Origin of the sequence: Undibacterium sp. Di26W (assembly GCF_049340265.1) — a bacterium.
Classification (GTDB): Bacteria; Pseudomonadota; Gammaproteobacteria; order Burkholderiales; family Burkholderiaceae_D; genus Undibacterium.
This window is the reverse complement of the sequence record NZ_JBMPOR010000002.1, coordinates 1-57,671: the sequence shown is the minus strand read 5'-3', so window position 1 is coordinate 57,671 and position 57,671 is coordinate 1. Positions and strand designations below refer to the sequence as shown.

The 57,671-nt window shown below is 50.8% G+C and carries 48 protein-coding genes; 39 read left to right on the top strand and 9 right to left on the bottom strand.

Annotation, left to right across the window (positions count from 1 at the left end):
- The first annotated feature begins 10 nt into the window (after nt 1–10).
- Nucleotides 11–544: a peptide deformylase gene (def, locus tag ACO0LM_RS02640; RefSeq protein WP_423034088.1), complete on the top strand. Its 534-nt coding sequence runs from the start codon at nt 11–13 to the stop codon at nt 542–544.
- 185 nt (nt 545–729) lie between these two features.
- Here def and ACO0LM_RS02635 read toward each other — a convergent pair whose 3' ends face one another.
- The 3 genes from ACO0LM_RS02635 to map all read right to left on the bottom strand — a co-directional run bounded on the left by ACO0LM_RS02635 (nt 730) and on the right by map (nt 4,969).
- Complete coding sequence (locus ACO0LM_RS02635) at nt 730–1,479, bottom strand: pseudouridine synthase (protein ID WP_423034086.1); 750 nt, start codon at nt 1,477–1,479, stop codon at nt 730–732.
- Between the two features lie 105 nt (nt 1,480–1,584).
- Nucleotides 1,585–4,137, bottom strand: coding sequence for a [protein-PII] uridylyltransferase (locus ACO0LM_RS02630; protein ID WP_423034084.1), 2,553 nt, complete (start codon nt 4,135–4,137; stop codon nt 1,585–1,587).
- A gap of 13 nt (nt 4,138–4,150) precedes the next feature.
- Nucleotides 4,151–4,969 (bottom strand): type I methionyl aminopeptidase, encoded by an 819-nt coding sequence (map, locus tag ACO0LM_RS02625; protein ID WP_423034082.1) that lies wholly within the window; start codon nt 4,967–4,969, stop codon nt 4,151–4,153.
- A gap of 321 nt (nt 4,970–5,290) precedes the next feature.
- Here map and rpsB point away from each other — a divergent pair, with 321 nt between their 5' ends.
- From rpsB to ACO0LM_RS02535, 18 genes are all read left to right on the top strand, one after another.
- Nucleotides 5,291–6,037 carry a 30S ribosomal protein S2 gene (gene rpsB, locus ACO0LM_RS02620; RefSeq protein ID WP_423034080.1) on the top strand — a complete coding sequence of 249 codons (747 nt, stop codon included), beginning with the start codon at nt 5,291–5,293 and terminating at the stop codon, nt 6,035–6,037.
- 137 nt (nt 6,038–6,174) lie between these two features.
- Nucleotides 6,175–7,056, top strand: coding sequence for a translation elongation factor Ts (gene tsf / locus ACO0LM_RS02615; RefSeq protein ID WP_423034078.1), 882 nt, complete (start codon nt 6,175–6,177; stop codon nt 7,054–7,056).
- Nucleotides 7,057–7,305: 249 nt separating this feature from the next.
- A complete protein-coding gene (gene pyrH / locus ACO0LM_RS02610; protein ID WP_162041352.1) occupies nt 7,306–8,022 on the top strand; it encodes a UMP kinase in 717 nt (238 codons plus the stop codon).
- 81 nt (nt 8,023–8,103) lie between these two features.
- Nucleotides 8,104–8,664 (top strand): ribosome recycling factor, encoded by a 561-nt coding sequence (frr, locus tag ACO0LM_RS02605; RefSeq protein WP_422982190.1) that lies wholly within the window; start codon nt 8,104–8,106, stop codon nt 8,662–8,664.
- A 35-nt stretch (nt 8,665–8,699) separates the two neighbouring features.
- Nucleotides 8,700–9,479 (top strand): isoprenyl transferase, encoded by a 780-nt coding sequence (locus ACO0LM_RS02600; RefSeq protein ID WP_423034076.1) that lies wholly within the window; start codon nt 8,700–8,702, stop codon nt 9,477–9,479.
- Nucleotides 9,479–10,297, top strand: coding sequence for a phosphatidate cytidylyltransferase (locus ACO0LM_RS02595; RefSeq protein ID WP_423034074.1), 819 nt, complete (start codon nt 9,479–9,481; stop codon nt 10,295–10,297). Before ACO0LM_RS02600 ends, ACO0LM_RS02595 begins: the two co-directional genes overlap by 1 nt.
- Before the next feature lie 5 nt (nt 10,298–10,302).
- On the top strand, nt 10,303–11,484 hold the full coding sequence (gene ispC, locus ACO0LM_RS02590; protein ID WP_423034072.1) for a 1-deoxy-D-xylulose-5-phosphate reductoisomerase: 1,182 nt from the start codon (nt 10,303–10,305) through the stop codon (nt 11,482–11,484).
- On the top strand, nt 11,484–12,878 hold the full coding sequence (gene rseP / locus ACO0LM_RS02585) for an RIP metalloprotease RseP (RefSeq protein ID WP_423034070.1): 1,395 nt from the start codon (nt 11,484–11,486) through the stop codon (nt 12,876–12,878). Before ispC ends, rseP begins: the two co-directional genes overlap by 1 nt.
- A 68-nt stretch (nt 12,879–12,946) precedes the next feature.
- Nucleotides 12,947–15,295, top strand: coding sequence for an outer membrane protein assembly factor BamA (gene bamA / locus ACO0LM_RS02580; RefSeq protein ID WP_423034068.1), 2,349 nt, complete (start codon nt 12,947–12,949; stop codon nt 15,293–15,295).
- An 85-nt stretch (nt 15,296–15,380) separates the two neighbouring features.
- Nucleotides 15,381–15,860, top strand: a complete 480-nt coding sequence (locus ACO0LM_RS02575; RefSeq protein WP_423034637.1) for an OmpH family outer membrane protein — start codon at nt 15,381–15,383, stop codon at nt 15,858–15,860.
- A 5-nt stretch (nt 15,861–15,865) separates the two neighbouring features.
- Nucleotides 15,866–16,927, top strand: a complete 1,062-nt coding sequence (lpxD, locus tag ACO0LM_RS02570) for a UDP-3-O-(3-hydroxymyristoyl)glucosamine N-acyltransferase (RefSeq protein ID WP_423034066.1) — start codon at nt 15,866–15,868, stop codon at nt 16,925–16,927.
- The gene (fabZ, locus tag ACO0LM_RS02565) at nt 16,920–17,372 is read left to right on the top strand and encodes a 3-hydroxyacyl-ACP dehydratase FabZ (RefSeq protein WP_422982176.1); all 453 of its coding nucleotides are present in this window, start codon (nt 16,920–16,922) and stop codon (nt 17,370–17,372) included. The genes lpxD and fabZ overlap by 8 nt, the downstream gene beginning before the upstream one ends.
- A gap of 8 nt (nt 17,373–17,380) precedes the next feature.
- Nucleotides 17,381–18,169, top strand: coding sequence for an acyl-ACP--UDP-N-acetylglucosamine O-acyltransferase (gene lpxA, locus ACO0LM_RS02560; protein ID WP_423034064.1), 789 nt, complete (start codon nt 17,381–17,383; stop codon nt 18,167–18,169).
- Between the two features lie 68 nt (nt 18,170–18,237).
- Nucleotides 18,238–19,365 (top strand): lipid-A-disaccharide synthase, encoded by a 1,128-nt coding sequence (gene lpxB / locus ACO0LM_RS02555; RefSeq protein WP_423034635.1) that lies wholly within the window; start codon nt 18,238–18,240, stop codon nt 19,363–19,365.
- A 63-nt stretch (nt 19,366–19,428) separates the two neighbouring features.
- Entirely contained in the window at nt 19,429–20,208 is a 780-nt protein-coding gene (locus ACO0LM_RS02550; RefSeq protein WP_423034062.1) for a TatD family hydrolase, read from the top strand.
- A 6-nt stretch (nt 20,209–20,214) separates the two neighbouring features.
- The gene (locus ACO0LM_RS02545) at nt 20,215–20,910 is read left to right on the top strand and encodes an ankyrin repeat domain-containing protein (RefSeq protein ID WP_423034060.1); all 696 of its coding nucleotides are present in this window, start codon (nt 20,215–20,217) and stop codon (nt 20,908–20,910) included.
- Nucleotides 20,911–21,289: 379 nt separating this feature from the next.
- A complete protein-coding gene (locus tag ACO0LM_RS02540; protein WP_423034058.1) occupies nt 21,290–23,023 on the top strand; it encodes an ABC transporter permease in 1,734 nt (577 codons plus the stop codon).
- Nucleotides 23,024–23,045: 22 nt separating this feature from the next.
- Nucleotides 23,046–24,347, top strand: coding sequence for an AAA-associated domain-containing protein (locus ACO0LM_RS02535; protein ID WP_423034056.1), 1,302 nt, complete (start codon nt 23,046–23,048; stop codon nt 24,345–24,347).
- Nucleotides 24,348–24,380: 33 nt separating this feature from the next.
- On the opposite strand, the gene ACO0LM_RS02530 is transcribed toward ACO0LM_RS02535, so the two are convergent.
- The 4 genes from ACO0LM_RS02530 to chrA all read right to left on the bottom strand — a co-directional run bounded on the left by ACO0LM_RS02530 (nt 24,381) and on the right by chrA (nt 31,343).
- Entirely contained in the window at nt 24,381–27,587 is a 3,207-nt protein-coding gene (locus tag ACO0LM_RS02530) for an error-prone DNA polymerase (RefSeq protein ID WP_423034054.1), read from the bottom strand.
- Nucleotides 27,588–27,592: 5 nt separating this feature from the next.
- Nucleotides 27,593–29,152 (bottom strand): Y-family DNA polymerase, encoded by a 1,560-nt coding sequence (locus tag ACO0LM_RS02525; RefSeq protein ID WP_423034052.1) that lies wholly within the window; start codon nt 29,150–29,152, stop codon nt 27,593–27,595.
- The gene (gene imuA / locus ACO0LM_RS02520; protein WP_423034050.1) at nt 29,094–29,828 is read right to left on the bottom strand and encodes a translesion DNA synthesis-associated protein ImuA; all 735 of its coding nucleotides are present in this window, start codon (nt 29,826–29,828) and stop codon (nt 29,094–29,096) included. The genes ACO0LM_RS02525 and imuA overlap by 59 nt, the downstream gene beginning before the upstream one ends.
- A 132-nt stretch (nt 29,829–29,960) precedes the next feature.
- Nucleotides 29,961–31,343: a chromate efflux transporter gene (chrA, locus tag ACO0LM_RS02515; protein ID WP_423034048.1), complete on the bottom strand. Its 1,383-nt coding sequence runs from the start codon at nt 31,341–31,343 to the stop codon at nt 29,961–29,963.
- A 333-nt stretch (nt 31,344–31,676) separates the two neighbouring features.
- Between chrA and ACO0LM_RS02510 the strand changes: the two genes are divergently transcribed.
- Together ACO0LM_RS02510 and ACO0LM_RS02505 are read left to right on the top strand one after the other, a co-directional pair.
- Nucleotides 31,677–31,904, top strand: coding sequence for a hypothetical protein (locus ACO0LM_RS02510; protein ID WP_422982154.1), 228 nt, complete (start codon nt 31,677–31,679; stop codon nt 31,902–31,904).
- 441 nt (nt 31,905–32,345) lie between these two features.
- Nucleotides 32,346–33,138 (top strand): IS5 family transposase gene (locus ACO0LM_RS02505; RefSeq protein ID WP_423034046.1). Its coding sequence is split into 2 segments (ribosomal slippage): nt 32,346–32,611 and nt 32,610–33,138, totalling 795 coding nucleotides; the frame shifts between segments, so codons are not numbered across the junction.
- 39 nt (nt 33,139–33,177) lie between these two features.
- Here ACO0LM_RS02505 and ACO0LM_RS02500 read toward each other — a convergent pair.
- Complete coding sequence (locus ACO0LM_RS02500; protein ID WP_423034044.1) at nt 33,178–37,239, bottom strand: Pls/PosA family non-ribosomal peptide synthetase; 4,062 nt, start codon at nt 37,237–37,239, stop codon at nt 33,178–33,180.
- Between the two features lie 511 nt (nt 37,240–37,750).
- Nucleotides 37,751–39,325, bottom strand: a complete 1,575-nt coding sequence (locus ACO0LM_RS02495; RefSeq protein ID WP_423034042.1) for a sensor domain-containing diguanylate cyclase — start codon at nt 39,323–39,325, stop codon at nt 37,751–37,753.
- A 483-nt stretch (nt 39,326–39,808) separates the two neighbouring features.
- On the opposite strand from ACO0LM_RS02495, the gene gspG reads away from it, so the two are divergent.
- The 18 genes from gspG to ACO0LM_RS02405 all read left to right on the top strand — a co-directional run bounded on the left by gspG (nt 39,809) and on the right by ACO0LM_RS02405 (nt 57,561).
- Nucleotides 39,809–40,252, top strand: coding sequence for a type II secretion system major pseudopilin GspG (gene gspG / locus ACO0LM_RS02490; protein ID WP_423034040.1), 444 nt, complete (start codon nt 39,809–39,811; stop codon nt 40,250–40,252).
- A 36-nt stretch (nt 40,253–40,288) separates the two neighbouring features.
- Nucleotides 40,289–41,491: a type II secretion system F family protein gene (locus ACO0LM_RS02485; protein ID WP_423034038.1), complete on the top strand. Its 1,203-nt coding sequence runs from the start codon at nt 40,289–40,291 to the stop codon at nt 41,489–41,491.
- Entirely contained in the window at nt 41,488–43,182 is a 1,695-nt protein-coding gene (locus ACO0LM_RS02480) for a GspE/PulE family protein (protein WP_423034036.1), read from the top strand. Before ACO0LM_RS02485 ends, ACO0LM_RS02480 begins: the two co-directional genes overlap by 4 nt.
- Nucleotides 43,183–43,366: 184 nt before the next feature.
- Nucleotides 43,367–44,020 carry a hypothetical protein gene (locus ACO0LM_RS02475; protein WP_423034034.1) on the top strand — a complete coding sequence of 218 codons (654 nt, stop codon included), beginning with the start codon at nt 43,367–43,369 and terminating at the stop codon, nt 44,018–44,020.
- Nucleotides 44,017–44,571 (top strand): hypothetical protein, encoded by a 555-nt coding sequence (locus tag ACO0LM_RS02470; protein WP_423034032.1) that lies wholly within the window; start codon nt 44,017–44,019, stop codon nt 44,569–44,571. The genes ACO0LM_RS02475 and ACO0LM_RS02470 overlap by 4 nt, the downstream gene beginning before the upstream one ends.
- The gene (gene pilO / locus ACO0LM_RS02465; RefSeq protein ID WP_423034030.1) at nt 44,568–45,170 is read left to right on the top strand and encodes a type 4a pilus biogenesis protein PilO; all 603 of its coding nucleotides are present in this window, start codon (nt 44,568–44,570) and stop codon (nt 45,168–45,170) included. Before ACO0LM_RS02470 ends, pilO begins: the two co-directional genes overlap by 4 nt.
- Nucleotides 45,167–45,739 carry a hypothetical protein gene (locus ACO0LM_RS02460; protein WP_423034028.1) on the top strand — a complete coding sequence of 191 codons (573 nt, stop codon included), beginning with the start codon at nt 45,167–45,169 and terminating at the stop codon, nt 45,737–45,739. Before pilO ends, ACO0LM_RS02460 begins: the two co-directional genes overlap by 4 nt.
- A gap of 215 nt (nt 45,740–45,954) precedes the next feature.
- A complete protein-coding gene (locus tag ACO0LM_RS02455) occupies nt 45,955–48,216 on the top strand; it encodes a secretin N-terminal domain-containing protein (RefSeq protein WP_423034026.1) in 2,262 nt (753 codons plus the stop codon).
- A gap of 12 nt (nt 48,217–48,228) precedes the next feature.
- Nucleotides 48,229–48,708 (top strand): type II secretion system protein, encoded by a 480-nt coding sequence (locus ACO0LM_RS02450; protein WP_423034024.1) that lies wholly within the window; start codon nt 48,229–48,231, stop codon nt 48,706–48,708.
- Nucleotides 48,709–48,741: 33 nt separating this feature from the next.
- On the top strand, nt 48,742–49,140 hold the full coding sequence (locus tag ACO0LM_RS02445) for a prepilin-type N-terminal cleavage/methylation domain-containing protein (RefSeq protein ID WP_423034022.1): 399 nt from the start codon (nt 48,742–48,744) through the stop codon (nt 49,138–49,140).
- Nucleotides 49,141–49,160: 20 nt separating this feature from the next.
- Nucleotides 49,161–49,643 carry a type II secretion system protein gene (locus ACO0LM_RS02440; RefSeq protein ID WP_423034020.1) on the top strand — a complete coding sequence of 161 codons (483 nt, stop codon included), beginning with the start codon at nt 49,161–49,163 and terminating at the stop codon, nt 49,641–49,643.
- 657 nt (nt 49,644–50,300) lie between these two features.
- Nucleotides 50,301–52,502: a DUF6531 domain-containing protein gene (locus ACO0LM_RS02435; RefSeq protein WP_423034018.1), complete on the top strand. Its 2,202-nt coding sequence runs from the start codon at nt 50,301–50,303 to the stop codon at nt 52,500–52,502.
- Nucleotides 52,499–53,920, top strand: a complete 1,422-nt coding sequence (locus ACO0LM_RS02430) for a hypothetical protein (RefSeq protein WP_423034016.1) — start codon at nt 52,499–52,501, stop codon at nt 53,918–53,920. Before ACO0LM_RS02435 ends, ACO0LM_RS02430 begins: the two co-directional genes overlap by 4 nt.
- 47 nt (nt 53,921–53,967) lie before the next feature.
- Nucleotides 53,968–55,407 carry an RHS repeat-associated core domain-containing protein gene (locus ACO0LM_RS02425; RefSeq protein ID WP_423034014.1) on the top strand — a complete coding sequence of 480 codons (1,440 nt, stop codon included), beginning with the start codon at nt 53,968–53,970 and terminating at the stop codon, nt 55,405–55,407.
- Complete coding sequence (locus ACO0LM_RS02420) at nt 55,395–55,838, top strand: hypothetical protein (RefSeq protein WP_423034012.1); 444 nt, start codon at nt 55,395–55,397, stop codon at nt 55,836–55,838. The genes ACO0LM_RS02425 and ACO0LM_RS02420 overlap by 13 nt, the downstream gene beginning before the upstream one ends.
- 196 nt (nt 55,839–56,034) lie before the next feature.
- Nucleotides 56,035–56,877, top strand: a complete 843-nt coding sequence (locus tag ACO0LM_RS02415) for a transposase (RefSeq protein WP_423034010.1) — start codon at nt 56,035–56,037, stop codon at nt 56,875–56,877.
- Between the two features lie 180 nt (nt 56,878–57,057).
- Nucleotides 57,058–57,282, top strand: a complete 225-nt coding sequence (locus ACO0LM_RS02410; protein ID WP_423034008.1) for a hypothetical protein — start codon at nt 57,058–57,060, stop codon at nt 57,280–57,282.
- 105 nt (nt 57,283–57,387) lie between these two features.
- Nucleotides 57,388–57,561 carry a hypothetical protein gene (locus ACO0LM_RS02405; RefSeq protein WP_423034006.1) on the top strand — a complete coding sequence of 58 codons (174 nt, stop codon included), beginning with the start codon at nt 57,388–57,390 and terminating at the stop codon, nt 57,559–57,561.
- Nucleotides 57,562–57,671 lie beyond the last annotated feature (110 nt).

Genomic DNA, 57,671 nt, shown 5'->3' with positions numbered 1-57,671 from the left:
GTGGTGCATCATGATCCATCCTATCCTTAAAATGGGCGATGCCCGTCTGTTGAGAGTTGCCGAGCAGGTGGCTGACTTTGATACCCCCGAGTTGCATCAGTTGATCAGGGACATGTTTGAAACCATGGCGGCGGCAAACGGCGCAGGGTTGGCAGCACCGCAGATAGGCATCAATCTGCAACTGGTGATTTTTGGTTTTAAAACCAATCCACGTTACCCGGATGCACCGGTGGTGCCGGAAACCGTGCTCATCAATCCGGTGTTGACACCCTTGTCTGATGCCACGGATGATGCGTGGGAAGGTTGTTTGTCCGTGCCTGGCATGCGTGGCCTGGTGCCGCGCTGGAGTGCCTTGCGGTATGAAGGCTTTGACCAGTTTGGCAAAGCCATTTCACGCGAAGTGGATGGTTTTCATGCGCGTGTAGTGCAGCATGAATGTGATCACCTGAATGGCATTCTGTACCCCATGCGTATCCGTGACCTGACACAGTTTGGTTTTACTGAAGTGCTGTTTCCAGAGATGGACCCAAATGACGATGATTAAGAACCTGTTTGCGATCTTACTGCGCGTGCGTGATAGGGGCTCATGTGCTGCTCAAAATGCTCATGTACCTAGAGTACATTCCGCTTTTTGCGCTGCGCTTTTGTTACCCTTACCCCGCTGACGCACGCTCGCTACAGATCGCAAACAGGTTCTAAGTTGTTAGCTGGCCAAGTTGACCAGGCAGGTCAGAATTGTTCGTCTTCACGCAGATAGCGCCACTGTCCTTCGGGCAGTTTGCCCAGCTTGACCTTGCCTATGCGCACACGTTTCAGGCCCAATACCTTTAGCCCCACCATCTCGCACATACGTCGGATCTGGCGCTTCTTGCCTTCGCGCAAAATGAAGTTCAGTTGATCGTCATTTTGCCAGGTGACTTTTGCCGGCAGCAGCTTCTTGCCATCCAGCGTCAGGCCATGATTCAGGCGACGCAAGTCGGCATCCGGCAAGCGGCTCCCCGGTTTGCCATATTCGACGCGCACCAGATATTCTTTTTCAACGACCGTCGTTTCGCCGATCAGGTGCTTGGCGATGCGGCCATCCTGGGTCAATACCAGCAAGCCTACCGAATCAATATCGAGCCTGCCCGCAGGCACCAGGCTGCGTAACTGGGTAGGGTGGAACTGCGTATCGACATCATCTTCTGCCCAGCGATTTTCCGGCTTGACCAGGGCGATGGCTGGCGTGTAGCCATCTTCTGCCTGGCCGCTGACATAACCCACCGGTTTGTTGATGAGGACGGTGACGCGTTTTGATTGTTCGGCGGCGGCCTGTCTTTCCACTGTCACCTGCTGGTGTGGCAGTACTTTGCTGCCCAGTTCGGAAATGACTTTGCCATCCACTCTTACCCAGCCACGGGCGATCCATTCATCGGCCTCGCGTCGTGAGCAAAGGCCCAGTTCGGACATGCGTTTCGAGAGTCTTACAAGTTCAGTCATGGTGCTATCAAATAAAAATTACGGCGATATCAGCGGCCTGTGGGCCGCGACATGGGGTTGGTTCAGGATGCTTGGTATCAGGCGCCAGTGTCCAGATGCCAGTGTTCAAATACGCAAGGCATCCAGCAAATCGGTTTCAAACTGAATCTGGCTGCGGGCACCCTGCAAGGCCGGGCCGTCGACGATAAAGACGTCTTCGACCCTTTCCCCCAGCGTCATGATTTTTGCCGTATGCAAATTGATCTTGTGCTTGGTCAGGATATTCGCAATAGCATACAGCAAGCCATTGCGGTCATTTGCCGAGATCGACAGCAAATAATACTGGCCACGATCATCCGGGCGCAAATTCACAGTGGGCACGATAGGGAAGGTGCGCGACATGCGCGACAGGCGTCCGCGATTCGGCGGCGACAGCGGTGTCTGTCGGGTCAGCACTTCGGTCAATTCATGTTCCAGCAGATTGATGATGTCGCGATAATTATTGGCAAAGGCCGGCTCAATCACCAGGAAGGTATCGAGTGCATAGCCACTTTTGCTGGTGTGAATCTTGGCATCCAGAATGCCAAAGTTCTTGCCATCGAAATAATTGCAGATGCGGGCGAATAAATCCGGCTGGTCCTTGACGTAGACAGTAATCTGCAAGCCCTCGCCAATCGGTGACAAGCGGCATTTCACCACTGGCGTGGCACTGTCTATGCGGTCGTGCAGGGCGCGCGTCTGCCAGGCGATGTCGGATGCATCATGACGCAAAAAGTAAGCGACATCCAGTTGCTGCCAGAATTTTTCGTGGGCATCTGGTTCCAGGCCATACAGGCGCAGCGCCTTGAGGGCATCTTCCTGGCGGTTTTTCAGTTCCCGGTCTTTGCTCGGTGCTTCGCCACCCAGTACGCGCAAGGTCATGCGGTACAGGTCTTCGAGTAATTTGCCTTTCCAGGCATTCCAGACCTTGGGGCTGGTGCCGCGTATGTCGGATACGGTCAGCAAATACAGGGCCGTCAGATGACGCTCATCCTTGACTAGGCTGGCAAAATTTTGCACCACATCCGGATCAGATAAATCCTGCTTTTGCGCCACATGCGACATCGTCAGGTGGTTTTGTACCAGGAAAACGATGAGCCCGGTATTCGCCTTGGTCAGACCATGGTCATAGCAGAATTTCTTGGCATCGGTCATGCCCAGGATGGAATGATCGCCCCCACGCCCCTTGGCAATATCGTGGAACAGGGCGGCAATATACAGTATCCACGGCTGATTGAAATTCGCCATCAATTGACTGCAGAACGGGTATTCATGCGCGTGTTCCGGCATGGTGAAGCGGCGCAGATTGCGCACTACCATCAGGATATGCTGGTCCACCGTGTAGGCATGAAACAGGTCGTGCTGCATCTGCCCTATGATGCGGCGGAAGTTAGGCAGATAGCGCCCGAGTATGCTCATCTGGTTCATGTGGCGTAGGGCATGGGTGATGCCTTGCGGGGACTGCAATATCTGCAGGAACAGTGAACGGTTGAAAATATCGTGCCTGAATTCAGCATCGATCAGCAGGCGCGCATGCCATAGTGCGCGCAGGGTCCTGGCGGTCATGCCCTTGAGTTCACTTTGCCTGGTCATGACCAGGAAGATTTCGAAGATGGTCGACGGTGTCGCTTCAAAGGTGTCGTCCCTGGCAATATCAATAAAGCCGTTCACTTCATTGAAATGCTCATTGATGGGGCGCGGCACCGATGGCTGCGGAAACAAGACAGCCTCGATATTTTGCAGCAATACGGTATTCAACTGAGTGACTGCCTTGGCGGCCCAGTAATAACGCTGCATCAGGTATTCGCTGGCACGCCGCGATTCGGTCGTCTTGAAGCCGAAAGTTTCAGCGATGGGTGACTGCACATCAAAGATCAGGCGGTCTTCACGCCGGCCGGCATAAATGTGCAGGCGTATGCGGATATCCTTGAAGGCGCGTTCATTGCGTTTTAATTGCCGCGCTTCGATGTCGGTAATCAGGCCACTTTCTGCCAGTTCGCGCCATGAATTGCCCAGGTTGGCTGCCTTGGCAACCCAGAGTATCACCTGTAAGTCACGCAGGCCACCCGGGCTTTCCTTGCAGTTCGGTTCCAGGCTGTAGGGTGTGTCTTCATACTTCACATGGCGCTGCTGCAGTTCCAGCAATTTTTCCTGGAAAAATTTTTGCGGATTCATTGCTTCCGCATAGTGCTGCTGCATGTCGCGGAATAACTTGCGGCTGCCGGTTACCAGGCGTGCTTCCAGCAGGCTGGTTTGCACGGTGATGTCGGCCGCGGATTCTTGCAGGCATTCTTCAATGGTGCGTATGCTGTGCCCCATATCCAGGCCGATATCCCAGAACAGCTGCACCAGTTTTTCCAGCTTCTCGCGCAATGCGGCATCCGGTCTTTGCTGCAGCAGTATCAGTACATCCACATCTGAATACGGGAATAGTTCGCCACGGCCATAGCCGCCTACTGCCACCAGTGCTGCTTCCTTGGGAAAATCAAAATGGCGCCAGATCTTGCTCAGCAGATGATCGACGTTGCGGCACAGGTCATGCAGCAATTGCTCTGCCTTGTGATTTTCCTTGAATGCATTAATGACGAGCAGTTGTGCTGACTTTAATTCTTCCTTGAATGTGAGTGCCGGAGTCTGCATTTGCCTATAGGCCTTAGACTTTGGTCGCTGCAGTAATGAAATCCGGAATCGGCGGATAGCCATCCGACAGGGTCAGCACTTCATAGCCGGTTTCGGTCACCAGTACGGTATGTTCCCATTGCGCTGACAGGCTGCGGTCCTTGGTCTTGATGGTCCAGCCATCCGGCATTTCCTTGATTTCACGGCGGCCGGCATTGATCATCGGTTCTACGGTGAAAATCATGCCTGGCAGCAGTTTTTCCATGGTGCCTGGTTTGCCGTAGTGCATGACTTGCGGCGCTTCGTGAAAAATCTTGCCTATTCCATGGCCGCAGAATTCGCGCACCACGCTGTAGCCAGCTTTTTCTGCGTGTTGTTGTATGACATGGCCGATATCGCCCAGATGGACGCCCGGTTTGATTTTTGCGATGCCCAGCCACATGCAGTCATAGGTGATGGCGCTGAGGCGCTTGGCCAGTATGGATGCTTCGCCCAGCAAAAACATGCGGCTGGTATCGCCGTGGTAGCCGTTTTTGATGACGGTGATATCCAGATTGACAGAATCGCCATCTTTCAGGACTTTGTCGCCAGGAATGCCATGGCAGATCACGTCATTGATAGAGGTGCAGATGGCTTTTGGGTAAGGCGTATAGCCTGGCGGGCAGTAATTCAGCGGGGCAGGGATGGTGCCTTGTACATTCAGCATGTATTCGTGGCACAGTCTATCCAGCTCACCCGTGGTGACGCCGACTTTGACAAAAGGCGTGATGTAATCGAGGACTTCGGAAGCCAATCTTCCGGCAATGCGCATGCCGGCGATATCTTCCGGCGTTTTGATAGTAATAGCTTCCATACGTTTTCTTCAGTCTGTTGCCGCGATCAGGTTGATGGCAGCAGGTAAAATTGCGAGAATGTTGCAGAACCGGAATTATAGTCCAGTAAGGCGAGTACCGCATTCTCCCAATAAAACGCAGCACTTGAGGAAAACCCGATTTTCATAGTACAATTGATGGTTAGCTTGTGGATGTATTCAAATATAGCATGAGTTAATTAATTTTTTATTAATCGAATCCGGTCGAAAAGGGTGTCTTCGGCGCTTACATGCAAATCATTGAGATTGTCATGAAGCTGCTTGGATCACTGGCTGGATTCAAGACCTAACCCTGGAGTTATTATGTCTGTAACAATGCGTGAAATGCTGGAAGCCGGTGTGCACTTTGGTCACCAAACCCGTTTTTGGAATCCAAAAATGGCACCGTATATTTTCGGTCATCGCAACAAGATTCATATCGTCAACCTGGAAAAAACCCTGGCCATGTACCAGGAGGCGATGAAGTATATTCGTCAACTGTCTTCAAACCGCGGCACAGTATTGCTGGTTGGTACCAAACGTCAATCCCGTGACATCATCGCTGCTGAAGCAAATCGCTCTGGCATGCCTTTCGTTGATCAGCGCTGGTTGGGTGGTATGTTGACTAACTTCAAAACAGTCAAAACATCGATCAAGCGTCTGAAAGACATGGAAGCTTCCATTGAAGACGGCTCTGTAGAAAAGCTGTCCAAAAAAGAAGGACTGATGTTTCAGCGTGAAATGATCAAGCTGCAAAAATCCATCGGTGGTATCAAGGATATGGGCGGCATTCCTGACGCAATTTTCGTAGTCGACGTCGGCTACCATAAAGGCGCGATTACTGAAGCTGCAAAACTGGGTATCCCTGTTATCGGCGTGGTTGATACTAACCACTCCCCAGAAGGTGTTGCTTACATCATCCCTGGTAATGATGACTCCTCCAAAGCGATCGCTTTGTATGCTCGTGGTGTTGCTGACGCAATCCTCGAAGGTCGTGCAAATGCAGTCAACGAAGTTTTGGAAGCTGTTAAACCAGGTTCCGATGAGTTCGTAGAAGTAGAACAAGCATAATAATTGCCTGTTCAGGCACATGGCTTCAGGTTGTCATGACAACCTGAGGCAAAAAAATGGGCAACAATCGTTCGCCCTTTTTTTTAAACAAAATTTGATATCGGTGCCCCGTGGCACCATTGAACTAGGAGAATGACATGGCGGCAATTACGGCAGCTTTGGTAGGTGCATTGCGCGCGAAGACAGACGCGCCGATGATGGAATGTAAAAAAGCCCTGACAGAAGCAGAAGGCGACATGGAACGTGCGGAAGAAATTCTGCGTGTGAAACTGGGTAGCAAAGCTTCCAAGGCATCTTCCCGTATCACTGCAGAAGGCGTTGTCGCATCTCACATCGCTGGTAAGGTTGGTTCCCTGATCGAAGTTAATTGCGAAACAGACTTCGTTACCAAGAATGATGACTTCCTGGCACTGGCTAATACCTGCGCAAAGCTGATTGCTGAGCATAATCCTGCTGACATCGCAGCATTGGGTGCTTTGCCACTGGATGGCAAGACAGTAGAAGAAGTACGTGCAGCCCTGGTTGGTAGAATCGGCGAAAACATGTCCTTCCGTCGTTTCGTGCGTTTTGACACTAGCGCCAAGCTGGTTTCTTACCTGCACGGCACACGTATCGGCGTGGTTGTTGAATTTGACGGTGCAGATGAGCAAGTGGGTAAAGACGTGGCAATGCACATTGCTGCGATGAAACCAGTTTCTTTGTCTTCTGACCAGGTTCCTGCTGATCTGATCGAAAAAGAACGTTCTGTAGCTGCCCTGAAAGCGGCTGAATCTGGCAAGCCAGCGGATATCGTTGCAAAAATGGTTGATGGCTCTGTGCAAAAATTCCTGAAAGAAGTTTCTTTGCTGAACCAGACTTTCGTCAAGAACGACAAGCAAACTGTTGAACAGATGTTGAAATCTGTTAATACAACAGTGAAAGCGTTCACGATGTTTGTTGTTGGTGAAGGTATTGAGAAGAAGCAGGACGATTTTGCCGCAGAGGTGGCCGCGCAAGTGGCTGCAGCGAAACAAGCGTAATCTGGCGAATCAAAAAAACGGGCCGAAAGGCCCGTTTTTTTAAACCTTGCGATTGTAAGTATTTGTTTCCAGCTCTTTAAGTTTGTGCGTTCAGATGTGAATATCCAGTTCTGGCGTTTTATTTGGTTTGCCTATGATTGTCAGGCTTGCGTTGGCAATCCAAATAGAAAACAAGAGATGCTTTATCAAAGTTATCTCATTCTGCATGTAATCTTTTAGACTAATCAACTTACCAGAAGGAGTCCTATCATGACAAAACCTGCTTACAAGCGTGTACTCTTGAAGCTCTCTGGCGAAGCCCTGATGGGCGATGATCCGTTTGGCATTAACCGCGCCACCATAGAACGCATGGTGGCCGATGTGGCAGAAGTATCAAGAATGGGCGTGGAACTGGCAATTGTCATCGGCGGCGGCAACATCTTCCGTGGTGTGGCGCCAGGTGCCCAGGGTATGGACAGGGCTACTGCCGATTACATGGGCATGCTGGCCACCGTCATGAATGCACTGGCGTTGTCGGATGCCATGCGTCAGGTTGGCCTGACATCCCGCGTGATGTCGGCGATTGCCATTGACCAGGTGGTCGAGCCCTATGTGCGTCCCAAAGCCCTGCAATACCTGGAAGAAGGCAAGGTCATCGTCTTTGCTGCCGGTACCGGCAACCCTTTCTTTACCACCGACACCGCCGCTGCCTTGCGTGGTTCCGAGATCGGTGCTGAAATCGTACTGAAGGCGACCAAGGTGGACGGTGTCTATACTGCCGACCCTAAAAAGGATGCGACAGCGACCCGTTACACCACGATTTCCTTTGATGAGGCGATTGCCCGCCACTTGCAAGTCATGGATGCCACCGCATTTGCCCTGTGCCGTGATCAGAAATTGCCAATCAAGGTATTTTCCATTATTAAGCCGGGCGCATTGAAGAATGTCATCCTGGGGGCAGACGAAGGCACATTAGTGCACGTATAATCCTGCACTTTGGATGGTTCATATTAATTCGGCAAGGAGAGGCGGTTGCGCCATCCCAGCCACGATGTACAGGAGAGCGCCATGAGCGTAGCAGATATTAAAAAGAATTCCGACCAGCGCATGCAAAAGTCAATCGAGACTTTGAAAAACGATTTGGCCAAGGTCCGTACCGGCCGTGCCCACACTGGCATTCTCGACCACGTCCAGGTTGATTACTACGGAACACCTACCCATATTACCCAGGTTGCCAATGTGACGCTGATTGATGCGCGTACCATCGGTGTGCAGCCTTGGGAAAAGAAGATGCTCAATGCGATTGAAAAAGCCATCCGTGACGCTGATCTGGGTTTGAATCCGTCGTCTCAGGGCGAACTGATACGCGTGCCTACACCGCCGCTGACAGAAGAGCGTCGCAAAGAGATGGTCAAGCTGGTCAAGACCGAAGGTGAGAGCGCCAAGATTGCCATCCGCAATATTCGCCGCGATGCCAATGAAACACTGAAAAAGATGTTGAAAGAGAAAGAATGCTCGGAAGATGATGAGCGTCGTTCGCAAGATGAAGTCCAGAAACTGACTGATAAATTCGTTGCTGAAGTGGACAAGCTTCTGGCCGACAAAGAGAAAGAAGTGTTGACAGTTTAAGCCCTTGCCCGCGTACCAACACATTCTGGATTTACATGAGCCATACAAGTTCTACCAAGGAAGTTCCTGCGGTTGGCGCGATTCCTAAACATATTGCAATCATCATGGACGGCAACGGACGCTGGGCAACCAAGCGTTTCTTGCCGCGCGTCGCTGGCCATGTGAAGGGCGTGGAAGCAGTCAGGGGCGTGGTTGAGGCCTGCGCCCGGCGCGGCGTGTCTTACCTGACCCTGTTTGCTTTCAGTTCTGAAAACTGGCGTCGCCCGGCGGAAGAAGTGTCTTTGCTGATGCGTCTGTTCGTCACTGCGCTGGAAAAAGAAGTGGCAAAAATGCACGCCAATGATATCCGCCTGAAAGTGGTGGGTGACCTGACGCGTTTCGATGTCAAATTGCAAGCCATGATACAGGCGGCGGAAGAAAAAACCGCCCTGAACAAGGGCCTGACCGTCACCGTCTGCGCCAATTATGGTGGGCGCTGGGATATCGTGCAGGCGGCCAATCGCCTGCAGCAGGACCTGAGCGCCGCTGGCAAGGCCGGGCAAGCGATAGATGAAGACCAGTTGGCTGCTTATCTGTCCATGGCCTATGCGCCTGAGCCTGACCTGTTCGTCCGCACTGGCGGCGAAACCCGCATTTCCAATTTCCTTTTATGGCAATTGGCCTATAGTGAATTCTATTTCACGGATACATTCTGGCCTGATTTTGATGCGGCAGCACTGGATCTGGCTATCGCCTCCTATCAGCATCGTGAGCGCCGCTTTGGCCGCACCAGTGCGCAGGTATCCGAACAATCCCCTGCACAAGAAAGCAATTGATGCTAAAAACCCGTGTAGCGACAGCCCTGGTTTTGCTGGCGATCTTGCTGCCAGTTCTGTATTCGGCTTCGTTTATCGCTTTTGCCGTGCTTGCGCTGGTGTTCTTTGCAGCGGCCATCTGGGAATGCCAGCGTTTGTTTGCCAAGCCGGCACCGCTGGTCATGGCGGTAATCTGGACTGGCATGCTGGGGTACTTTTACTTCCATCTTGAGAGTTTTTCGCAACTCTTGCTGTTTGCCTTTGCCAGCGCATTCTGGATTTTCCGTTTGTTGCCGACACTGGCGCGCGGCTTGCCCGACGTGCGCGGCTTTACCAGTGGCTTGCTGAGTGCCTTGTACGGCATCAGCATCTTTGCCTGTTTCGTGGCGATTGCGGTGTTCTTCAAATATTCACCCATGTATCTGTTTTCTGTCATGGCCATCGTCTGGGTCGCGGATATTGGTGCTTATTTTTCAGGGAAGGCCTTGGGAAAGCACAAGCTGGCACCAACTATTTCTCCAGGAAAATCCTGGGAAGGCGCGATAGGCGGCTGGGTCTGCGTAGTGGCGCTGGCGACGGCGACAGCGTTTATCCCTGGCCTGGAAAATACGTTTACTGCACATTTGCTGGCCAGAAAAGGCTGGCTGATATTCGTGCTTGCCATGAGCGTGTTGACAGCAGCCAGTGTCGTCGGTGATTTGTTTGAATCATCGCTGAAACGGCGCGTCGGCATGAAAGACAGCAGCAAACTGTTGCCGGGACATGGCGGCGTGCTGGACAGGATAGATGCGCTGATACCAGTTCTTCCACTGGCAGCTTTGCTGGATTTATGGCGATAGACAGTATGCAGAAAAAACAGCAGTTATGCATTTTGGGAGCCACCGGCTCAATCGGCGTATCCACGCTGGATGTCGTTGCCAGGCACCCTGATCGCTATGGCGTTTTTGCCCTGACTGCACATACACAAGTGGAAAAACTGGCGCAACAATGCCAGGCTTTTTTACCCCAGGTCGCAGTGGTGGGTACGGCCAAAGCGGCAGATGAACTTGCCAGCCGCTTGCGGGAAATGAATCTGGCCCATATCCAGGTACAACATGGCCCGCAGGCCTTGTGTGATGTCGCCAGTGCGCCGGAATGCGATAGCGTGATGGCCGCCATCGTCGGTGCTGCCGGTTTGCCGGCCTCGCTGGCAGCCGCGCGTGCCGGCAAGAAGGTCTTGCTGGCCAACAAGGAAGCGCTGGTCATGTCGGGGCAGTTGTTTATCGATGCGATCCAGCATAGTGGTGCTGCACTCTTGCCCATCGATAGTGAACACAATGCCATATTCCAGTGTCTGCCGGGTAAGTATGACCGCCGGCCCGGACATCATGGCATCCACAAGATTCTGCTGACTGCCTCTGGCGGTCCTTTCCTGAACCGGGACGTGTCGACGCTCACCGATGTCACACCGGAACAGGCGGTTGCCCACCCGAACTGGGTCATGGGACGCAAAATCTCCGTTGATTCAGCGACCATGATGAACAAGGGGCTGGAAGTGATTGAAGCCCACTGGCTGTTTGCGACACCGGCGGAGCAGATCGAAGTCGTGATTCATCCACAAAGCGTGATTCATTCCATGGTGTCTTATACCGATGGTACCGTGCTGGCACAGATGGGCAATCCAGACATGCGCATTCCTATCGCCTATGGCATGGCGTATCCTGAACGGATAGCTTCCGGTGTGGCGCCTCTCGACCTGTTGAAGGTGGCCAGCCTGCATTTCCAGGCGCCGGATATGACGCGTTTTCCTTGCCTGCAATTGGCCTATGATGCCTTGCGCACAGGACAGTCTGCCGCAATCATATTGAACGCAAGTAATGAAGTCGCTGTCCAAGCATTTTTGGATAAAAAAATCGGCTTCCGCATGATCAATCAGCTCATACAGCGCACGCTGGAAAAAATGGCGGTGACCGACACCCCAGACCTGGACAGCATCCTGGCCTGTGATGCAGAGGCGCGTGCACTGACAGGGGCGATGATCCTGTGATGATATTTTTTCAAAGTGTCCTGGCTTTTTTTGTAAGCTTGAGTATTTTGGTGAATATTCATGAGTTGGGCCACTATCTGGTGGCGCGCTGGTGCGGCGTGAAAGTGCGGCGATATTCTTTTGGCTGGGGGAAGGTCATTTATTCCCGTAAATTTGGTAAAGACCAGATGGAATGGGCGATTTCCAATTTACCCTTGGGTGGCTATGTTTCGTGGTTTGATTCCAGTGATCCTGATACCACTGAGTTTACACAGGAAGATGTGGCGCGCGAATTTCGCAATCAATCTGTCTGGAAGCGTGCAGCAATTGTTCTGGCTGGGCCGATGGCGAATTTTCTCCTGGCTATTGCCCTGTTTGCCGGTTTGTTTATGCACGGTATTCAGGAGCCAGTGGCAAAATTGCGATTGACATCAAGTTCTTCCCTTGCTTACCAGGCTGGCTTGCGGCAGGGCGATCTGGTGCTTGAGATCAATGACAAGAAAATACAGACCTGGACTGAGCTGAAGTGGCATCTGATGAAAGCCGGCCTGTCGCATGCCGATCCACATATCGAAGTGCAGCGGGATAACCCGGATAGACCTGGCAGTAAAATCCGGCTTTCTGTTGAACTGCCCGTGAAGCAATTAAGCGCAAAAGAGCTGGAAGGCGATTTTGCTGGCTTGGTGGGTTTGGGTTTGGCAGTTAATCCTGAGGTTATTTTCGATGAAGTGATGCCGGATAGTCCTGCCTCGAAGGCGGGCTTGCTGGCGGGTGATCAAATCATTGCCGTGGGGCAAAAACCTTTGCTGGATGTGATCGATTTTATTGGCGTCGTCAACGCTAATCCCGGTAAACCGTTGAGTCTATTGGTAAAAAGAAAGCAGGATCGCTTTGAGGTAGATGTGACGCCTGTGGCGCAACAAGTCAATGGAAAGACAGTAGGGCAGTTGAAAGTAAAATTGCGGGCGGTGAATGCAGAAATAGTGACCGTTCAGTCTTCCTTCTTTGAAGCAATTTCCAAAGCAGCGGAACGAGTATGGGATACCAGTTCCCTGAGTTTGAAAATGATAGGGAAGATGTTTACTGGCGAAGTTTCCCTAAGGAATATATCTGGCCCGATAACTATTGCCGATTATGCGGGGCAAACCTCCAGAATCGGGGCAATTAGTTATATTAATTTCATTGCCTTCGTCAGTATTAGCCTGGGAGTGATGAATTTACTACCTATTCCATTTTTGGATGGAGGGCATTTGTTGTATTATTCGCTGGAAGTTTTGACAGGGAAACCTTTGCCCGAGCGTTCTATCAGAATGGCGCAATACGCAGGGGGTACATTGCTATTGGCCATGATGGGGATAGCTTTTTTTAATGACTTTGCCAGACTAATGTCATACTTGCCCCGACTAATGCCATAATAGCCGGTTGATGACAGGAACTCATTTCAGATAGCAATATTGAGAGTGTTGAAAGAAATTTATACCCAATGAAATTACATATCGAGCAGTTCACTTTAGCCCATTTTCGTCGTCATGCCTTGTCTCTGGCCGCATTTGCACTCTGCACTGGAAACGCACTCGCGATTGAACCCTTTACCGTCAAGGATATACGGGTAGAAGGATTGCAACGGACGGAGGCCGGTACTGTATTCAGCTATTTACCTGTCAAGGTCGGCGAGGTATTTGATGACGCTAAAAGTACGACTGCGATCAAATCCCTGTATGCCACGGGTTTCTTCAAGGATGTTCAGATAGAAGTACAGGATGGGATTCTGGTTGTTTTGCTGGAAGAGCGTCCTACCATCGCCGGCGTGGAATTTACCGGCACCAAGGAATTTGAGAAAGATGCACTGGTCAAGGCGCTGAAAGATATCGGTGTCGGCGAATCACGCATCTTCGATAAGGCAACGGTTGACCGTGCCGAGCAGGAATTAAAACGCCAATACCTGTCCAAGGGCTTGTATGGCATGCAAATAACCACCACCATCACGCCGATAGAACGTAACCGTGTGAACGTGACGTTTGCGGTGGATGAAGGCGATGTGGCAAAAATTGCCCAGATCAATATCATTGGTAACAAGGCTTTTTCGGATGGTGAACTGCGCGAGTTGATGGCCTTGTCCACCCCAGGCTGGTTTAGCTGGTACACCAAGGCTGACCAGTATTCGAAACAGAAGCTGTCGGGTGATATCGAGACCTTGCGCTCGTTTTATCAAAACCGTGGCTATCTGGAGATGCAAATCCTGTCTACCCAGATTTCCATCACCCCGGACAAGAAAGACATCTACATTACCATCAACCTTGATGAAGGCGACAAGTACACTGTTTCCGATATCAAGCTTGAAGGCGACACCATGGGACGTGAAGAAGAGCTCGCTTCCCTGTTATTGTTGAAAAAAGGCAATATTTACAATGCGGCCCGCCTGACCGAGAGTACCAAGCGCATTTCCGAGCGTATGGGTAACTTTGGTTATGCATTTGCCAACGTTAATGCCAATCCTATCCTCGACAAAGAAAAGAAAGAAGTTGCATTCACGATCTTTGTTGATCCGGGCAAGCGCGTCTATGTGCGTCGTATCAACCTGGCTGGTAATACCCGTACGCGTGATGAGGTCATCCGCCGCGAATTCCGTCAGTTTGAAAGTTCCTGGTACGATGGCGAAAAAATCAAGACTTCCCGTGACCGCGTAGAGCGTCTGGGTTACTTCAAGGATGTGACGATAGAAACACCTGAAGTACCTACCAGCGTTGATCAGGTGGACGTAAATCTGTCCGTCACTGAAAAACCGACGGGTAATCTTTTGTTTGGTGCCGGTTACTCCAGTGCTGAAAGACTGACGTTGACTGGTTCCATCCAGCAAGCCAATGCCTTTGGTAGTGGTGATACGATAGGTCTGGATATCAATACCAGCAGCCAGAACCGCACCATTGCGGTTTCTCACACAGATCCGTATTTTACCGACGATGGTGTTAGTCGCAATATCGAAGCTTACATACGTACCACGCGTCCTATTATCGGTAGCGTCGGCGATTATAAAATCCAGACCACCGGTGGTGCCTTGCGTTTTGGTGTACCGTTCTCTGAAGTCGATACCGTCTTCTTTGGCCTGGGTTTTGAACGTACCAAGGTACAAACCTTTTACGGCAGCCCGTATCGCTACCTGAAATATGTTGCCGACTATGGCAATGGTTCCAAAGACACCGGCAGTGTGGACTACGGTGTCGGTGAGGCCGTAACCACGTCCTTCCCGCTGACTGCCGCATGGCAAAGGGATAGCCGCGATAGCGTATTGACGCCGACTATCGGTCGTTATCAGCGTGCCAATCTCGAATTATCAGCGGTAGGCAGCTTCAAATACTATCGTGCGATCTATAATGCACAATTGTTCCAGCCGGTTTATCGTTCCGTCGTGCTGGCTTTGAACGGTGAATTTGACTATGGTCACGGTTTGGGCGGTAAGCCTTATCCTTTGTTTAAAAACTTCTATGCTGGTGGTATCGGTTCGGTTCGTGGCTATGAACCTTCTACCCTGGGTACCAAGGATCCGAATGGCGATGCACTGGGTGGTGCAACGAGGTTGCTAGGTAATGTAGAATTACAGATTCCATTCCCTGGTGCGGATAAATCCCTGCGCTGGTTTACCTTCCTTGACGGCGGTAACGTCTTTGATGAGGGACAAAAAGTCCGTGCGAAGGATTTGCGCTTTTCTGCAGGTATAGGTATAAGCTGGATATCGCCGGTTGGTCCATTGAAACTGAGCTTTGGTAAAGCACTGAATGCCAAAGAAGATGACAAGAAACAGTCATTCCAGTTCCAGATGGGTACCGGGTTCTGATAAAGGCATTACCATATTTGTTTTAGTACGTGTTACGGAGATTATTTTGAGTCAACATATTACCCCGGCCCAATTGCTACAGCGCATGTTGCTTGGTGCGGCTTGCGTTTTCAGCATGGCCCAGGCGCAGGCACAGGATTCCAGAATTGCCATCTTTGATTCCCAAAGGGTAATACGCGAATCGGTGCCGGCGAAAGCAGCCGAAGCCAAGCTGAAAGTTGAATTCTCCAAGCGACGTGAAGAATTGGAAGGCCTCGCCAAGAGAATCAAGGCTATGGCAGAGAAGCTGGACAAGGATGCACCAGTCTTGTCCGAAACCGACCGTATCAAGCGTCAGCGCGAAATCACTGAGCTGGATCAGGACTTCAATCGCAAACAGCGTATTTACAATGAAGACTTGAACCAGCGTCAGAATGAAGAAATCGCTTCGCTGGTGGAACGTGCCCAAAGAGCCATCAAGCAAATCGCCGAAGCCGAGAAGATTGATGTCGTACTGCAAGACGTGGTGTACTCCAACCCGCGTATTGATATTACAGATAAAGTTCTGAAGGCACTTTCCAAATAATTCCTATGACCACGAGCATTCGGCTGGGTGAATTGGTCGATCGCTTCGGTGGTCAATTGATCGGTTCACCGGATATATCTGTTGCTGCGATTGCGCCTTTAAGCGAGGCCGGCGAGCGGCACATCACCTTCTTGTCCAACCCCAAATTGCGTCACCAGGCTGCAGCTACCAAGGCCGCAGCATTGATAGTGACACAGGCTGATTTCGATCAGTTGGGGACGGAATACCAGGGGGCTTACCTGATTGTCCCTAACCCCTATGTCTATTTCGCCCGCGCAGCCCAGTATTTTGCGGCTTTGAACGCGATACCGGCAGTCACCGGCATACATCCGGCCGCCTGGGTCAGCCCGCAAGCGATCGTGGCGGCGACGGCCAGCATCGGCCCGAATGTCAGCATTGATGCCGAAGCAGTCATCGGTGAGCATGTGGTGATCAAGGCGGGCGCTGTCATCGGACGTGGTGTCAGCATCGGCGAGCATAGCCTGATCCATGCCAATGCCAGCATTTACGATTATTGTGTGATCGGCCAGCGCTGCATCATTCATTCCGGTGCGGTGATCGGGGCAGATGGTTTTGGCTTTGCCAATGAAAAAGGGCAATGGATCAAGATCCCGCAAACGGGCAGGGTACTGATTGGTGATGATGTGGAAATCGGCGCCAATACCAGCATAGACCGCGGCGCGCTGGCTGATACCATCATTGAAGAAGGCGTCAAGCTTGATAACCAGATACAGATAGGCCACAACTGCCATATCGGTGCGCATACAGCCATGGCTGGCTGCGTCGGCGTGGCTGGCAGCGCCAAGATAGGTAAATACTGTACGTTTGGCGGTGCTGCCATGGTGCTGGGGCATCTGACCATCGTCGACAATGTGCATATTTCTTCTGCCAGCATGGTATCCCGTTCGATACTGGAAGCAGGGCAATATACCGGCTTCTATCCCCTGGCCAAGAATGCCGAGTGGGAAAAAACTGCTGCCATCGTGCGCAATTTATCGGGTATGCGCGAAAAAATGCGCTACCTGGAAAAAACAATGAAAACACTGACTGAAAAAGATCATGAATAGCCTGGACATCAATCAAATCAAAGAATACCTGCCACATCGTTATCCCATGTTATTGGTTGATCGCGTACTGAGTTGGGAAAATGGCAAGACCATCACCGCCATCAAAAATGTCACAGCAAATGAAGAGTTTTTTAACGGACACTTCCCGAACAAGCCTGTCATGCCTGGCGTATTGATGATAGAGGCCATGGCGCAGACTGCCGCCATACTCTCATTTTTAACCATGGGTCAGAAACCGGATGAAAATACCATCGTGTATTTCCTCGGTATTGATGGCGCACGCTTCAAGCGCCCGGTAGAGCCTGGTGACCAGTTGAAGATGGAAGTGGAGATCATCAAGGTTACCCGTGGCATCTGGAAATACAAGGCCAAAGCGACGGTAGATGGTCAATTGGCGGTAGAAGGCGAATTGATGTGCACCATGCGTACGAAAGACGAAGCCTAGGAGGAAACATGCGTATCCATCCAACAGCACTGATTGATCCTCTGGCCAGACTCGACAGTACGGTAGAGGTGGGTGCCTATTCCATTATCGGCCCGTATGTCACGATTGCGGCTGACACCAAAGTTGGTCCGCATGTGGTCATCGAAGGGCATACGACCATAGGCCGCAACAATACTTTTTACCAGTTTTCATCGATAGGCGCTGCACCGCAAGACAAGAAATATGCGGGTGAGCCTACGCGCCTGGAAATTGGTGACAATAACGTCATTCGCGAATTTTGCACCTTCAATCTGGGCACGGTACAGGACAATGGCGTTACCCGTCTGGGAAATGACAACTGGATCATGGCCTATGTGCATCTGGCCCATGACTGCCAGGTCGGCAATAACGTCATTTTCGCCAATAATGCGGCGCTGGCTGGCCATGTACACGTCGGTGACTGGGTGATACTCGGTGGCTTTACCAATGTCCACCAGTTCTGCAAGATAGGCCCGCATGCGATGTGCGGCATGGGCACGTCCCTGTTGCAGGACGTGCCACCATTTGTCATGCTGAACGGCAATCCGGCAGCGGCCCACGGCATCAATGTCGAAGGGCTGAAGCGCCGTGGCTTTAGCCGCGAACAGATTTCTGCCATACGCCAGTCTTACAAGCTGATCTACAAGTCCGGCCTGACGCTGGAAGAGGCCAAGGCAGCGCTGGATGAGCAGGTGACAGAACTGGAAGCGGATGTTGCTCTGCATGTGCAGTCAATGCGCCATTTCCTTGATGCTGCGACACGCGGCATAGTCCGTTAAGTCTGATTGTGACAAATCTTCCTGATCGGCCAGGCCATCCAAGCCTTCCAGGCCGTCCCATCATTGCCATGGTGGCCGGAGAAACCTCTGGTGACATGCTGGCCAACCGCCTCTTGTCCGGCTTGCGCCCGGCCTTGCCGGATGCCCATATGCATGGCATCGGTGGCCCGCGCATGGCCGAACACGGTTTCGTCAATGACTGGCCGATGGATAAACTGTCCGTGCGCGGCCTGTTTGAGGTGCTGGCGCATTACCGTGAAATTAGCGGCATACGCAAGCAATTGCGTGAACAACTGTTGCGGGAAAAGCCGGATGTCTTCATCGGTGTCGATGCGCCTGACTTTAATCTGGATCTGGAAATCCAGTTAAAACGCGCCGGTATTCCCACCATGCACTACATCAGCCCATCGATCTGGGCATGGCGAGGCGGTCGTATCAAAAAAATTGCCGAAGCCGTATCCCACATGCTGGTGGTGTTTCCGTTTGAAGAAGAGATATACCGCAAGGCCGGCATACCGGTGACCTATGTCGGCCATCCGCTGGCGCAGGTCATTCCCATGGAAACGGATACAGCTGCCGCCAGGGATGAACTGGGCCTGGACAAGAATGCCAGGGTAGTCACCATTTTGCCGGGCAGCCGCATGTCCGAGATCAAATACAATACGGAAGCCTTTATCCGGACTGCCAAGATTTTGTGTGAACGCGACCCGCATCTGCAGATCGTGGTGCCGATGGCGGGTGAAAAACAGCGCAGCTATTACATCAAGCTGGTGGTTGATGCCAAGCTCGATCATGTACCGGTGTTGCTGATTGATGGCCGCTCGCATACTGCCATTGCGGCGGCAGATGCGGTATTGGTGGCTTCAGGCACCGCGTCACTGGAAGTGGCTTTGTTCAAGAAGCCGATGGTGATTGCCTACAAGATGATGGAAGCTTCGTGGCAGATTTTGCGGCATATGGGTTACCAGCCCTGGATAGGGTTGCCGAATATCCTGGCGCGTGAGTTTCTGGTGCCGGAATTTTTGCAATCTGCCGCCAGGCCGGATGCGATGGCCGATGCACTGTGGCAGCAGTTAAGCGACAGCGCCTTGCAGGAACGCCTGAAGCTGCGCTTCGTCGACATGCATCATTCCCTGTTGCGCGATACCGCCAACGTCTCGGCGCAAGCCGTATTACAATTGATTTCAGCATCCTGAGGCAATTTGCCCCGGCATTTTCTGATAGGGCCACAGGCCAGTTTTCCTTTAAGAGTAGCAAGCATGTACGTTGATTCCCATTGTCATATCAATTTCCCCGAGCTGGCCGTGCGCATGCCGGAAATCCTCGGCAAGATGCAGGAAAACGGCGTCACCCATGCACTTTGTGTGTCGGTTGATTTGCCTGATTTCCCGCAGGTATTGGCATTGGCTGAGCAATACCCGCATATCTATGCATCAGTCGGCGTGCATCCTGATTACGAAGAAACTGAAGAGCCGACCGCTGAACAACTGGTCAGATTGGCGCAGCATGACAAAATCATCGCCATCGGTGAAACCGGCCTGGATTATTTCCGGCTGAAGGGTGATCTGGAATGGCAGCGTGAACGTTTCAGGCAGCATATACGTGCTTCCCGCATGTGCCGCAAGCCTTTGATCATTCACACCAGGGCTGCCGCAGAAGACACCATACGCATCTTGAAGGAAGAGGGCGCTGGCGTGGCGCAGGGCGGCGTTGCCGGGGTCATGCACTGTTTCACCGAATCGCTGGATGTGGCATTGGCAGCGGTGGAATTGGGGTTTTACATTTCTTTTTCAGGCATACTGACCTTCAAGAGTGCCAAGGATTTGCAGGCCGTAGCCAAAGCCTTGCCGCTGGAACGCATACTGATAGAAACCGATTCCCCCTATCTGGCACCGGCACCACATCGCGGTAAAATGAATGAACCTGGCTTTGTACGTCATGTTGGTGAGTTCCTGGCGGATTTGAAGGGAGTATCCGTGCTTGATGTACAAAAAGCCACAACAGAGAATTTCTTTCAACTGTTTCAGTTCGCGCACTGATTTTCCATGACTGCTTATCTGCTGATCCATCGTTTGCTTGCCCACCTCCCACGTTACTTGGCTACTATATTGAGCTTGCTGGCGCTGTCATTGATGATGTCGGCACCGGCGCGGGCGGATGCCTATGATGATTTCGTCTTTGCAGTGCGCTTTGATCAAGTCAATACGGTCAGGGAGTTTTTGCAAAAAGGGATGGATGTCAATTCTGTCGAATCCACCCGTGGTGAAAGCGTGCTGATGATCACCTTGCGCGAAAAATCCATGAAGGTTTTCCCGGTGCTGCTGACACATCCAGACCTCAAGCTGGAAGCGCGGGCGATGAATGGTGATACGGTGCTGATGCTGGCCTGCTATCTGGGCAATCTGCAGGCGGTCAAAGCGTTGATAGAGCGCGGTGCAGAAATCAATCAGCCGGGCTGGACTGCCTTGCACTATGCGGCGGTAAACGGCAACAAGGAAATCATTGCCTTGCTGCTTGAGCATTCTGCCTACATCGATACGGAATCGCCGAACAAAACCACGCCTTTGATGATGGCGGCCCGTTCCGGCAAAATGAACGCCGTTGCGCTACTACTGGATGAGGGTGCTGATCCTTCACTGAAAAACGACCTGGGCCTGACTGCCCTGGATTTTGCCAATGAAGTGGAACAAAGGGAAATCGCCGCCTTTCTGAAAGAAAGAATGCAGACTACTAAAAAATAATTTTTTTTGCACTGCAATATCTTGCCTGCCAAATAGACTCTATGTTAAAGTTCGCGCATCTCATTTTCGGAGCACGATCTGTGGACAGTTATAGTTGTCGATCTTCATTCAACTTGGCAATGTAAGCACAGATTTTCTCTTGCTACCTTGCCATTCTGGCGGGTAGTGGTCTCTCTCAGCTCCTGGGCTGTTCCTTCTACTTACCCAATTTATTAATGTACGCGTGACCTCAGCAATGTCACTGGTTTCTTGCGGACCCAGTAAGTGCATTTTGCGGTTGTCGTTGTCACGTAACTTATCTTTGTTCATGCCTGGCGTGCATGTGACAGGAGGAGTGGTATGTTCTGCTTTTTTATCGTAAGTGGCGACAGGAGCGTTCATGTTTGAATTGTTCCGTTATCAGCACCGTGAAACCGTCAGCGAAAGCAAGGGCCCCAATCGCTGGGACTGGGCCTTGTTGCCGCTGGTTCTGGCCCTTTTAGGTATTTTTGCTTTTGCGGCAATGCAAATGAGCCGTCCCTTTGCCGTCGGCGAAGCTTTGCAGATTTATCTGGACCCGGCTTATCTACCTTATTATTTATTGCGCACCATCTTGCGCATGTTTACGGCCCTGGCTTTTTCCCTGTTGTTCAGCCTGGTATTTGCGGCGATTGCAGCGAAATATGCTGCCGCTGAAAAAATCATGATACCGGCACTGGATATTTTGCAGTCGGTACCGATACTCGGCTTCCAGGCGATTGCGATTGCCCCTTTTATTGCATTGTTCCCCGGTAATTTGCTGGGGGTGGAATGCGCAGCGATTTTTGCGATCTTTACTTCGCAAGCCTGGAATATGGCATTCAGCCTGTACCAGTCGATACGCAATGTACCCGCCGAATTGCAGGAAGCGGCCATGATCTTCCGCTTGTCTGGCTGGCAGCGCTTCTGGCGTCTGGAACTGCCATTTGCCATGCCTGGCCTGTTATGGAACATGATGATGTCAATGTCCGGCGGCTGGTTTTTCCTGGTGGCGGCAGAAGCGATTTCAGTCGCTGGTCAGGATATCAAATTGCCTGGCATAGGCTCTTATATCGCGGTCGCGATTGAAGCCAGGAATGGTACTGCCATCGCCTGGGCCATATTGTCCATGCTGATAGGCATCCTGTTGTATGACCAATTGTTTTTCCGTCCCTTGCTGGCCTGGGCAGACAAGTTTCGCTTTGAAGAATCGCAGGGTGATACAGCGCAACAATCCTGGCTGCTGGACTGGATGCGCAACAGTTTCTGGTTCCGCGAATGGGCTGCAAGATTCCAGGTTTTCCTGGGGCGTGGCCTGGCATGGTTCAGCGTCAGCCATGACGGCACCTCAGAACAGGTACGCAAGCGGACATTGCATCCTGCCTGGTCCAGGGTGTGGGATGTCTTCCTGATCATCATCTCGCTGTTGGCGATGTATAGCTTGCTGAACTTTATCCATAGTAATGTGGGCTGGGCAGAGGTATTGCACGTCATGGGCCTGGGCATGATCACCCTGGTGCGCGTCATGTTGCTGATTGCATTGGCATCGCTGGTCTGGGTGCCGATCGCGGTGTGGATAGGCTTGCGTCCCCAGTATTCGCAAAAAGTGCAGGCCATGGCACAGTTCCTGGCGGCTTTCCCGGTCAACCTGATGTTTCCGCTGGTGGTGTTTGCCATGGTGACTTTTCACCTGACGCCGAATATCTGGCTCAGCCCGCTGATGGTGTTTGGTACGCAGTGGTATATCCTGTTCAATGTCGTGGCAGGGGCCGCAACCATACCGAATGAGCTGCGTCTGGCGGCGGATAACCTGGGCCTGAAAGGCTGGCTGAAATGGAAGCGGGTCTATTTGCCCGCCGTCTTTCCCAGCTATATCACCGGGGCGATTACCGCCAGTGGCGGTTCGTGGAATGCCAGTATCGTGGCCGAATATGTGACATGGGGTAAAACCACGCTGGTTGCCGATGGCCTGGGCAGCTATATCAAGCAAATGACGGAAACCGGTGACTTTCACCGTATCGCCCTGGGTATCGGGGTGATGTGCGTATTCGTCATGTTATTGAATCGTTTTTTCTGGCGCAAACTGTATTTGCTGGCAGAAGATCATCTACGTTAAGCCCTGCGCTGAGGAATTCAAGATGAATCAAAATTTATTACTGGACCTGAACCAGGTCGCCAAATCATTCAAGGCTGCGGATGGTAAATCCCGCCTGATCCTTGACAAGGTTGATTTTCAATTGAAGGACGGCGAGATCGTTGCTTTGCTGGGTAAATCCGGCTCTGGCAAATCGACTTTGCTGCGTATCATGGCAGGCCTGATTTCGGCAGATGCCGGTAAGGTGGCTTACCGTGACAAATCCATTTTTGGACCAGTGGCCGGCATTGCCATGGTGTTTCAGTCGTTTGCCCTGTTCCCCTGGCTTACTGTGCAGCAAAACGTGGAACTGGGGCTGGAAGCCCAGGGTGTCCCGGCGGCAGAACGTGAGGCCAGAGCCGATGCCGTGCTGGAATTGATCGGTCTGGCAGGCTTTGGCGGCGCCTTGCCGCGTGAATTGTCGGGCGGTATGAAACAGCGGGTCGGTATTGCACGGGCATTGGTGACCAACCCCGATGTATTGCTGATGGATGAAGCCTTTTCTGCACTCGATGTACTGACTGGTGAAACCCTGCGCAATGACATGCTGGAATTGTGGGAAGAAGACCGCATTTCCACTAAGGGTATCCTCATCGTGTCGCACAATATCGAAGAGGCAGTGATGATGGCGGACCGCATCATCATCCTGTCCAGTGACCCTGGTACGGTACGTTGTGAAATCAAGATTGATTTGCCAAGACCACGTGATGTGGATTCGATCGAAGTCAGGGCGCTGATCGATGAAGTGTATGGCTTGATGACCATGCGTGCCACCCATGAAGCCACCGCCGAAGCATCGCATGCGCGGCATCTGGGCTACCGTCTGCCGGAAACCGATGTCAGCCGTATCGAAGGGGTGCTGGATTTGCTGGCCGAGGCACCATTCAATGGCCGCGCCGACTTGCCGCAACTGGGTGAAGAAGCCGAATTGTCGGATGAAGAATTATTCCCCACCTATGAAGCACTGAGTCTGCTGGGTTTTGCCATCCTGGAAAAAGGCGACATCATGCTGACGCCTTTGGGCAAGAAATATGCGGAAGTCGATCAGGCGCAAAAGCAGGAATTATTTGGTCAGCAGTTGTTGACCCATGTGCCACTGGCAGCCCATATACGGCGCAATCTGGAAAGCGAAGCCAGTGGCAGCTTGTCTGAACAACCGCTGATTGATTTGTTGGAAGAATTCCTCAAAGCCGATGAAGCAAAACGGGTCCTGGAAGTCGCCATTGAATGGGGTCGTTATGGCGAAGTCTATGAATATGATTATCATACTGGCCGTCTGACCTTGCCGGAAACGAATGACGAATAAGCTCGCTCTTTACGTAGCTTAACAAAACGTAGCTTAACAAAAATCCCTGCTACCTACTGCCAATTGTCCCAGCAGATGTGACATGTCGACCAGACGTTTGGCGACCAGGTGGCGGACTTCGGCTTCGCATTGCCAGATGCCATACACGCCCAGCAATTGGGCGTTCAAGACTTCGCGTCTTTGTTTTTCCACCAGTGAAGGCCAGATGATCACATTCACTGGTCCGGTTTCATCTTCTATGGTGATGAATAGTACGCCCTTGGCCGTACCGGGACGCTGCCTGACTGTCACCAAGCCGCAACCACGGGCAAATTGCCCTTGCTGGAAGGTATTGAGCATGTCTGCCGGCAGGAAGCGTTTTTCCAGTAACTGCGGGCGCAACAGGGCGACAGGATGGCGTTGCAGGCTCAGGCCCATGGCGTGGTAGTCGCTGCGAATTTCCTGTGCCTCGCTTGGTGCTTTCAGTACAGGTGTCTGTTCCTGTATGCTGGTCGGGCGCAGCAAATCCCGGTCTGGCAGCGCACCGATGGCTTCCCACAAGGCCTGGCGTCGATGGCCGCTCAGGGACAGCAAGGCATTGCCAGTCGCCAGTACCTGCAGGTCATGGCGATTTAGTCCGGCCCGTCTGGCAAGATCCTGTACATCGGTAAAAGCCTGCTCGTTACGGGCTTGCTGTATGCGCAGGGCCGTGCTTTCAGACATGCCCTGCAACATGGATAGCCCCAGGCGAACGACAGGCTGCAGGGTACTGGTGTAACGATTGTTTACCATTTCTTCCAGCGAAGAATCCCAGTTGCTATGCATCACATCGGCTGCCTTGACTTTGACATCGTGGCGACGGGCATCTTGCACCAGTTGTGAAGGGGAATAAAAGCCCATGGGTTGCGAGTTCAATAGCGAGCACAGGAAGATGGCTGGCTCATGGCATTTGATCCAGCTGCTGATATAGGCCAATATGGCAAAACTGGATGAATGACTTTCAGGGAAGCCATATTCGCCAAAACCTTTCATCTGTTCAAAAATCGCTTCGGCAAAGGCTTTGTCATACTTGTTTTTGACCATGGTGTTGACGATCCTGTCGTGATAGCCTTCCAGTCCACCTTTGCGTTTCCATGCAGCCATGGCACGTCGCAGGCCATCGGCTTCGCCAGCAGTAAAATCGGCGGCCAGCATGGCAATCTGCATGACCTGTTCCTGAAAAATCGGTACGCCCAGAGTCCTGCTCAGGGCCGCACGCATGGCTGGGTCTTTGTGTTCTTCTATGGCTTCCTTGCCCTGGCGACGGCGCAGATAAGGATGGACCATGCCCCCCTGTATCGGCCCGGGCCGTACTATTGCCACCTGCACCACCAGGTCATAAAACTGGCGTGGGCGCAAGCGCGGCAGCATGCTCATCTGCGCCCGCGATTCAATCTGGAATACACCGACGGTATCGGCCTTGCAGATCATGTCATAGGTGACAGCGTCTTCCCGGGGAATGTCTTGCATGCTGCTTGGCTTGCCAGGAAAATTGCTCATCATAGCCAGTGCCCGTTTCAGGGCTGACAGCATGCCCAGTGCCAGGACATCCACCTTCATCAGCCCCAGCGATTCCAGGTCATCCTTGTCCCACTGGATGACGCTGCGGTTTTCCATGGCGGCATTTTCTATCGGGACCAGGCGCGACAGTTTGCCCCGGGTAATCACAAAGCCACCGCTGTGCTGTGACAGGTGACGCGGAAAGCCCAATAACTGCGTCGCCAGTGTTGCCCATTGCTGCGCCAGCACGGACTGGATATCCAGTCCGCATTCGGCAAAGCGGTTCAGTAATTCCTGCTTGCTGTCAAACCAGCGATGTGACTTGGCCACTGCATCCACAATGGCCAGGTCTACCCCCAGGGCTTTGCCAACTTCGCGCAGGGCACCGCGTGGCCGGTAGGTATGTACCGCCGCTGCCAGTGCGGCGCGGTTTTTGCCATACTTGTTGTACACGTATTGCATGACTTCTTCGCGGCGCTGGTGTTCGAAATCGACATCGATATCCGGTGGTTCATTTCTTTCTTTGGATATAAAACGACCAAACAGCAGGGTATGTGTTTCCGGATTGACTTCGGTGATGTGCAGGCAATAGCAGACCACAGAGTTGGCGGCTGATCCGCGCCCCTGACAAAGGATTTTGTTGCTTCTGGCGAAATTCACGATGTCATACACGGTCAGGAAGTAAGCTTCATACGCCAGGTCATTGATCAGGTGTAATTCGGTTTCAATCTGGTCTGCCAACCCTGATGGCAAGCCTCGCGGATAACGCAGTTGCGCGCCTTTATATACTTCCACGCGTAGATAGGTGGCAGGCGTATGCCCTTTGGGAATCAATTCATCCGGATATTCATAGCGTAATTCGCTCAGGGAGAAATGGCAGGCATTGGCAATGTGGATGGTTTCGGCCAGCGCCTGTCGCGGGTAGATATTGGCCAGCCGCAAGCGTGACCGTAAATGTTGTTCTGCATTCAGCGCCAGGGTGTAGCCACACTCCGCCACTGGCTTACCTATGCGTATGGCCGTCATGGTGTCTTGCAAGGGCTTGCGTGAACGCACATGCATGCAGACCTGACCCATTGCGACGACAGGCAATTTCAGTTGATCGGCGGCCAGGTATACCTGTTCCTGCTGGTAAGAATCAGCCATTTGCGTCAGCAGATTCAAGCCTATCCAGGCCCGTCCGGGAAAAGTGTGCGCTAGCCAGTTGGCCTGGTTGGCCAGGATAGTGGGTTCAGCCGGATAGGCCGGTACCAGGATCAGCAGGCAATCCGGCAGCGATGTCAGATGACGCAGTGCTTCGGGTGGTGCTGAAAAATCCTGTCTGGTCAGCAGGTAATTGCCTTTGCTGCTGCGTCCACGTGCCAGCGTGATCAATTCGCATAAATTGCCATAGCCTTCACGGTTTTGTGCCAGGGCGATCAGATGCAGCCCGGTTTTTGCGGCCTGTGTTTCATTCGCTGCACCTGCGTTTGCTTCCTCACTGAGTATGAAATGGCTGCCTATGAGCAGGGGAAAACCACTTTTCTTTGCTTCGGTATGCGCCCGTGCCACACCGGCCAGCGAGCATTCATCGGTAATGGCCAGTGCCTGGTAATCCAGACTGATGGCACGCGCCACCAGTTCTTCGCCATGTGATGCACCCTGCAAGAAGCTGAAATTGGTCATGCAGAATAATTCGGCATAGGCGGGGAGTAAGCTGCTGGTCGCCATAATGGTCGCCATAACGGTCACCCAAATACGCCATGTAAAAACCAGACTGCATGGTCACTGTCCGGATCCATGGCGCGTTCACGATAAATCCAGTAACGCACGGCTTTGGCGTCTATGGCGACAAAATAATCGCGTGCCTGTATCTGTTCATGCCACCAGCCAGCTTCTATTCGCTCTGCCGGTGAAATCAGTGTCAGTTCGGATTTGTAATAAGGATGGTGATTGCGGATTTCCAGCGCTAATGCTTTGGGCAGCAGCCAGTCGGGACGTAAATTGGCTGTCGCATGCATGCCGGTAACCGTGTTGGCAGCCGCGTTGGCAGCCGGGCCGGTATGGGCTAGAGCAGTTTTTTTTGTTACCGGTTGCATGACCGAGACCCAGGCATTGGCTACATCGGGTCTGTGGTCGGCTTGCGGCTGGGCTTTCAATACAGCGTTTTCACCCAGGCGCGCAACCAGTAATTCCAGCAGGCGTTGATGATCTTCTGCCTTGCCCCCGGGTTCGGGAAACAGGGTTTCGCTCTGCAACTCGCGTGGGCTAGTCTGTTTGACTTCCAGCACGATGGCGATGACGGCGCTGTGCAGTTTCAACTGTGTCAGTCTTTCCTTGAACAGACTGAGTAAATGCGATTCCTGCCAGCAGGCTTGCCCCAGTTTCAGATCAAACAGGGTAGGGGGAATAGCCTGGCGACCTCGTTCATGCAATAACTCCAGATGGATATGACTGACCGCCAGGTGCTGCACCGTCAGCCAGCCCAGCAACTGGGTCAGCAGGCTGCGGGCATACATCAGCAGGGCATCGGCCTGCTCGATACGGTCAGGCAATTCCACCTTGGCCTTGAATGCGGGGGGCGCGCTGTGCCATTGATGCAGCTCGATTTGTTCGCCATAGGCTGCATCCAGTTCATGCAGGATGGCTTTACCGCAGCGTCTTTGCAGGCCGGGTCGTGGCAGTCGCCGCAAATCTTGCAGACTGTGGCAGGCAATGCCCTGCAATAACTCCAGCGAATCTTGTGCCGCTGCCAGCAGGCCAACGGGCAGGCGATCCAGGTGCAGGGATAATTTCTTCAAGCCCAGCACATGCTTGCCCGCCCGTTTTTTTTGTGCAGCCAGCCGGGCAAAAAGCCATGCCGCCCTGGCCACCGGGGCGATCCCCGTGTTTGCCGTCAGGCCCAGGGCTTGCATGGTGGCCTGAATACGCTTGCGCAAGGCACGGATGCCGCCAAACAAGCTCAGGCTGGCGCTGATGTCGATGAGAATGGTATCGTCTTTTGCCAACGCCACCTGGGGCGAATACTGTAGCAAAGCGGTGGCACTGGCCAGCAAATCCAATTGCTCTTGCTGGATATCACGCTGAAAGCAGCGGATATCAGGCAACAGCATCTGCGCGCCACCCGTGCGCATGCCCGGATAGACGCCAGCCTGACGCGCCGATTTCGAGACCGCACTGATCCGTCCCTGCTGAAGTACCGCACTGGGCATGGTTTCTTCGACGTCGGGCCAGTGCTTCACAAACACCTCAAGCTGGAGCATGGGCAGGTGTACGGCGAGCCAGAGCGGCGGACGTTGCGCCAGCATGCCTGTCTGCCGTAATGGTTTCTTTGTTGGTATGGGCATGTGAATACAAATAATGATGGGCTGCTACACGCAGGGTCAGCGGACGATCACGCAAACCACCGCGACGCTTGATCATTGCCAGTTCCAGCCCGCCAGCGATGGGCCGCAGACTCAATCGTAATGGGGCCGGGGATGGCAATGGGGCCATCTGCAGGCTGCGCATCAGGCAAAAAAAGATATCCGAACTTTGGGCGGCCAGATGCAGGCGACGCAGTGCTTCACTGCGTATCTGTGTTTGCCAGAACAGCAGGGCACCACAACTGCCATTGCGTAACACCTGTTCGGCGGCCCAGAGTGCATTTGACTGCTTGTTGCAAGTGATCCAGATCAACTGCGAGGTTTGTAAATGGGCACAGGACAATGCCAGTGCCTGCGGCGTATAAGGTGGTGTCAGTAAGATAATGGGGCGACCCTGCAATTGATTCAGGGCCGGCTTTAATAGCGTCAGTTCAGCAATGCCGGCGGTGGGCAATAGAATTTCTGTCAATTGCCCCAAAGGCCAGCCGCCACCAGGCAATTCAAGACGTAATTCAGGAAAACCGGTATCCAGATAAGCACCATGGCCACGCGCCAGTTGTGAGGCACGCCACAATGCGGGATGTATACCTTCGGCGACAAGTGGGGAAATACTGGGCATAATAGATTATACTGTATAAATATACAGTATATGTAATTCTGCCTAAAACTTCAAACACAAACTCGCGGCTGATCTGCATCTGTTGCAGCTTTATTGCATGCTTGCTGTCTTGCAAAGTTTCTGTTGGTCTCGTCAGCTTAGTGACTTGACTGTCGTGACAGCCAGGCCTATGACGGCACATGCACCTATGACATGGATCACATTGCGCTTGAAACGCAGCAGGGCAATGGCGGCAGCGATGGCGATCAGGGCAGATATCCAGTCCAGCGGGCCGCTAAATCCCTGGGGCCAGATCACGTGATAAGCAAAAAACAAGGCCAGATTCAGAATGACACCTACCACGGCTGCCGTAATTGCCGTCAGCGGGGCGGTGAAATTGATATCGCCATGGGTGGATTCCACCAGTGGCCCGCCAGCCAGGATGAACAGAAACGAAGGCAGGAAGGTAAACCAGGTCACCAGTGCAGCAGCGACTGCCCCAGCCAGGAAGAGCGAGTCTGGCCCGAACACGGCCTTCACATAGCCGCCAATAAAACCCACAAATGCCACTACCATGATCAATGGACCAGGTGTGGTTTCACCTAGCGCCAGGCCATCTATCATCTGCGTTGGTGTCAACCAGCCATAGCCGCTGACTGCCCCCTGATATACATAAGGCAGTACCGCATAGGCACCGCCAAACGTCATCAGGGCTGCCTTGGTAAAAAACCATGCCATTTGCGTCAGTGTATGGTTCCATCCATAAGCCACCGTCAGCAGACCCATGGGGATAGCCCACAATGCTATGCCTGTGATCAGCACCCATAACAGCCGGCCCCAGCCAAACCGGGCATGCACGGGTGTGGGCGTGTCGTCGTCAATCAATGCTGGGCCATAGGAAGTGTTGGTATTGCCGTGGCCACCCCCAGTCTTGAACTGTTCCGGTGCCAGCCTGCCACCTATATAGCCAGTGAGTGCCGCCAGTAGGACGATGAATGGAAAAGGGATATCCAGGGCAAAAATCGCCATGAAAGCAGCTGCGGCAATACCCCATAAGTAATTGTTTTTAAGCGCACGTGAACCGATGCGGTGGGCCGCCTGTACCACAATCGCCGTGACCGCCGGTTTGATACCGTAAAACAAACCGGCCACCAGACTCAGGTCACCATAGGCGATGTAGACCCACGACAGAAAGATCAGTATCAGCAGCGAAGGCAGCACAAACAGCACACCGGCAGCAATGCCGCCACGGGTTTTATGCATCAGCCAGCCTATATAGGTAGCAAGCTGTTGTGCCTCCGGCCCGGGCAGGACCATGCAGTAATTAAGCGCATGTAAAAAGCGTCGTTCTGAAATCCAGCGACGGTTTTCCACCAGTTCCTGATGCATGATGGCAATTTGTCCGGCAGGGCCACCAAAGCTGATGAAGCCCAGCTTCAGCCAAAAAAGCAGTGCCTGCCCAAAACTGACTGCGGTCGGTGGCGTAGCCTGCTTGAGGGTAGCTGGGTCAGATTGCATCATAGTGGGTAGCGTCATTCTTTATGTTCTTGCTTGTCTGTAGATGAGCTCAGAAAACGACATCAGAATAAATACTGATTGCACATACAGTACTTTATGGTAAAGTACGTTCATGGACGAACAATGCTGTGTAATAAGCTGATTACTGTTCTTCTAAGAACCTGTTTGCGATCTTAAGCGCGAGCGTGATCGGATTCCACGCGGGGCTCATGCGCTGCTCAAAATGCTCATGGTCCTAAGTACATTCCGCTTTTTGCGCTGCGTTTTTGTTACCCTTACCCCGCTGACGCTCGCTCGCTACAGATCGTAAACAGGTTCTAACATTCGTAACCGACATGGAGATTAACTATTATGGCAAACCTTGAACAGTCTTTTGACACACGTTTCAGCCTGCAATTCGCACCGACTTCCTTTTTGATGCGTCTGGGCCGTCGTGAAATATTTGTCTGCCGGGATTTTCGTCAGCGTTCTTACTATGTTAACCCCATGATGGATTGCAGTACCGGCGTGCAGGCAGGCCATCTGGAAATTCTGTTGTTCCGCAAATGGCTGGTGATACTGTCCAAAGCACACTGGTAATCGTATCATTTGAGATTCATCTGGCTTGTATTCAGCGCTACAGCATTATTTTACTGAAAATGAATGTCAATACGATGTCAAGCGTGATCAAATTATCTGTGTCAGCTAACAGGGCATGCAAACGATGAGTGACTGCCTGGCATAGAGATAGCGCGGCGTTGCAATGTAATTGCTGCACACATGATAGTATGCAAAATGACCTATTTCATTGATCTTCATTCGTCTGACATCAAATCTGATGAGATTGAAATCACGGAGCCGCTAAACGCAGCTGTGCTCAACTCTTGCATACATATCTGAAAACGAATGCTACGAAGCCCGGCGTATCACAAACTAAGTGATACGCCGGGCTTTGCAATTCTGCTTTAGAACAGATTTTACTTCTCAGAAGCTGTTCGAGATCTTTTTGCCAATGTGCGGATTATTGCGTAAACTTGTGGAATGAGAAAAATATACCCAAGCGACATCAGCCGAGACCAATTTGCAAAGATAGAGGGCTTGCTGTTAAGTGCACGAAAGAAGACCAAGCCACGCAAAGTAGACTTATATGATGTGTTTTGCGCGATATTGTACGTACTCAAAAGCGGCTGTCAGTGGGACATGATTCCTAGTGATTTTCCGCCGAAGAGTACGGTGTACACGTATTTCAAGCAATGGAAAGAAAAGCCGTCGGAAAGTGAATTGAGTTTGCTGGAGCAGACCTTAAAAAAATCAGGTTGGCGCGGCCCGTATCAAACATGGTCGGAACGAACACAGCAGCTTTTTGATCGTTGACGCACAAAGTGTAAGAAACACGGATACTGCCAAATACAAAGGCTACGATGCGGGTAAAAAAGTATCGGGGATCAAGCGCCATATCGCGGTTGATACACAAGGGCTACCCCATGCTCTTGCCGTGACGACAGCCGACGTTACAGATCGAAAAGGGGCATTGGAAGCATTTGTGCGGCACAAGAAATTTTTGGGCAAGGTCGTCAACGTACTTGCCGATGGTGGCTATACAGGACGCCCTTTTGCTGAGGGGGTGAATGAAATTCTAGGGGCATCGGTACAGATCGCCAAACGAAATGAACTTCATACCTTCGCAGTTGTGCCGCAACGGTGGGTGGTGGAGCGGTCTTTTGCCTGGATTGAGAAATGCCATCGCCTTTGGAAAAATTGTGAGCGGGGATTGAATACCAGCTTGCAATTCGTCAATTTGGCATTCCTCGCTTTGCTATTGCGGCGGGATTGATCGCAAAAAGATCTCGAATAGGTTCTCAGTAACGCATACTTACGCCCCCGTCATCGCCGCAGGGCAGCCATGCCAGCTGGAACCTGCTGGTATGAATTCCCCTTTCATGACCAGAGTCAGAGCGCCCAGGCTGGCATCATCTGCCACCACCGCGCTATACAGAACGGCACTGCGCGGCCCCATGTACACACGTTCACCGATGCTGACATGATCAATTTTCATGACGCGGTCTTCAAACAAATGGGTTTGCGGACAGGCTAGCGCATTGATTTCGCTATAGGCACCAATGCTGACACAATCAAACTCGGTAATGTCGGTGGTATCCATATACACGCCACGCCCGATTTTGCAACCGAGCAAATTGAATACCAGCGGCAGCCAGGGTGTACCACGCAAATAGCGCATGAAATTCGGTACCGCTATCCCTTCATACAGATTGGTAATGCCTTCCGATAACCAGACAAACGGCGTCCACATGGGCACGCTGCTTTTCTTGTAGCGGAAAATAAGTAACCATTTCAGCGCCAGCACAAAGGCAAAACTACCAACGCCATACAGCAGGCCGGCGACCACCAGGTAATACAAAACTTCACTCCAGCGGTCATCACCGGCCAAAGGCATCAAATCCAGAACGATGGTGTAGCCGACAGCGATTACCATGGCGTGCGGCGCAATGATACGAAAAGCCTCAATCAAACCGCGGCCCAGGCGACGGATCACCGATGGACGGAAGGTCAGGTTTTCCGGAAAACCCTTGGTTTCTTCACGTGCTGGTAAATGAATCGCTGGCGAACCCAGCCAGGTGTCGCCTTCACGCATTTGCTGATTCGACGGTGCACTGCTATGCACACCGATGAGTACATTTTCCGGCAATATGGTGCCATCTGGTATATACGCCCCATTGCCGACAAAGCTGCGACGCGAAATCACGGTGGGGTGCATGCTCATCCAGCCACCATCGATTTGCTCATCCCCAAGTAATACCGCATCCGCAATAAAGGTGTCATCCCCCAGTGTCAGCATATCGGGCACCACGCCCAATGCTGTTGAAATCTCGGCACCACAACCCACCTTGGCACCCAGCAGGCGATACCAGAACGGTGCATAGACCGTGGCATAAACGCCGTGCAAGACATTCAGGCTGGATTCCTGTATCTGGTTGACCAGCCATTTGCCGCAATAGGTATTACCGTGCACAGGATAATTACCCTGTTTCAAGGTTGGTAAAATACTCCAGCGGATACCGGCAGACAGCAGCGCCGTACAGACGATCAGCACGGCGGTTGCCGGAAAGGCCAGCAAGAAGTACTTCACCAACTGAAAAATCACGGAATTGCTTTGCAGGCCAGGAAATAATTCAGAATTATCAAACCAGTCTATCGTTACAAAACTGGGGAATACCGGCATGAAGAACAATGCGCTGATGAGTAAAGAACCAAATATAAAAAAGATCGTCTCGCCCGCCAAACGCCAGGCAGAGACTTGCGGCCTGGGCGGATAGATATGCGGATCAAATGCACCTACATCGCGTGCCGGTGAACCTTTCCAGATACGCGATGCAGGGATGACCTGACCGCTGCTCAGGGCAGACTGGCCTTCAAGATGGCCAGCAGCTTCAATTTTTACATCACCTTCCAATACCGCATAAGAACCGACATAGGCTTCATCAGCCATGGTAATGGACCCCAGCAAGAGTTCGCCACGCTGTACACGGGCATTTTCAAAATTGCTGGCATTGCCGATGTTGCAGTGGTTGCCTATCTGTAGCAGATCCGGCGCACGCAAGGTGATGGAGCCTATCACTACATCCTTACCTATTTTGGCCCCGAGTGCGCGTAACCACCATGCATACAGGGATGAGCCACTGAGCATGTAAGAAGGTGCGGCTTCCACCAGCCGGTCTGCCAGCCACCAGCGATAATAGGTCCAGCCCCATAGCGGATAACGTCCGGCTTTCAGGCGGCCGGCAATCAGCCATTTGCCAGCAATGGCAACCGCAAATTCAGCCAGCGTCAGCAACAGGAATACACCCACCGACAAGACTACCGCTCTGGCGATAGAATCATCAGGATCACCGGTAAAGTAATGGTAAGCAAAAAATGGTGCCAGCCACTGCACCATGCGCATCGCCACCAGCCATGGAATGGCGATAGCCTGGCCCAGCCCACATAGCCAGCGCTTCCAGTCAGGTGCATGGGTCCATGTCGGTTTGCTGGTGCCTGATGTAGCTGCTGTAGTTGCCGCTATTGCCTGGGCCTGGCTGGCACTTTCCAGCGCTGCCAGCAGCTTGCTGATGGTGCGATGCTGGTAAATATCACTGATTCTGAAATACGCAAATTGCGGATGTTTGCGCAAAATTGAGACCAGCTTGGCCGCCATCAATGAATGGCCACCGAGGTCCGTAAAGAAATCAGACGCACGGTGAATCGCCTGACCGGGGAACAGGCTGGCCAGGGCAGGGAACAAGACTTCTTCCGTCGCTGTTTCGGCAACATCAGAATCATGATTCGCAGCCAACTTCAGCAGTTCAAGTTTTTTCAGGGCATTGCGATCAATCTTGCCCGAGGTCAGCCTGGGCATTTCAGGTAAATATTCAAAGCGGGCCGGCACCATATACACAGGCAAGGCCTTACCCAAAGTGACACGCAAATCAGCCGCATGATGGGCAAAAGCCTCTGCACCGGCATCAGCCGCTAATTGATCATTGACGATAAAGGCAACGATCTGGTCTATCTCGTCTTCTTTGCGCAGCACCACGGCCACGGCACCCACACCCGCCTGTTTCGCCAGGACGGATTCAATCTCGCCCAGCTCAACCCGGAAACCACGGATTTTTACCTGATCATCTGCCCGGCCCAGGCACTGTACTGTGCCATCTGCATTAAAACAGGCCAGATCACCGGTGCGGTACAGCCTTTCTTCATGTGGATGACTGGCCCAGGGGTTGGGCAGAAATTTTTCCGCCGTCAGATCAGGTCGCCCCAGATAACCTATCGCCACACCCGGACCAGAAATGCACAGCTCGCCAGTTTCACCTGCAGGCAGCAGGCGCAAGCCGTTTTCGACATCAGTAGCAATCACCAGCAGCGAATAATTCGGTAAAGGCTTGCCAATATTCACCACCTGGTCTGCCTGTAGCCTGGCCAGGCTGGCAGAAACACTGGCTTCCGTCGGGCCATAGGTATTGAACATTTGCCGCCCTGGCCGTGACCAGCGCTTGACCAATACCTCGGGACACATCTCACCGCCAAGATTGATCAGGCGCAGGCTGTCGACTTCATGCGTGAACAGCGCAAGCAGGGTAGGGACCGCATGCAAGACCGTAATATGATTTGCATTCAATGCCAGTGGCAATGCATCCGGATCCGCCGTAATTTCTTTGGGGGCCAACCATAAGGTCGCACCCACCAGATAACTGATCCAGATTTCTTCAAAAGACATGTCAAATGCCAATGAAAACCCTTGGTACACACGGTCATCATTGCGTATGCCCAGCACATGATTTTCGCTGCGCAGGAAGTGGCAGATACTGCCCTGATTCACCACGATACCCTTGGGTTTGCCAGTAGAACCAGAGGTGTAAATGACATAGGCTGGATCGGTGCCCTTGACCGGGCCACGTTTCAACGGGCTTGCTGCAGTCGTCGCCAGCAGGTCTTCTGCCAGCCATGGTGTGAAGCTGAGCACGCTCAGGGAATCGGCCAATGCCTGGCAACTGACGATGCCAAAGGCATTGGCATCCTGCAGGCAGACTGCGATACGATCAATCGGGGTATCCGCATCAAAAGGTAGCCAGGCCGCCCCCGATTTGGCGATAGCAGCCTGCATCACCAGCAGATTGATGCCACGCGTCAGCCACAGCCCGACAATATGCCCCGGGCGTACACCCGCAGCGATTAAAACAGACGCTACACGATCAGCATGCTCGTTTAACTGATGATAACTAAGACTGCGCTCGCCCGCGATGAGTGCCGTCTTATCTGGAAATGCTGCCGCGCTTGCCTCAAGCAAATCTGCCAGCACTTCATCACGCAAAAAATCAGGTCTTTGCTCGCCATACAAAATCTCAGGGTTTGCTATTGTGCTGCTAAACGAATGCATAAAAAATTCAAAAGAGAAAGGTCACTTAATATAGGCTAAATTTGGCCTGTTTTTGACCTGTTTGCGCCAAATACTTCCTCATGTTGAGAAATTGCAACTAAGATGCTGAGTTTAACATTTCGACACATGGTCACGCTGGTTTTAAGAGACAAGGAAGCACTGATGTTTGCGCTCGATAAAATTGGGAGACAGTATGAATGCTGTTTCGTTGTTGCGGCGCGGCAAAGTCGCCGAAGTCTCAGCTATTGAAAGTAGTCGTGGCAGGTGAGATTGTGTGATCAGCAGAAACCGCTTAGGTCGCGGTGCTTATGTGGTGTTTGGCGAAGTGACTGAAAAGCTGTGTGTATTGTAACGGTTATCTTGTTGGTAAAATTTAAATTGGTTGGTGCAATATCAACTGATGTCAGTTCACCGAAACCAAATAAGACATTTTACATGGAGATACTTGCTGCTGTTATTGCAGGGCTATCTTCGATTGCCATTAAATTATTTAACTAAATCATCCGCAGTTTTAGTCCGATGTATGACTGCCATTTCCAGCATGCACGCGATTTCGTCCCTGTGACTTGGCAAGGTAAAGTGCCTTGTCTGCGGCTTCGATCAACTCAAGGGCCTTATTATTTTCCCTGACGGGTACAAAAGCGTCTATGCCTGCGCTGACAGTGACCACGCCGGTCGAATTGCCAGCGTGTTTGAGCTCAAGTTCGTAAATGGCCTGACGTATGTTTTCCGCTACTTTCATGGCACCTGCCACATCGGTACCGGGCAATAAAATTGCTAGTTCCTCACCGCCATAACGTGCGCTCAGGTCACCCGGGCGGTGCTTGCCAGCGGCAACCACCTTGCTGATTTCACGCAGGCATTCATCGCCAGCGGCATGGCCATAGATGTCGTTGTACTGCTTGAAACAATCCACGTCTATCATGATCAATGCCAGTGAACTGGCATTGCGCATGGCCCGGCTGAACTCATCTTTCAAGGCAATATCAAACTGGCGGCGATTCGCAAGGCCCGTCAGTCCATCCTGCATGGCCAGTTTTTCCAAAGTCCGATTCAAATTTTCCAGTGACTGACGAGCCTTGGATAATTCAGCTTCTGCCTGCACACGAAGATTGATCTGCATGATCAGCCGTGATCCGATCAGGGCCAGGCCAAATACCAGGCAGCCGACACCAATAGCATGCAAAGTGGAATTCGATTTCCATTCTTCCAGCGCTTCATCTTTGGACAAGGCGGCAGACACCACCAGTGGATATTGTTCCAGTTGTCGGTAGCTATTGATGCGGGTGATGCCATCCTGGCCAGAAGTAAAGGTTTGCGTACCCACTTTGGCATAGGGGAGGTGGTCACGAAACAGCGGGAATTGTGAAATATTTCTGCCCAGGGATTTTTCTTCAAACGGGCGCCTTAACAGGACGGTGCCATCCGTTAGCGCAACATAAATCGCTCCGGTTTCGCCAATATCAAACTGCTCGTAAAACTTCTTGAAATAGTTCATGTCGATGGTCGCCAGGACAACGCCGGCAAAGCTGCCATCACTATTGTTAAAACGCCTGGTTACGGTGATGATCCATTCCCCAGTGGATTTGCTTTTGATCGGTGGGCCTATGTGCACCCCCCGGTCGGTATGCCCGCGATGATAGATGAAATATTCACGGTCAGAATTATTCGCAGTCTTGTTCAGCGTAGCCTGTGAATTGGTTACCCAGCGACCATCATGGTCGTACACAAACAAACCGTGAAGTTGCGGCAATTCCTTGACACGCTTAACCAGTAAAGAATGCAAGCGCTCAAGACTGGGTTCTGCAACACCATCCACTTCGAGTCTTTCCACCAGGCCCACCAGAACGGTATCGGCTCCTTTGATCGTATCGTAGGCATGCTGCCCTATGGAGCGAGCCAGATTCGAGGTAGCCCTCTCGGTTTCCGCCAGTTGCACCTCGCGTGCACGCCAGGTTACCCAACCCTGGACCAGAATTAAAGAAGCACAGACCAAGATCACAAATCCCGTTGCCAGCGCAGTAACAGGAAATTTTCTGGGGGCAGGTTCAGGCAGGCTGGTATTGATGGCAGTCATAGTCGTCATGAAGTGAAACCTTCCATCTGTTGGCGGTACAACCAGAAGAGCGGGAAAGCATATTGCTTCTGAAGAAGTGCAAAGGTGCCAATAATTATAGGATATATTAGTAAAAAAATATCGCCTTATTGGCGCGTCAGGAGAAAATATTTCCTGAGCGTATCATAAACATTAAAATGATACGGATTTGGTGTGGCGCAGATTGCTCACAGATTGTTTTATCGGGATTGACGCCATGATGAGGTCGGGCGACGTATTTCTTGCGAATGTCGGTTTAACGGCCTGTCTATGGATAAATTTGTTGGAGAAGGGCAATATTGTTCCTTCAAATGTAAAATTATGTTACTCTCTTCAGTTACTTAAATTTATGGCATGTTTTTGGCCGCAGTTATCACTCCTGCTCATTCAAGCCCGCGCCGAATTCTTTCTGCAATAAATATGTGCATAAAAGCTGCGCAAAATTTCTACATTAGCTAAAGACTCAAAATACAAGTGAACGCATTACCTCATCAGCCGGGAAGGCGATTTATTCGACCTTCGTCAGCAGGCTTTACATTGCTCGAATTATTGGTCGTAGTCGTCATCATCGGTTTGCTGGCTTCTTATGTGGGGCCAAAATACTTTTCACAGATCGGCAAATCCGAAGTTGCAGTCGCCAAAGCACAGATAACAGCTTTCGAGAAAGCCCTGGATACATACCGGATTGATGTGGGACGCTTCCCGACAACGGAAGAGGGTATGACAGCCTTGCTGGAGAATCCTGCATCAAATCCAAAATGGAATGGCCCTTATCTTAAAAAAGCCATTCCTTTAGATCCATGGGGGCGACCATATCACTATCAGTCACCAGCAAAAGACAAAGACTTTGACATCAGCTCTTATGGAAAAGATGGACAGGCAGGCGGTACCGGTGATGATGCCGATATTAGTAATTAAGTGCTTTGAGCGCACAGTTCTTGAAAATTAAATGGTATGCGCTACAAAGTAAGGGCATTGACTCCAGATCAACGAATTGTCGAGCAACTGCTCGATGCGCGCGATGAAAATGATGCGCGCCTTCAGATCAGGGCGCGTGGATGGGTCATATCTTCAATTCAGCAGGCCAATACGCTGCCTTTCGGAGCTTTGTTCCGCAGAGGTGCTGGCCAGGGCAAATTTTCCCTGCTTTTATTTAGCCAGGAATTGCTTGCCTTGCTCAATGCCGGCTTGACCATCGTAGAGTCACTTGAAGCCTTGTTGGAAAAAGAAAGTAATCAGGATATACGCTCAGTTCTGTCAAGGGTATTCTCCGGGCTGCAAGAAGGTAAGCGCTTTTCCCAAGTGCTGCTTGAGCAAAATGACTACTTCAGCCCTTTGTTTGTCGGCATAGTGCAAGCATCCGAACGTACCAGCAGTTTAGCGCCGTCACTATCCCGGTTCATTGAATATCAGCAGCGTATCGACGTTGTTCGCAACAAGATCATCAGCGCCATGATTTATCCCTGCATACTGTTTACGGTAGGTTCTGGCGTGACTTTTTTCCTCCTCGGGTATGTCGTGCCGCGCTTTGCCGAAGTATACCGGGGAACTGGCCGGGAACTGCCCTGGTCATCTCAACTATTACTGGACTGGGGGAATTTCGTCGCCAGTCATGGCGCAGCCATCAGCGTGGCTAGCCTGGTATTTGTTTCAATGCTTGTTTTCTTATTGGTGCGCGTATGGAAAGGTGGTGGTGCTATAGGAATCATCAGCAAGTTACCAGGCTTTGGCGAATCTATCCGAATTTACACCCTGTCCCGGCTGTACATGACTTTAGGCATGCTGCTTGATGGCGGCATCCCCATCGTTACCGCTCTGGCGACAACGAAAACAATGTTGAACGCAGATATGCAGCCAGCGTTGAAGCAGGCCAGCGACGCCATTGAGTCCGGGGTGATGTTGTCAGACGCATTTGAACGTCATCATTTGACCACTCCCATTTCACAGCGGCTTTTACGTGTTGGTGAAAGAACCGGTGAGTTAGGCAAGATGCTGACACAGTCAGCCAATTTTTATGAAGGCGAAATCAGTCGCTGGATAGATCGCTTCATTCGCAGTTTTGAACCGCTCTTGATGGCAGTGATAGGCATTATTGTTGGTGTCATTGTCGTGCTGCTGTATATGCCTATATTTAATCTAGCGGATGGTTTTTCATGAACACTGCCAACACCGTTCCCAACACTGTAAAAATAAGCAATGCCTTGCTGCAAGAGGCACGAGATTTTGCATCTTCTCACCACCTTTCCTTGTGGGATGCATTAATCCAAATAAGTCATCTGGAACCAAGACAGTTATTGGTATCGGTGGCAGTTTTATTTGACATGCGCATAGCGGAAACCGCTGATATGCTGGCTTGTGAGCCTGCATTCGATTTGTTGCCCTTGAACCGGGCCATGCAAAAACAGTGTTTGATTTTACGCGATGGCAGCAGCAAATTGTCAGGGATTATTTCAGATGCATTTGATCCAGATATTCAGGTCTTCTTGAATTCCACCGCAAAATCAGAAATACAATTTCGTCTTGCCTTAAGTTCGGATATACAAGCCTATTTGTCCAAGCAGGAAGAATCAGCAAAAACTACTGATGGGCTGGTGAACTCGACATCTCATGAAAAGCGTGAAAGCAAGGCGGCTACCAAACTCTCCTATGGCTCCATAAGCGAGGCAACCAGCCCTGCGGTCAAGTTGGTCAACGCTACTTTATACGATGCACTCAAAGCAGGGGCTTCAGACGTGCACCTGGAAAGTACCCCACAAGGACTGGCAGTGAAATATCGCATTGATGGTGTATTGGATCACATCACGTCAACGACGGGTATTTCTGATGCCGAACAAGTAATTTCAAGATTGAAAGTCTTGGCAGAGCTGGATATTTCAGAACGTCGTGTGCCACAAGACGGTAGTTTTTGCATTGAAGTGAACGATAGGGAAATTGACTTACGTCTTTCCATCATGCCCAGCATTCATGGCGAAGATGCAGTAATCCGTATTCTGGACAAGCAAGCCATGGTTGAATCCTATGGCACGTTAAGTCTTGAAGCATTGGGGTTTGATGCATCTTCCTTGGTTACCTTGCGCATATTGACGGAAGAAGCATATGGCATGTTATTGGTCACCGGTCCAACAGGATCAGGCAAAACAACTACCCTGTATGCAGCCTTGTCTGAGATACATAATGGGCGAGAAAAAATAATTACAATCGAAGACCCGGTTGAATATCAGTTGCCGGGTATCTTGCAAATACCTGTCAATGAAAAAAAAGGTTTAACCTTTGCCAAAGGCCTGCGTTCAATTTTGCGGCACGATCCCGATAAAATCATGGTCGGTGAAATTCGTGACCAGGAAACAGCGGAGATTGCCGTGCAGTCAGCCTTGACAGGTCATCTGGTGTTGACCACCGTGCATGCGAACAACGTGTTCGACGTTTTTGGACGCTTTTCTCATATGGGCATAGATCCGTATGCCTTTGTTTCTGCCTTGAATGGTATATGGGCACAACGCCTGGTGCGTATCAATTGCCCACATTGCTCGACCACTGTACCAGTGGATGAAAATATGCTTAAGCGTGTCAATCTTACGCTGGATGAAGTGCAGGGGTTCCATTTTAGAAAAGGCAGTGGTTGTGGTGACTGCAGAGGGACAGGTTACAAAGGGCGACGTGCGATTGCAGAAATACTGACATTGACTGATGAAATTCGGGAAATGATTATCGAAAAGCGTCCTATCAGGCAAATCAAGGATGCCGCTCGTCGTAACGGTACCACAACACTACGAGAAGCAGCCCTGACACTGGTACAGCGTGGTGAAACCACACTGGAAGAAATCAAAAGGATTACGCTGCATGCTTAAAGTATTTGCGTCATCCATCAGTGTCGATATTCACGCCGCCTATTTGAAATTGGTGTACAGGCCAGCGGCATGGCATCGCTCAAAAAAACTGACACCACTGCATCAGCATCAATATGCATTGAGTGCAGACGCACAGTTCAACTGGACAAACCTGCCAGAAGCATGGGGCCAAGCTTTTGATGGCTTGTCAAAAAAATCGACCCTGCTGGATTTGACGATTACTGATGATTTAGTCAAATATTTTGTTGTGCTGCCACCTGCTAACGCAAAATCCTTGCAGGACTATATGGCAGTTGCCAAGATGCGCTTTGAGTCTTTATATGGGCTACCAAGTGATGATTGGCAGATAAACGCCGATTGGCAACTTGCATCACCATCCCTGGTTTGTGCCATACCAAAGATGCTGCAAATGGCCATTTCAAATTCGACTAAAACCTGTCGTCAGCACGTATTGAGTATGCAGCCACGTTTTGTACGTATCTGGAATGACTGTCGGCATCAGTTGGCGGCGGCGGATTGGTTTGCTACCATTTTCGATCAGAGTGTGGTGCTGGCCATGATCAATGAAGGTCGGTTGCAGGCAATAAAAACGCTGATCATGCCATTGGGTAGCACGCAAGACTGGTTGTGTGCGCAAATACAGCGTGAGTCCATCTCACATCAATTGCCAATGCCCGGGCAGCTTAAATTGGTGGGCGATATACCTGCGCACTGGGCGTGTGCCAATAGTTCTACGTCAAAAACCTGGACTGTCACTAAGCTTGTTTTACCAAGCACGGATGCAAGTCCCTTGAAGGCGAAAGAGGTAGATCGTTTGCCAGCGAGAGCGGCATCATGAACATATTGCGAATTGATTTCGCGCCCAACTCCCTGGTAAGGCGCTTACATAACACGACGTTGACGACTTTTTTGTTAACGGTGCTGGTGCTGTCAATGGGCGGTATTTTGGCGTGGCGTTATACACAACTGTTGCAAAGGCAGATGGATGCAGAGGCTAAAGTGCAGTCTGTGCAAGCCGAAATAGCCAAGTTACAAGCAAATAAGAAAAAGCAGGTAGTGGTGAAACTGCCCATCGATAAAATCAACGCGGTCAATCAGGCCATTGGGCAATTGAATACACCATGGACCAATTTACTTGACGCACTGGAGAAAGCGACAACAGATAAAGCGGCTTTGTTGCAAGTAACTCCAGACATGAAAAAGGCACTGATGAAAGGAATTGCCGAAGCCAAAACCAGTGACGACATGATTGCCTATATCGAAATATTGAAGCGCCAAACTTTTTTCTCTTCGGTCGTTCTGGAAAAACATGAAATCAATGAACAAGATCCAGGCAAACCAATCCGTTTTCAATTTGAGGCGCAGTGGCAGCGTGAGGTAAAACAATGATCAGTCATCGTATCAATCGCCCACTGCAAACAAGCTTGCTAGTACAAGTCGCTTGCCGTACTTTCGGCGTGGCGAACTTGTTTCTGCTCTTGGTACTTATAGCGATTATTGTTGCCTGGTTTTGCGGCATCCCTTACACGCAAAAACAAGTCTTTCGACTTGAAGAGCGGGCGACAGAATTGAAAGATAAAAAACAATCGCAGCAGCTCGAAATGAAACAGATGGTCAGCGATGAAAATACAGTTCGCATACATCTGTTCTATGAACATTTGGGCGAAAAAAAACATGTTGAACAGCAACTCAAGACAGTGTTTTTTTTGGCAGCAGAGTCGGGTATCGCACTTAAGACCGGCGAATATCAACTATCAGAAAATAATGCAGGTCAGTATTTTACCTACCGCATACAACTGCCAGTAAAGGGTACTTACCAGCAACTGCGCAAATTTATAGAGCAAGTGCTGCTCACTATTCCCTTTGCGTCACTTGATGAAATTTCGTTCAAGCGTGAAACGATTAATGGGACGGTCATTGATTCAAAAATCGTTTTCACCTTATTTGTCACTGATGAGCCAGTACAGACTTCAGGAAATATCGAATGAAGTTAAGAAAAATCTTACTTGGCATCTGCTTGCTGGTAGCAGTCTGGTTCGCTTTTTTTGCAGACAAGACACCCGAGAATGGCATTGTTGACGCCGCCACCTCAGCAAAAGCAACAAAAAAAGAAGTCAATGTCCCAGGCAATGAAGCGATGCCCAGCAAGTCGGCGTACAGCCAGGCAGGCAAGCAAACTGATGCCAGGACAGAGAAAAAAGCTGAAACCAGCATTGCCAGCATTATTGATAGAAAAACCCTCATCTCTGGCGACTATAAGGCCAGTGACGGTTTTTTCTCTGCGCAATCGTGGGTGCCGCCTCCACCGCCAATGGTCAAGGCTCCGCCACCTCCGCCACCAACGGCGCCGCCAATACCGTTTCGTTATATCGGAAAAAGAATAGAAGAAGGAGCGACAGAAGTTTACCTGTCTTACGGTGACAAAACCTATATCGTTCAAGAGCAGAGTGTGCTTGAAGGCAGCTATAGAGTCGATTCCATCAAACCGCCTGTCATGACCTTGACTTACTTGCCCCTGAATCAGGTACAAACCATACAAATTGGTAGCGTTGATTGACGCCACCATCAGCAGATTAATTATTTATGACTTCATACTCTAGCCGTTCCTTTTTAATAGGATTTACGCAAAATTGTTACAACAAGGTGCAGCGACGAAGACAGTACTTTAGTACGGCCAGGAGCTGCAACGCAGTTGGGGCGGTTTTGCGTAAGTCCTTACGATATATGGTTGTCATCGCCGTATCCCTATCACTATGTGGCTGCGCAGCGCAGATGGCCTATCGTGAAGGGAAAGACTTTATTGCCCAGGACAAGCTTGAAGAGGGCCTGGATAAATTCAAACTTGCCATGGCAGCAGCACCTGACCAGCTTGAATATCGCAAGGCTTACCTCAAAACGCGAGAAAAAATAATCTACGACTTGTCAGAACAGGCCGACCAATCGGTCAAACTGGAAAAATACCAGGCTGCGAGAAAAAACTATCAAAGAATTTTAAGCATAGATGCAGCCAACGAACAGGCAAGGGCAGGTCTGTTGAAATTGGAGATGTTTGATCAGCATGCAGCCATATTGACTGAGGCGCAAAGTGCATATGACAAGAAAGATTTTGTACATGCACAGCAATTGCTGAAAAAAATCCTGACAGAAAACCCTATGAATGCCGGTGCCAACAGGCTGGGCAGAGTGGTGTCTGAAATGATTGCGCAGGCCCCGCAAGAAGCCAAGGTAACAAGCAATTACAAAAAGCCAATCAACATAGAATTCAGGGATGCGCCAGTAAGACAGGTTTTTGAAGTTATTTCCCGTACCTCAGGTATCAACTTTTTATTCGATCGTGATGTCAAGACCGATCAACGCACTTCCATTTTGCTAAAAAATAGCACGATAGAAGCAGCCATTCACTTTACCTTGTTGACCAATCAGTTGGAAAAACAGGTGCTCGATAGCAATACCATTCTGATTTACCCAAACACTGCAGCGAAACAAAAAGAATATCAAGAGATGATAGTCAAAAGCTTTTACCTGACCAATGCCGATGCCAAGGCAGTGTCCAGTTCACTCAAGACCATAGTAAAGACCCGTGACATTGTCGTTGATGAAAAGCTCAATATGCTGATATTGCGGGATAGCCCGGATGCAATCAAGCTGGCAGAAAAACTGATTGCCCTGCACGACGTACCAGAACCGGAAGTCATGCTCGAAGTAGAAATACTGGAGATTAAACGTACCCGTCTTTTGGACCTGGGCATACAGTGGCCAAACAGCCTTACTTTGACACCTTTGTCTGCAACCGCTGGTGGCGCACTGAATTTGCGTGATTTGCGCAGCAATATCAATCCTTCCACCATAGGTGTCGGTGTAAGCCCCGTTTCTGTCAAGGCAAGAAGAGAAACAGGTGATGCTAATTTATTGGCAAATCCACGCATACGTGCAAAAAATCATGAAAAAGCCAAAATCCTGATAGGTGAACGTGTGCCCAATATCACCACTACGGCAACATCAACAGGCTTTGTTTCAGAATCCATCAACTATATCGAAGTGGGTTTAAAACTGGATGTCGAACCCACCATTTATCTTGACAACGATGTTGGTATCAAAATTGCGCTGGAAGTCAGTAGCCTGACCAATCAACTCAAAACACAATCTGGTTCCGTGGCATACCAAATTGGCACACGTACTGCCAGTACAGTACTGCGCCTCAAAAATGGCGAGACACAAATATTGGCAGGCTTGATCAATGATGAAGAGCGTAACTCTGCCAACAAAATGCCTGGCATTGGTGAATTGCCGCTGGTAGGGCGTTTGTTCGGTAGTCAGCTTGACGACAGCCAAAAAACAGAAATCGTCTTGTCGATTACCCCGCATTTAATACGCAATATCCAGCGACCAGATGCGGTCAATGCTGAATTTCAATCAGGTACAGAAACAAGTTTCAGGGTTCGCCCAGATTTTCCTGATGCTGCAGCTACAACCATAGCGGCAACTGTTTCCAATGGTGTTGATACATCCAAAACCGCACCAAAAAATAATGCCAATGCATTGAATGGCAATGCCAATGCTGGCACCAATACAGGCAATGCAGGTGTTATCGGGCCTGGTGTTGCTGCTGCCAACTTGCCCGGCATGCCGCAACTGGGCTGGCAGGGGCCACGCAGTGTAAAAATAGGTGACATTTTTTCGCTGCAATTGATCATGCAATCGGATCAGGCGGTCACCAGTGTGCCATTAAGCCTGAGCTTTAACCCGCAAGTATTACAAGTTGTCAGCGTAAATGAAGGCATATTTTTAAAGCAGGGCGGGGCGGCAACCACCTTCAATGCGCAAATTGATCCCAACGGCCAAGTTGTTGTCACCAATGTCCGTACACTGGGCGGCGCAAGCAGCCCTGGTAGTTTGATGACAATCAATTTCCGTGCTATGGCAGCGGCTGAATCCACCCCAGTACAAGTCACATCAGTAGCGCCTGTCGGTATGACTGGCAAAGTGCTTCCCATGTCGCAGATAGCACCGGTGAACATTGAAATATTGCCTTGATTGACCAGAACAATGAAATCAAAAAATGCATTGGGTTTTACGCTGATTGAATTGCTGGTGACACTGGCAATTATCGGCGTACTAGCCAGCATTGCCGTCCCCATGGTGCAATTGTCGGCGCAACGGGGCAAAGAACAGGAGTTGCGCCTCTCCTTGAGAGAAATACGCAATGCCATCGATCAATACAAGCGACTTAGTGATGAAGGGCATATTGCCCGCAACTTCAATGCGTCGGGTTATCCACCCAGTTTGGATGTATTGGTAGACGGTTTGATTGATCAGCGTGATCCGAATCGCAAAAAGATATACCTGTTACGCAGGTTGCCGCATGACCCTATGCAAGCGAATCAAACCTTGGATGCGGCAAGTTCATGGGGTAAGCGTTCTTATGCCAGCGAAGCCAGCGACCCGCAAGAAGGCGAAGATGTCTACGACATCTATACGGTCAGTAAACAAACAGGTTTAAACGGCATCGCTTATCGCCAGTGGTGATGGTCAATATTAAAAAATAGAAGGCAGCAGGTAATGCAGAGGAAACATCCATCAATTGCAAAGTGCAGTACCGGTTTTACACTCATAGAGTTATTAGTGGTGCTGGCTATTCTTGCCCTGTTGGCGACGCTGACCATACCCAGATATTTTCAAAGTATAGACAAAGGCAAAGAAACTGTTTTGCTAGAAAACCTGCGCACCACCAGGGAAAGTATAGACAAGTTCTATGCAGACACTGCCCGTTACCCTGACAGCTTATCAGAACTGGTAGAGCGAAAATACCTGAAGGCCCTGCCAATAGACCCAATAACAGAGAGTGCATCCACCTGGCTGATCATTCCGCCAGCGGAAGGGCAGCAAGGGCAAGTCTATAACCTGCAAAGTGGCGCGCAAGGGCAGCGTGCTGATGGCAAGCCGTATCGCTCTTTATGATGCATGCCAGGCCAATCAGGATGAACAATCACCGGTCCAATTACCTATTCATGTACCGATCCGGCGGCCTGACTTATCTCAGCCTGCTGCTGATATTGGCATTATTGTCGCTTGCGGCAATGGCGACCTTGCAACTGGCTTCTTTTGCACAAAGACGGGCGGCCGAAGAAGAACTGCTTTTCATCGGACAAGAATTTCAACGTGCCTTGTTAAGCTACGCCAACGCCACGCCACCCGGTGGCAACAAGGCACCGCCATCACTGGATGAACTATTGCGCGACAAGCGCACACCCACCGTCAGGCGACATTTGCGCAAGCTATATATTGACCCCATTCGCTTGAAACCAGACTGGGGTTTGATCACTTCGCCAGACGGTAAAGGCATCGTTGGCATTCACAGCAAATCAGACCGGCAACCGATCAAGATTGCCCAGTTTCCAGTTTCAATGAGTGATTTTGAAAATAAAAAAAGCTATGAAGACTGGGTATTTAAAACGCCTTGAGGATTTTCATTACTGACTTGGCTACGGTGGAGTTTTAGTGAAGTTTTTGTTTTTCTATCAAATAATCACCTTGTGTATGAAATGTCAAGATATCCACGCGGAAATAAATTGGTAACAAAATTTAACAATAAGGACTTTTTCATAATATAATTGCATCGTTTATTTTGATAAAAATCCGAGTGCAAATGTAGCCTTAGTTTTGCGCGTGCGTGTCTTCAATCCCTTCCTGTCTCGTTGTTGTTGAGTTACATCACTATATCGATCACGGTCTAATGATCATACGTCTTTGACGTATGAGTGTCCCCTTGTGTTAAATTTTTAAATTTCGTTATGCATAAACTATTAGTACTCCTGTCTCTTTTAATGTTCGGATCCTTCGCGCATGCGTTGAGTGATACAGCTCCGCCACCGGTGTATAAATGGTCGGCAGGGGGCTTGGGTTGGGCTCTTTATGATACGCCAGAGGAGGTTTGTGATGTATCTGCAAAGGCTGATACGAGTGGATTGCACATTTTCGGTATAGCTCCAAAGGATAGTCCGTATCCACGATCGGAAAAGCAGGCTGCCTGTGTCTATAGAGATGTTAGCGGGCAAGGTTTAGCCAATTTTCAATATTGGATATTAAAAGGACCTGTATGCATGGGGGCAGGAAGCGAATTGTTCGATGACGGAGTCGCCGTCTCATGCAAATGCCCCCCCGGTAATAAGTGGTTGCCGTGGAAGCAAATATGCGCAGCACCAGACCCCAACCGTCCTGACCCGAATAAAGAACCGCCTTCTTGCCCGAATTGCGGCAACCCTATTAATCCAGCGAACGGTGCCAAGATCCAGAAGGAAGTCGATTTTGTGGTGGGCAGCAGTGGCTTGAGTTTCGAGCGTTTCTACAATGGCAGCCAATACAATGTCGATGAATCCTTGAAGCGTTTTTTTGGTCGTCGCTGGATTACGCGCTTCGACTCGGGCATACGAGAAGAACTGGTCAAGCCAGAAGGTGGCCCCAACGCCTATTGCTTCCAGAGTTGGTCGGATGATGTCACGTCTTGCTATAGCCAGTCGCAACCATTAACTGGCACCAATGTCCCTGCAATTGTATCGGTCTCCCGCCCGAATGGTGAGCGTAATGTCTTTACCATGACGAGCGGCGTTGGTGTTAGCGATGCCGATATCAGCAGCACTTTGCGTGCCGGTGTTGATGCCAACAACAATATAGTCTGGACGTTTGTGGATGCCAACACGGAAGATGTAGAGAAATACAGCGCAACTGGCAAGCTGTTATCCATCACTTCCCGTAGTGGCATTACACAAACGTTGACTTATGCTACTGGCGTCAACAATAACAGTGCCATTTACAAATGGCCTGCAGATGCGCCCGTCTGTAGCCATGTGCAAGGGGAACCTGCCGTCAATGAAGGCTCATTGTTATGTGTGACTGACAATTGGGGCAATCAAATCCAGTTTGAAACAGGCTACAAAGGCATCACCAAGGTGATCGCGCCAGACAATCAGGAATACACCTTTACTTATGATGGCCCGTCGGCAGGCTGTACCTGGCGCGACAGAGGTGAGTGGCCACATCTGGAACACAACTATACCTGCGACGCCTTGAATCTGACTGGTCTGGTATACCCGGACGGCAAGACTAAAACCTATCATTACAATGAACCAGGGTTACTCAATAGCGCGTGCCGTTTTTATTCTTACGCGAACAGTTTTTCCATGGTGAATATGCTGACAGGCATCACTGATGAGAACGGCGTCCGGTTTGCCTCCTGGGGATATGACTGCAAGGGTAATGCGACTTTATCCATGCATGCAGGCGGCGTGGAAAAAGTGGTAATTGAATATGGGTTTCAGGGAGAGGGCCATAGCACTCATGGCGTGAAATATTTTACTGGAACGAGCACCAATCCTGGTTTTAGTGGGACGGCGTATGCATATGATTGGAAACTAGGGGTTGCCAAGTACCGTGGTACGTATGACCGGTGTGCCGGTTGCCTAGCGACCAAAGGCCATGGTTACGACGCCAACGGCAATCTGACTAGTAAATACGACTGGAAAGATATCGGGACATCCTACGATTTTGATATGGCCCGTAATCTGGAGATTCGCCGTACAGACGCATTCAATACGTCGCAACCTTTAACCACAACCACCTCGTGGCATGCAACGTATCGCCTGCCAGCACAAATCAACGAACCCTTGCTGCGCACGACCTACACCTATGATGCCAAAGGTAATGCGTTGACTAAAACCACGCAGGCAACCACTGATACGAATGGCAGCCAGGGTGCGAATGCCAGCGTGACCGGTACACCCCGTGTCTGGACCTACACCTACAACAATGTAGGCCAAATGTTGACGGTAACTGGCCCACGTACCGATGTCGTAGATAGAACCACCTACACCTACGACACCAAAGGCAACCTCAGTACCGTCAGCAATGCCGCTGGTCATGTCACGACTCTCGCTAATTATGACGGCAATGGCCGCGTTGGCCAGATTACTGACCCCAATGGCTTGGTCACGACACTGAGCTACACCCCACGTGGTTGGTTAAGCCAGCGTGTGACTAACGGTGACGGCGTGTCAGAAACCACCAGCTATCAATACGATGGGGTGGGCCAGATGACCAAAGTCACCCTGCCAGATGGCAGCAGCATCAGCTACACCTATGACGACGCCCATCGCCTGATAAAAATCAACGACAGCCTGGGCAACAGCATCAACTACACCCTCGACATCATGAGTAACCGCATCAATGAAACCGTCACCGATAGCAGTGGCAACTTAACGCGTCAGGTCAGCCGTGTGTATGACACATTGAACCAATTACGCACAGTAACAGGAGCCGCACAATGAGCCGCCACCTGAACCCTGCCATCACTCCTAAAATGATGGTACTGGCCGTGGCTGCCCTGTGCAGCCAGGCCCAGGCACAAACCACCGTCTATCAGTACGATTACGACAACGTCGGCAATGTCACTAAAATTACCAACGCCAACAATGTCGCCACGCTGCAAAATTACGACGCCCACAACCGCCTGCAAACGCAGACGGATGGCAATAACAAAGTCACCGGCTATGACTATGACGGCCAGCATCGCCTGATCAGAGTCACCGATGCACGCAACCTTAGTTCCCTGTACAGTATTGACGGCCTGGGCAATCAGCTCAACCAGACCAGTCCGGATACCGGCGTCACCACGACCACCGTCGATGCCGCCGGCAATATCCTGACCCGCACCGATGCTAAAAACCAGACCACTAGCTACGTCTATGACGTACTCAATCGCATTACCCGCATCACCTATAACGATGGCAGCATCATCAACTACAGCTACGACCAGGGCGTGAATGCCAAAGGCCGCCTGACCCAGATCGCAGATGCCAACAGCACCATCCAGTACAGCTACGACAGCCGTGGTCGCATCCTGACCGATACCCGCACCATCAATGCCGTCAACTATGTGACCCGCTACCAGTATGACAACGCAGGCCGCATCAGCAGCCTGACCTATCCAAATGGCCGTAAAGTCAGCTACACCCGTGACAGCCTGGGTCGGATTACCCAGATCGACAGCAGCAAAGACGGAATAACGCTGACCCTGGTCAGCCAGGTCGTTTATCGCCCCTTTGGTGGCGTACAAAGCTATCACAACAGTGCAGGGCAAGCAGCCACACGCAGCTTTGACAATGAAGGCCGGATCGCCAGCTACACCCTCAACAACCAGGTGCAGGCAGTCACCTATGATGCGGCCAACCGCATTACCGCGATCAATGAAGTCAACAACAGCAATCGCCAGGCCAGCTATGGCTATGACAATCTTGACCGGCTGACCAGCTACACCACCCCGCAAACCAGCCAGAGTTTTACCTATGATGCCGTGGGTAACCGCAGTACCAAAACAACTGGTGCCGCCAATACCAACTATAGCTATGCCAGCACCAGCAACCGCCTGACCCAGGTTGCTGATAGCCAGAGCAATGCGATCGTCAGCGACGCCAACGGCAGCATCAACAATAACGGCAATACCCAGTTTACGTACGACACCCGGGGCCGCATGACCGCAGTCACCACCAGCATCGGTGTCGTCCAATACACCATCAATGCGCTGGGGCAGCGGGTGCAAAAGGCCGTACCGGCAAATGGCGGCAATGCCGCGACCAGTACCCTGTATCACTACGATGGCGGCGGCAAGCTCATTAGCGAACGTAGCGGGCAAAGCGATGTGGATTACATCTACCTGGGCGATATTCCTGTAGCAGTCATCAAGTAAAGCAGCGCATTTCTGCCCCTGACTAATCAATTAGAAAAAGCAAAAGCATGAATTCAACTTTACAAACCGTGCGTAGGGCATGGGGCAGCTTGCAACTGTCAGCAATGGGTGTTGTCCTGTTGAGCTGCTTCGCAGTTCCAGGTGTGCAAGCTCAAACCACCACACCGCCGACCATCAGCCTGGCACCAGCCGTATTGCAGACCACTCAGGCGGCTCCTGCCAATGGCAACTTCATCGCCCCGGCCAGCATCAGCCTGACCGCCACGGCAACAGCCGTCAGTGGCAGCAGCATCAACCAGGTGCAGTTCTATCAGGGCACGACACTGATCGCCACAGCGAGTGCACCGACCATAGCCAACGGTAACAGCTATAGCGTCAACTGGACAAATGTCACTGCCAACAGCTATAGCGTCACCGCCAAAGCGACTGACAGTGCCAACGCCACCGCGACCAGCACACCGGTCACTGTGAATGTCATCAACAACAGTCCGCCCACGGTCAGCATGACGGCCAACCCGGCGAGTGCAACAGCACCGGCGACTATCATCCTGAATGCGACTGCGACAGATACTGACGGCACGATTGCCAAGGTGGAATTCTTCAATGGCGCAACGACTATTGCGACAATAACCACAGCCCCATTCACCACTAACTGGGCGAATGTTGCCCAGGGCACCTATAGCATCACAGCCAGGGCGACGGACAACCTTGGGGCAATCACCACCTCAGCAGCGGTACCGGTGAGTGTGACGGCGAACGTACCGAAGGCGTATGACATTCATAGTGACCAGATCAACACACCGCGTGTGATCACGGATGCGAATGGTAATGAAGTCTGGCGTTGGGATAGTGCACCGTTTGGGGAAACGGTACCGAACGAGCAACCGACGACAGCCACCAACAAGTTCACGTTTAACCTGCGCTTCCCGGGACAGTACTTTGATGCGGAGACGAATCTGCACTATAACTACTACAGGGATTATGATCCGCAGGCAGGGAGGTATGTGGAGAGTGATCCGATTGGACTTAGAGGTGGATCAAATACTTATGCCTATGTCAAAGGTGATCCGGTTAGTAATATTGATCCTAAAGGACTTAGGCCATTAACTCCATGGGAGAAGTGTAAACTTTGGCCATTTCTCCCAGAAAGAGATTTAGGAAGTACAGATATTCATATCGGAGAAATGCCTTGGTACGCACCTAACTGGGCAACAGGTATTACACGAGGCAATGACATTTACTTCCGTAACCCAAACCAAAGTTTTGTCACAAACGAAGATTTGGCATTGCTAGGCCACGAAGTAGTACATGTTGGACAGTATGCCGATGGAATGACTTGGGCTAGTTATTTGTGGGACAGTCAGAATGGATATGAAAAGAATCAGAAAGAGATTGACGCATATGCCTATCAAGCTGTAATACTTAATTCGCTAAATAATGGCGATAAAAAGGGGGAGAAAAATTGCACAAAAGAATGTCCGCGGTAGCGATTCTGTTTTCTTTATTTGGCTGTATATCAGGTAATGCTGAAGTATCAAACCGGCAGGATTATCTTAACTACTTCCGTATGTCGATAACAGAGCAGATAAAGCAATTCAAAAAATATAGCCTTGATGAGCAATATAATCTATTCCTTTTTGGAAATCAGGTCATGCACCCGCCTGCGATTTATCTTGCTCACACCTTTGCAGAACAGGGACCGCAAGTAATTCCATTGTTGCAAAAAAAATTAAAAGTCACGCAAGACGAATTAACCATACGTGACATCACAGCGGTTTTCTTGGAATTTTCGCGTCTGAAGACTTATGATTTCTCAAAGGATGCCGACTTGATGAAGTTATTAAAGAAAAAAACTGGTGATATGCACGAAGGTTGGAAAAAAGTCACATTAGAAATGGTGTCTGAAATTGAATCGTAAGCACCTCATCAGCACCGTCTGTACACCAGCATAAAAAACCCTCAAAGTAGTTCCCGTTAGATTTTAGCGGGAGCTACTTTGGAATTGCTAGACACACCCATCCGCAGGAAGCGGCGCCCCAACCAAAGCCGGGGTCAAAAGCCGGGGTCAGGTCTTACATTCATACATTTCTTAAAAAACATGCTATACTTTTAGCATGGTAAGACCACTAAGATTAGAGTTTGCAGGTGCTTTGTATCACGTCACTTCCCGGGGAGACAGGCGTGAGGATATTTATTTGGATGAGGTGGACAGGCAAGAGTGGTTGACGGTGTTAACCGAGGTATGTGACCGCTTCAACTGGGTGGTACATGCGTACTGCGAGATGAGCAATCATTACCATCTGCTGGTGGAAACCATCGATGGCAATTTATCGCGTGGTATGCGCCAGCTTAATGGCTTGTATACCCAGCGTTTTAATCGTCGTCACAAACAAGTCGGGCATTTGTTCCAGGGCAGGTACAAAGCTATTCTGATACAAAAAGAAGCGCATTTATTGGAGTTGACGCGCTACATTATTCTTAATCCAGTACGTGCCGGGATGGTGAATTTGCCAGAGCAATGGCACTGGAGTAGCTATGATTTTTGCGTGCGTGACCAGCATGCCCCGCCGTGGCTGGATACAGACTGGTTATTGGGGCAGTTTGGCGTTAAACGTAAACAGGCCAGGGTGGCCTATGCCAGATTTGTATTGGATGGGCTGGGTTTAGCTTCACCTTTGCTGGCAACCCGGCACCAACTGCTGCTGGGGGATGATGCGTTTGTCGAAAAATACCAGCATCAATTGCGCCCTGAAGACCTCAAGGATGTCTCTATCGCGCATCGACGTGCTATTTCTTTGCCATTGCATGCCTATCAGGAAAACTTCACCGACCGCAATGAGGCCATGGCCCAGGCGTATCGGTCAGGCGCTTATTCCATGGCTGAAATTGCAGCCTTTTTCTCTGTTCACTACGTCACTGTCAGCAGGGCAGTACGGGCATTTGAAGCAAAATGCTGACAGTAGACTTGTGTCGATTTCACGCCTTCTTTAAAGACTTTCGCGAGAATGAAGGTCGGAGACAGGCAGGTCTTATACTCACACATTTCCTTGGCGTAGAATTGTCGTAATGTAAGACCTGACCCCTTTTTTTCATCTGCTGTAAGTCGAATAGGGGGGGATCTCATTAAATCGACGCGTATGGATACAGCCTTTGATCAGCCACACATTGTGGTTTTTGGTCCGGCGAAGGTCGTTGATAAATATGCGAGTGACATACTTAAGGCATGTCCTAAAATTGACATGATCACAGAAGCCATAGGTGCAGCACATATCGTCGCATTTAAAGATAGAAAAGAAACTTCCAAGCTGCATTTACCTGAATGGCACGAATTTGAGCCTGATCGGGATTTTGATATAACTTAATTGCTGCTGCCTTGTTCGATGTTCTATTGACCGATATCATTCCGCCTAACGAGGGTGTCCAGAATTTTGTGTAAACGGTTTTCCCTTTTTTCCGAGAGAACAAAAATGGCCTATTTTTCAACAATCAATTCTGGCTATCAATCCAATCCCAATGACTGGGTTGAATTCTTGAATTGCGTATCTCAAAAAAGTAAATACGGTATTGAAAATAAATTATTTGAGAAAAAAGATGATAAATTCTGGGCGCAAATAGAAGCAGATGTGAGCTTCCCTCGGTAATTAGTTCACCATCAGGTGACTGTCATGCAGCCAGATTCTCTTGATTTTGTTTCTTCATCCAGTCTTCCAGATATTGAACCGGCGAGCGATAACCTAATGTTGAGTGCTGG

What these genes read in the sequence shown, in the direction of transcription:
- def (WP_423034088.1), top strand. Translation starts at nt 11, where the DNA reads ATGATCCATCCTATCCTTAAAATGGGCGATGCCCGTCTGTTGAGAGTT.
- ACO0LM_RS02635 (WP_423034086.1), bottom strand. Translation starts at nt 1,479, where the DNA reads ATGACTGAACTTGTAAGACTCTCGAAACGCATGTCCGAACTGGGCCTT.
- ACO0LM_RS02630 (WP_423034084.1), bottom strand. Translation starts at nt 4,137, where the DNA reads ATGCAGACTCCGGCACTCACATTCAAGGAAGAATTAAAGTCAGCACAA.
- map (WP_423034082.1), bottom strand. Translation starts at nt 4,969, where the DNA reads ATGGAAGCTATTACTATCAAAACGCCGGAAGATATCGCCGGCATGCGC.
- rpsB (WP_423034080.1), top strand. Translation starts at nt 5,291, where the DNA reads ATGTCTGTAACAATGCGTGAAATGCTGGAAGCCGGTGTGCACTTTGGT.
- tsf (WP_423034078.1), top strand. Translation starts at nt 6,175, where the DNA reads ATGGCGGCAATTACGGCAGCTTTGGTAGGTGCATTGCGCGCGAAGACA.
- pyrH (WP_162041352.1), top strand. Translation starts at nt 7,306, where the DNA reads ATGACAAAACCTGCTTACAAGCGTGTACTCTTGAAGCTCTCTGGCGAA.
- frr (WP_422982190.1), top strand. Translation starts at nt 8,104, where the DNA reads ATGAGCGTAGCAGATATTAAAAAGAATTCCGACCAGCGCATGCAAAAG.
- ACO0LM_RS02600 (WP_423034076.1), top strand. Translation starts at nt 8,700, where the DNA reads ATGAGCCATACAAGTTCTACCAAGGAAGTTCCTGCGGTTGGCGCGATT.
- ACO0LM_RS02595 (WP_423034074.1), top strand. Translation starts at nt 9,479, where the DNA reads ATGCTAAAAACCCGTGTAGCGACAGCCCTGGTTTTGCTGGCGATCTTG.
- ispC (WP_423034072.1), top strand. Translation starts at nt 10,303, where the DNA reads ATGCAGAAAAAACAGCAGTTATGCATTTTGGGAGCCACCGGCTCAATC.
- rseP (WP_423034070.1), top strand. Translation starts at nt 11,484, where the DNA reads ATGATATTTTTTCAAAGTGTCCTGGCTTTTTTTGTAAGCTTGAGTATT.
- bamA (WP_423034068.1), top strand. Translation starts at nt 12,947, where the DNA reads ATGAAATTACATATCGAGCAGTTCACTTTAGCCCATTTTCGTCGTCAT.
- ACO0LM_RS02575 (WP_423034637.1), top strand. Translation starts at nt 15,381, where the DNA reads ATGTTGCTTGGTGCGGCTTGCGTTTTCAGCATGGCCCAGGCGCAGGCA.
- lpxD (WP_423034066.1), top strand. Translation starts at nt 15,866, where the DNA reads ATGACCACGAGCATTCGGCTGGGTGAATTGGTCGATCGCTTCGGTGGT.
- fabZ (WP_422982176.1), top strand. Translation starts at nt 16,920, where the DNA reads ATGAATAGCCTGGACATCAATCAAATCAAAGAATACCTGCCACATCGT.
- lpxA (WP_423034064.1), top strand. Translation starts at nt 17,381, where the DNA reads ATGCGTATCCATCCAACAGCACTGATTGATCCTCTGGCCAGACTCGAC.
- lpxB (WP_423034635.1), top strand. Translation starts at nt 18,238, where the DNA reads ATGGTGGCCGGAGAAACCTCTGGTGACATGCTGGCCAACCGCCTCTTG.
- ACO0LM_RS02550 (WP_423034062.1), top strand. Translation starts at nt 19,429, where the DNA reads ATGTACGTTGATTCCCATTGTCATATCAATTTCCCCGAGCTGGCCGTG.
- ACO0LM_RS02545 (WP_423034060.1), top strand. Translation starts at nt 20,215, where the DNA reads ATGACTGCTTATCTGCTGATCCATCGTTTGCTTGCCCACCTCCCACGT.
- ACO0LM_RS02540 (WP_423034058.1), top strand. Translation starts at nt 21,290, where the DNA reads ATGTTTGAATTGTTCCGTTATCAGCACCGTGAAACCGTCAGCGAAAGC.
- ACO0LM_RS02535 (WP_423034056.1), top strand. Translation starts at nt 23,046, where the DNA reads ATGAATCAAAATTTATTACTGGACCTGAACCAGGTCGCCAAATCATTC.
- ACO0LM_RS02530 (WP_423034054.1), bottom strand. Translation starts at nt 27,587, where the DNA reads ATGGCGACCATTATGGCGACCAGCAGCTTACTCCCCGCCTATGCCGAA.
- ACO0LM_RS02525 (WP_423034052.1), bottom strand. Translation starts at nt 29,152, where the DNA reads ATGCTGGCGCAACGTCCGCCGCTCTGGCTCGCCGTACACCTGCCCATG.
- imuA (WP_423034050.1), bottom strand. Translation starts at nt 29,828, where the DNA reads ATGCCCAGTATTTCCCCACTTGTCGCCGAAGGTATACATCCCGCATTG.
- chrA (WP_423034048.1), bottom strand. Translation starts at nt 31,343, where the DNA reads ATGACGCTACCCACTATGATGCAATCTGACCCAGCTACCCTCAAGCAG.
- ACO0LM_RS02510 (WP_422982154.1), top strand. Translation starts at nt 31,677, where the DNA reads ATGGCAAACCTTGAACAGTCTTTTGACACACGTTTCAGCCTGCAATTC.
- ACO0LM_RS02500 (WP_423034044.1), bottom strand. Translation starts at nt 37,239, where the DNA reads ATGCATTCGTTTAGCAGCACAATAGCAAACCCTGAGATTTTGTATGGC.
- ACO0LM_RS02495 (WP_423034042.1), bottom strand. Translation starts at nt 39,325, where the DNA reads ATGACGACTATGACTGCCATCAATACCAGCCTGCCTGAACCTGCCCCC.
- ACO0LM_RS02485 (WP_423034038.1), top strand. Translation starts at nt 40,289, where the DNA reads ATGCGCTACAAAGTAAGGGCATTGACTCCAGATCAACGAATTGTCGAG.
- ACO0LM_RS02480 (WP_423034036.1), top strand. Translation starts at nt 41,488, where the DNA reads ATGAACACTGCCAACACCGTTCCCAACACTGTAAAAATAAGCAATGCC.
- ACO0LM_RS02470 (WP_423034032.1), top strand. Translation starts at nt 44,017, where the DNA reads ATGAACATATTGCGAATTGATTTCGCGCCCAACTCCCTGGTAAGGCGC.
- pilO (WP_423034030.1), top strand. Translation starts at nt 44,568, where the DNA reads ATGATCAGTCATCGTATCAATCGCCCACTGCAAACAAGCTTGCTAGTA.
- ACO0LM_RS02460 (WP_423034028.1), top strand. Translation starts at nt 45,167, where the DNA reads ATGAAGTTAAGAAAAATCTTACTTGGCATCTGCTTGCTGGTAGCAGTC.
- ACO0LM_RS02455 (WP_423034026.1), top strand. Translation starts at nt 45,955, where the DNA reads ATGGCCTATCGTGAAGGGAAAGACTTTATTGCCCAGGACAAGCTTGAA.
- ACO0LM_RS02450 (WP_423034024.1), top strand. Translation starts at nt 48,229, where the DNA reads ATGAAATCAAAAAATGCATTGGGTTTTACGCTGATTGAATTGCTGGTG.
- ACO0LM_RS02445 (WP_423034022.1), top strand. Translation starts at nt 48,742, where the DNA reads ATGCAGAGGAAACATCCATCAATTGCAAAGTGCAGTACCGGTTTTACA.
- ACO0LM_RS02440 (WP_423034020.1), top strand. Translation starts at nt 49,161, where the DNA reads ATGAACAATCACCGGTCCAATTACCTATTCATGTACCGATCCGGCGGC.
- ACO0LM_RS02430 (WP_423034016.1), top strand. Translation starts at nt 52,499, where the DNA reads ATGAGCCGCCACCTGAACCCTGCCATCACTCCTAAAATGATGGTACTG.
- ACO0LM_RS02425 (WP_423034014.1), top strand. Translation starts at nt 53,968, where the DNA reads ATGAATTCAACTTTACAAACCGTGCGTAGGGCATGGGGCAGCTTGCAA.
- ACO0LM_RS02420 (WP_423034012.1), top strand. Translation starts at nt 55,395, where the DNA reads ATGTCCGCGGTAGCGATTCTGTTTTCTTTATTTGGCTGTATATCAGGT.
- ACO0LM_RS02415 (WP_423034010.1), top strand. Translation starts at nt 56,035, where the DNA reads ATGGTAAGACCACTAAGATTAGAGTTTGCAGGTGCTTTGTATCACGTC.
- ACO0LM_RS02410 (WP_423034008.1), top strand. Translation starts at nt 57,058, where the DNA reads ATGGATACAGCCTTTGATCAGCCACACATTGTGGTTTTTGGTCCGGCG.
- ACO0LM_RS02405 (WP_423034006.1), top strand. Translation starts at nt 57,388, where the DNA reads ATGGCCTATTTTTCAACAATCAATTCTGGCTATCAATCCAATCCCAAT.